The sequence below is a fragment of the Nocardioides gansuensis genome (assembly GCF_003076135.1).
GTDB classification, from domain to species: domain Bacteria; phylum Actinomycetota; class Actinomycetes; order Propionibacteriales; family Nocardioidaceae; genus Nocardioides; species Nocardioides gansuensis.
In genome coordinates, this window is the sequence record NZ_QDGZ01000001.1 from 846,710 (window position 1) to 903,427 (window position 56,718).

Genomic DNA, 56,718 nt, shown 5'->3' on the forward strand with positions numbered 1-56,718 from the left:
GCCGCGCGGTCGACTCGATGCTCCGGGCAGTGCCGTAGAGCCCGCGGATGAGGTGGACCGCGAGCGGGAACCAGTCCTGCACTCGATCGTGCAGCAACTCCGCAGGGACCCGCAGCAGCCTGCCGGGCCTGGCGCCTCGCCCGGTCGCCAGGTAGGTGCCGTGCTCGTCCCAGGCACGGAAGCCTCCCGCCCACCGGCCGGGGACGTCCATCCGGCCGACGACGACGTCCTCCCTCCCGGAGTGCCGGAGCAGATCGAGGGAGCCGTCGAGGAGCACCCACCAATGGTCGGCCGGCTCTCCCTCCCTGAAGTGGTCCCGCCCGGGGAGGATCGCCACCTCGTCCGCGCCCCCGGCCAGCTCGGAGAGCTGGGCGTCGGTCAGCCCGTCGAAGAGCGCCACCCGGCGCAGGTCCCCCAGCTCCATCAGGTCGTCCTCCTCAGGTCGTCGCCAGGTAGCGGTGGACGAGGAAGACCGCCATGGCGCCCTCGCCCACGGCGGAGGCGACCCGCTTCATCGAGTCCAGGCGGACGTCGCCTGCGGCGAAGACCCCGGGCACGCTGGTCTCCAGGGCGTACGGCGGTCGCTGGAGCGGCCACACGCCCCCCGGCAGGTGTTGCACCTCGAGGCCGGTCACCACGAACCCCTGCCGGTCCCGCGCCACTGCCGGTCCCAGCCAGTCGGTGCGGGGGGCGGCTCCGATGAAGACGAAGAGCCACGCGGCGGGCACGTCCTCGATGTGTCCGGTGTCCCGGTGCAGCAGGCAGAGAGACTCCAGGTGGCCGTCGCCGCGGGCGGCCGCGACGGTCGTGCCGTAGCGCACCTCGATGTTGGGCGCTGCGGTGATCCGCTCGATGAGGTAGCTCGACATGGTCGCGGTCAGGCTGTCGGCCCGGACGACCATCACAACCCGCCTGGCGTGGCGCGCCAGGTTGAGCACGGCCTGCCCGGCCGAGTTGGCCGCACCGACCACGTAGACGTCGTCACCGGCGACCTGGACGGCCTCGCTGGCCGTGACGCCGTAGTAGACGCCGCGTCCCGTGAGCTGGTCGACCCCTTCGGCGTCCAGACGGCGATAGGCGACCCCCGAGGCCACGACCACCGCCCGGGCCTCGATCTCCGCCTCACCCTCGAGCAGTACGGCGCGGACCGGGCCGCGGCTCTCGAAGCCCACGGCCTCCCGGGCCAGCACCATCTCGGCACCGAACCGGGACACCTGGGCGATCGCCCTCTGAGCCAGGTCTGAGCCGCTGAGCCCTCTCGGGAAGCCGAGGTAGTTCTCGATCGCCGCGCTCTGGCCGGCCTGGCCACCGGGCGCCTCGCGCTCGACGACCACGGTGCGCAGCCCCTCCGAGGCGGCGTACACCGCGGCGGCGAGTCCCGCCGGCCCGCCGCCCACGATGCAGACGTCGTAGAGCGGCTGCTCGGGCCGGGTCCGCAGCCCGAGGGTCTGGGCCAGGTCGAGGGTGGACGGGGATCGGAGCGGGTCGCGGTCCGGGACGAGCACGAGCGGCAGGTCGTGCGGCTCGGCGGACGCGAGCTCCGCCAGCTGCCGGCCGGCGTCGTCGAGCTCCACGTCGTACCAGCGGTACGGCACGTGGTTGCGGGCCAGGAACGTCTTGACCTCGTAGCTGCGGTCCGACCACCTGTGCCCGACGACCCGCACGTCGGACGTGTGGTCGGGGTTCTCGGCGTGCCAGTCGCCCAGCAGGTCGTCCACCACGGGGTAGAGCCGATCGGCCGGCGGGTCCCAGGGCTTGAGCAGGTAGTAGTCGAGGCCGATGTCGTTGATCGCCCTGATGGCCACCTCGGTGTCCGCGTAGGCGGTGAGCAGCAGGAACTTCGCGCTCGGCGCGCGTTCCCGGGCCCGCTCGAGGAGCTCGATCCCGGTCATCCCGGGCATCCGCTGGTCGGTGACGATCAGCGCGACGGGCCGGTCCTCCAGGGCCAGCCTCGCGAGCACGTCGAGAGCCGCAGCCCCGGACGTGGTCCGCACGATGCGGTGGTCGTCGCCGTACCGCGCGCGCAGGTCACGGGTGATCGCCTCCGACACGAGCGGATCGTCGTCGACCGTGAGAATTGTGGGTCTGCCCACCGTGCGGCCTCCCTCGCTCCCCCCACCGCCGAGGATAGATCCGAACTCCCCGGCACGCGGTGGAATGGACGCCAACTTGCCGAACCATCGGCGCGCCCCTTTCACATCCGTCCAGGTGACGCAAGACTCATGGCCCCCGAGCATCGGAGGTTGCGGATGGCGTCGACGGATGCAGGCGTGCGCGGGCCCACCCGGGCAGAGATCGAGGAGCGCACGCTGCGCACCGACCGATGGTGGCTGAGCCCGCTCACGACGTTCGTGGTGTTCAGCGCGTTCGTCGTCTATGCGACCTGGCGGGCGTTCACCGGCGACGACTACTACGCCTCGCCGTACCTCTCGCCGTTCTACTCGCCGTGCCTGACCGACTCGTGCGTCGAGGGGTCGAGCGACTTCGGCACCCCGTTCAGCTGGTGGAGCCTGTCGCCGGCCCTGCTCATCCTGATCTTCCCGCTGGGCTTCCGGATGACCTGCTACTACTACCGGAAGGCCTACTACCGGGCCTTCTGGCTCTCGCCCCCGGCCTGCGCGGTCGCCGAGCCGCACGGCTCCTACTCCGGCGAGACCCGCTTCCCGCTGATCCTGCAGAACATCCACCGGTGGTTCTGGTACGCCGCGGTGGCGGTCGCCGTGATCCTGACCATCGACGTCGTGCTGGCCTTCCGCAACGCCGAGCACGAGTGGGGCCACATGGGCCTCGGCACCCTGCTGATGCTCGTCAACGTCGTGCTCATCTGGCTCTACACGCTCTCGTGCCACTCCTGCCGGCACATCGTCGGCGGGCGGCTGCGGCACTTCTCCAAGCACCCGGTGCGCTACCGGCTGTGGACCTGGGTGTCCCGGCTCAACGCCGACCACGCGAAGTACGCCTGGTACTCCCTCTTCTCGGTGGCGCTCGTCGACCTCTACATCTACCTGCTCGCCACCGGCACGATCGAGGACGTGAGGTTCTTCTGATGGCCCCGACAGGCTCGACCACCAGCCGCCACCCGATGACCGGCAACGAGATGCGGGGCGACTCGGCGGCCGGCATGGAGCGGCACGCCTACGACGTGGTCGTGGTCGGGGCTGGCGGTGCGGGGCTCCGTGCCGCGATCGCCGCCCACGACGCCGGCGCCCGGACGGCGGTGGTCTGCAAGTCGCTGCTCGGCAAGGCGCACACGGTGATGGCCGAGGGCGGCATCGCCGCCGCCATGGGCAACCGGTGGCCGGAGGACAACTGGGAGGTCCACTTCCGCGACACCATGCGCGGCGGGAAGATGCTGAACAACTGGCGGATGGCCCAGCTGCACGCCCAAGAGGCTCCCGAGCGGGTGATGGAGCTCGAGGACTGGGGCGCCCTCTTCGACCGCACCGAGGACGGGCTGATCAGCCAGCGCGACTTCGGCGGCCACAAGTACGCCCGCCTCGCCCACGTCGGGGACCGCACCGGCCTGGAGATGATCCGCACCCTCCAGCAACGCGTCGTACAGCTGGGCATCGACGTGTTCATGGAGTGCACGGTCACGGACCTGCTGCTCGCCGGTGATCGAGCGGACCTCGCCGGTGATCGAGCGGAGTCGAGATCCATCGCCGGGGCCTTCGGCTACTGGCGGGAGACCGGTCGTTTCATCCTCTTCGAGGCGCCCAGCGTCATCCTGGCGACCGGGGGGATCGGCAAGTCCTTCAAGGTCACCTCGAACTCCTGGGAGTACACCGGCGACGGCCACGCGCTCGCCCTGCGGGCCGGCGCGAGCCTCATCAACATGGAGTTCGTGCAGTTCCACCCCACCGGCATGGTCTGGCCGCCCTCGGTCAAGGGCCTACTGGTCACCGAGTCGGTCCGCGGCGACGGCGGCATCCTGAAGAACTCCGAGGGCCGTCGCTTCATGTTCGACTACATCCCCGACTTCTTCCGTGCCGAGACGGCCGACACCGAGGAGGAGGCCGACCGGTGGTACGACGACAAGAAGAACAACCGGCGGCCCCCCGAGCTGCTGCCGCGTGACGAGGTCGCCCGCGCGATCAACTCCGAGATCAAGGCCGGTCGCGGCTCACCGCACGGCGGCATCTACCTCGACATCGCGTCCCGCCGCGACCCCGAGTTCATCCGGAAGCGGCTGCCGTCGATGTACCACCAGTTCAAGGAGCTGGCCGACGTCGACATCACCGCCGAGCCGATGGAGATCGGGCCCACCTGCCACTACGTGATGGGCGGTGTCGAGGTGGACCCCGACACCGAGCTGAGCGGGGTGACGGGCCTCTACGCCGTCGGCGAGTGCTCCGGCGGCATGCACGGCTCCAACCGGCTGGGCGGCAACAGCCTCTCCGACCTGCTGGTCTTCGGCCGTCGGGCAGGCGAGGCGGCAGCGTCGTACGCCGCGGGGCAGGGGTCGCGTCCGGTCGTGGACGAGGCCGACGTGAAGGCCGCCGAGCGCAGCGCGCTCGCGCCGTTCGACGTGGAGGGCGGGGAGAACCCCTACACGATCCAGCAGGACCTGCAGCAGACGATGAACGACCTGGTGGGCATCATCCGGACCGCCTCGGAGCTGGAGGAGTCGCTCACCGCGATCGAGGGCTTGAAGAAGCGGGCCCGGTCGATGGTGGTCGAGGGCCACCGGCAGTACAACCCCGGCTGGCACCTGGCCCTCGACCTGCGCAACATGCTGCTGGTCTCGGAGGCGATCGCCCGTGCGGCGCTCGCCCGCGAGGAGTCGCGGGGCGGGCACACGCGCGACGACTACCCGAAGCCGGACCCCGACTGGGGCACCAAGAACCTCGTGGTCCGCCTCGACGACACCGGCAGCGGCGTCACCCTCACCGAGCAGCCCCTGCCCGTGATGCCCGACGAGCTCAAGTCCTACTTCGAGGAGTGACCCCATGGGATACGACCTGAAGATGCGCATCTGGCGGGGCGACCAGGAGGGCGGCGAGCTCGGCGACTACACCGTCGAGGTCTCCGAGGGCGAGGTGGTCCTCGACGCCATCCACCGCGTGCAGGCCACCCAGGCCGGTGATCTCGCGGTGCGCTGGAACTGCAAGGCCGGCAAGTGCGGGTCGTGCAGCGCCGAGATCAACGGCCGGCCGCGGCTGCTGTGCATGACCCGGCTCTCGGACTTCGACGCCGGCGAGACGATCACGGTCACCCCGATGCGCACCTTTCCGGTGATCCGCGACCTGGTCACCGACGTCTCCTTCAACTACGAGAAGGCGCGGCAGCTGCCGGGAGCCGAGCTGGGGCCGCGTGACGACGACGGCAAGCGCCGGATGATGCAGATCGACGTCGAGCGCGGCCAGGAGTTCCGCAAGTGCATCGAGTGCTTCCTCTGCCAGGACACCTGCCACGTCGTCCGAGACCACGACCACAACAAGCCGGCGTTCGCCGGTCCCCGCTTCTTCCTGCGCTACGCCGAGCTGGACATGCACCCCCTCGACACGCACGACCGTCGCGTGCTGGCCCAGGGAGCCGCCGGGCTCGGCCTGTGCAACATCACCAAGTGCTGCACCGAGGTCTGCCCCGAGGGCATCAAGATCACCGACAACGCGATCATCCCCATGAAGGAACGGGTCGTGGACCGCAAGTACGACCCGCTCGTGTGGCTCGGCAACAAGATCGGCCTGCGGCCCAGGGACTACGAGGGACGCATGGAGGTGGGGGAGGGGCCGGTCAGGAGACCCTGACCCGGCCGCCCGCGGACACGCCGAGCAGCGGCGTGTAGTGCTCCTCCACCAGCTCGGCGCAGGCGTCGGTCCAGGTGCGCTCGGCGGCGAGCTCGCGCCCGCGCGCCCCCATGAGCGCGCGGTGCCGGTCCCCGGCCACCGACTCGACGGCGCGGCGCAGGGCGCCCGGCGTCTCCGGGTCGTAGAGAAGCCCGGTCTCCAGGCCGCGGACCACGCGGCGGGCGCCGCCGGACCGCGGGGCCACGACCGGGATGCCGCTGGCGGCGGCCTCGCGGAGCGCGTGGCAGCAGCTCTCGTCGGTGCCCGGGTGGACGAGCAGGTCGAGGGACGCCAGCGCGGTGGCGAGGTCGCCGGTCAGCAGCGACCCCATGAACCTCGCCTGCGGTGCGTGCCGCCGCAGCCAGCCGGCCTGCGGCCCGTCCCCGATCACCACGAGCTGGATGCCCGGCATCGCAGCGACCTCGGCCAGGCGGCGTACGCCGTGGCGCTTGTGGAGGCTGCCGGCGTAGCCCACGACGACGCGGGCGCCCTCCCGGGACCGCACCCGCGCCCACTTGTCGTGCAGCCACTGGTCGCGCAGCGAGGGGGAGAACGCCCGGATGTCGACACCGGGCTCCCACACCTGCGCGTCGACGCCGAGGCGGTGCACCTGGTCGAGCAACCAGTCGGAGGTGACGACGAGCCGATCGGCCCGCGCCGCGACCTTGGTCAGCCACAGGTCGGCGGTCAGCTCGCTCACCGGCGAGTGCTGGCCGACGAGGGTCGGCACGCCCAGCCTCCGCGCGTGCTTGAGCGCCTTGCGGCCGAGCCGGGAGGGGGAGATGACGTGCACGAGGTCGGGGGAGAAGGCGTGCAGCGCGGCCCTGACCTGGCGGCCCGGCTTGTCCGTCGGGCGCACGCGAGCGACATGGCTGCGGCGGTACGTCGCGAGGCCGGGCCCCGGAGCCACGATCAGCACCTCGTGCCCGGCGTCGATGAGGTGGTCCGCCAGGTGCTTGAGCGTGGTCGTGGTCCCGTCCACGGCGGGATAGAACCTCTCGGTGACCAGCGCGATCCGTCGCGTCTCCATGCAACGACGATGCCCTGCCGTTCGCACGAGGTGTCGAAGGACGCGCCAACCCGGTGGGAACGTCAGGTGAAGGGAGGGCGGGGGCAGCCGTCGGGCGGGTCGCGGGACAGCGTCGGATGCACTCCCCTCCTGCCTCGGGTGCCGTCGCCGGAGAGCGCGTGCGAGCGCGTCCCGCGGGCGCAGATGATGGGTCCGAAGGAGTTGATTCGAACATATGTTCGAGAGAGAATGGCGTATGGACACCCCCAGCGGCCTCCTCGACTCGGTCGAGCAGCGCCTCGATGCGGCGGTCACGCCGCGCGAGCTGGTGGCCCTGGCCCGGGAGGTCGCCTCGACGGCGCGGCAGGCCGAGACCGCGGTGCTGCTGCTCGCCGCGCAGTGGGCCGACGCGCATCCGGTCACCGAGGACGGGCGTGCGTTGGGGGGGCAGCCTGGGAAGTCGCGCGGCGACACGGACGAGGGCGAGTTCGACGAGGACCGGGGGATCCCGCTGGTGGACCGGCTCTCGGTGTCCTCGTTCGCGGTGGCGCTGGGCCGCTCCACCACCGCAGCCGACCTGCTGCTGCGGGACGTGGCGGTGCTGCGGCACCGGATGCCGGCGGTCTGGCGGCTGGCCGCGGCCGGCCGGCTGGAGGGGTGGCGGGCCCGGCGGGTCGCCCGTCTGGTGGTCGGCGCGCCCGACGAGGTGTGCGCGCACCTGGACCGGGTGCTGGCCCCGATGGTGGCCACGGTGGGTGAGCGGACCCTGGAGCGGCTGCTGGACCAGGCGTTGCTGGCCCACGACCCGGAGCGGCACGAGCAGGACCAGCTCGACAAGCTGGCCCAGCGTCACGTCACGGTCGACCGGGACTCGATCACCGCGGACGGGCTGGTCGACATCGCGATCCGGGCGGACCTCAAGGACGGCTACGACTTCGACAACGCCGTCGCCCAGGTTGCCGAGGCCCTCAGGGCGGTCGACGAAGCCGCGGGCCACGAGCCCGACTCCCTCGACGTGCGTCGCGCCCGGGCGATCGGGATCCTCGCCGACCCCGAGCAAGCCGCCGAGCTCCTCAACAACCCGGTCGACACCAGGAGCGGCACCAGTGGTGACGTAGGTCGGGCCGCGCCGGCCCGGAAGGCGCTGCGGAAGCGGCTGCAGCTGGTGGTGCACGTGGCCGCGGACGGGTACGTGTTCGGGTCGGCCGGCTGGGTGCCGACGGCCTACGACCAGACCCACCACCAGAGCGTGGTGACCCAGCTGGTCCGGGACTGGGCCGGCCGAGATGACACCCACCTCACGGTGCTCCCGGTGCTGGACCTGGCCGATCACCGGGTGGTGGCGGGCTACCGGCCCGGCGCCGGCCTGGCGCGGCAGGTCGAGCTGGCCCGGGCCGCCTGCTCCTTCCCGCACTGCAGCCGGCCGGCCAGCGGCTGCGACACCGACCACGTCGTGCCCTACGACCACGACCACCCCGAGGCCGGCGGGAGCACGTGTGGCTGCAACCTGGCCCCGCGTTGCCGGCGGCATCACAACGACAAGACCCACGGCGGGTGGACCTGCACCACCCTCGAGGACGGACCTGGCTGTGGACCGACCCGCACGGCCAGGTCCTCCTGGTCACCCCACTCGGCACCCACGACCTCACCCCACTCCTCCCCACGGGCGCCGGGAGGCCGAAACAACGAGTGATCCCCGAACCACGCGGCTGCCGCCTCATCGAGGCACCCACCGACGGGTCACACCAGTCCAGGGCTGGCCGCCTGTCCCTCAGTTGACTTTGGGGTGCACCGCACCGGCCATGAGGCAATGCAACAAGTACGCAATCAGCGGGCGGGATCCCGCGCGCCTGGATGCAGTCGGCTCAGGGATCGGGGGAGTGCGACGCCGTACGTGCAGAGAGTGACGGCCTGTTGGGGTCTACCAGCTGTCTGACGGCGGTGGGACAAGGTCGCCGGGCTCACTGCCTGGCAGTTCCAGGTGTCCGAACCCAAGGCGTACGGCGCCCGGCAGCACACCTGAGAGCACCACCAAGCGTCCAGGTTGAGCGTGGACAGCGCCGCCATCCAAATCGGCGACAACACCAGGCATGTGATCCACGCGAGGTGAGGCCGCGGGCACCCGGTGACCCTGAGCGCGACCAGCGTCGCGGCCGCGGCGACCACGCACGCAACGACGATGGACAGCATTCCGCCGATCAGGCCCCCGCCAGCCCGCTCCCCACGCTCTCCACGATGCCGCCTTCGGTCTGTGGCACGGAGACCGCGATCAGCGTCGGTGCGATCAGTTGCAGGCTCAGCATCGCCGCCCCCGGCCCAGACGCTGCCACCACCAGTGCAAGGAGCACGCGTCGCGAGAAGTCATCCATGGCATGAGGGTGCCTGCTCACGGCCGGGCGCGGACCCGATTCTGCACCCGAGTCGCCTGAGGCCGATGGCCCAGCCCAGGCCGAAACCGCACCGCTGTCCGCGCGGTGATGCCGATGAGCGCCCGTCGGCTACGACGGTCAGCCAGCTGCCGGATGCGCAACGGAGCGTAGGAAGCGACGCATCTCGCGGCTGACGTCGTCCGGCGCTTCCACCGGGCTGGCATGTCCCGGCCGCGGTAGCACGACCAGTTCGGACCCGCGCACGACGGCGTGCATCGCCTCGCCGACCGCGACCGGAGCGCGTACGTCGTGGCCGGCGTACAGCAGGAGCATCGGCACGTCGATCTCGGACAAGACGTGGCTCTGGTCCTCGAAACTGGCTCGAGCCATCGCCCGGAAGCCGCCCGGCCGGAACGCCCGGACACTGTCGACGAACTCGGCCACGAGCTCGCCGTGGGCCGACGGTGAGAACATCGACGGTGTCATCGCGGCAGCGAACTCGTCGGGTGAGAGCTCCGATGCCTGGAGCGATCGGGCCAGCCGCTGCCCTGCCTCATCTGGGCCGAGCGAGCCGAGCCAGCCGGCATAGCCGCTCACGACGGTGAGCGACGCCGCAAGCTCGCGATATCGGTGGAACGCGGCCAGCACCAAGGCCCCGCCGAAGGAGAGCCCGACCAGATGGGCTCGATCGATCCGCAGCGCTTCGAGGAACCCTGCGAAGCAGTCGGCGTACCCGTCCATGCCGAAGTCCTCCGGAGGGTCCGCAGACCCTCCGGCCCCGGGTGCGTCCCAGGCAATCACGGTGAACTCGTCGGCGAGCGCCTCGATCTGGCTGCCCCACGTCGAGTGGGCGTCGCCCACGAAGCCGTGCGCCAGTGCCACAGGCGGCCCGTTCCCGACACGCTCATAGGCGATCTTCAGCCCGCCAACCTCGACGTGCATGACCTGAGCCTAGATGCAGCCGGACCTTGCCGCTGTAGGCGCGGGACGAGTCCGCACATGCCGCCGATCGAGCGAGCCTTGCCGGCCTACTCGACACGGGCCACCCAGAGATTGTCTGCGGTTCCTCCAACGAAGAGGTTGTCGCGCGCGTAGTCCGGATTGGCGCTTCAAGCGTCGGTGCTGGACGGCAGCACGTCGGCCATGATCATCCACCCCGTGCAGGGATCTGGAGGCCTGTCGGTGATCCGGTTCTCGCGAGGTCCGGCGGTAGTACGCTCCACATGTGGTCGTCCAGGACGGCGTCCGCACCGCGGAGGTCGTCGGCTCGCTGTCGCTCGCCACGGACCTGGCGATGGGACTGCCGCTCGAGCACGGACTGGAGAGCGCCGTCATCGCCACCAGGCTCGCCCGCAGCCTTGGCGTCGAGGACGAGGCCGCGTCGCAGGCCTACTACGGCAGCCTGCTCTACTACATCGGCTGCACCGTCGACGCGGAGATCTCTGCCGAGCTGTTCCCGTGGGGCACGTTGCTGGAGAACTTCAACCCGGCGATCTATGGCAGTCCTGGCGAGGTCATGCGTGGCATCGTTCGCTCGATCCCCGATCCGGAGTCCGGCCCGCTCACGCGGGCGCTCCAGGTCGCCCGTACGCTGCCGCGGGCAATGCGCGGCCATCCTGCGCACATGGCCGCGATGTGCGAGGTCGCCCAGATGCTGGGCGAGCGGCTCGGTCTTCCCGCGTCGATCCACGGCCTGTTCGGGCAGCTCACCGAGCGTTGGGACGGCAAGGGCGGCCTCATCGGCCTGAGGGGCGATGCGATCCCAGTGGCGCTGCGCATCGTCGCTGTCGCGCGGGATGTGTCGATGCAGAGGTGGGCCGGTGGTCAGCAGTACGCCGTCGAGGTTGTCCGGACGCGCGCCGGCGCGGGGCATGATCCCCACGTCGCGGACCAGTTCTGCGCGCATGCCGACGAGCTGGTGCCCGACGGTGAGGAGTCCCTCTGGGACGTCGTCCTCTCGTGCGAGCCGGGTGACCCGCTGATGCTCATCGGCTCGGCCATCGACGAGGCTCTCGCGGCCATGGGCGACTTCGCTGACCTGGCCGCTCCCTGTCTGACCGGCCACAGTGACGGCGTGGCGCGACTGACCCAGGAGGCAGCGAAGCGGATGGGCTTCGATGCGGCTGCTCAACGTGGGGTGACCCGAGCGGCGCGCGTCCATGATCTCGGCAGGGTCGCGGTGTCACCCGCGGTGTGGCAGAAGCCGGGCCCGCTGACCACCGACGAACGCGAGCAGATACGCCTGCACGCCTATCACACCGAGCGCCTGCTGGCCCCGTCCTCGTTCCTCTCCGGGCTCGCGAAGACGGCGTCCGAGCACCATGAACGCTGCGACGGAACCGGCTACCACCGCGGGGTGGGTGCCACAGAGCTGTCGGCTGAGGCTCGGCTGGTCGCCGTAGCGGACGCCTACCACACGATGACGGAGCCCCGGCCTCACCGGCCGGGGCGGACACCCGCCGAAGCGGCGGAGCAGCTCGGCGAGGAGAGCCGAGCCGGACGGCTGGACGCCGAGGCGGTCAAGGCGGTGCTCGATGCCGCCGGGCAGGCGGCACCTCGTCGCGTGCACCCCGCGGGACTCACGGACCGCGAGGTGGAGGTGCTCGGTCTGCTCGCGCACGGCTTCCAGATCAAGCAGATCGGGCGGAGGCTCGGGATCTCCACCAAGACGGCCAGCCGGCACGTGCAGAACATCTACCCCAAGATCGGCGTCTCGACCCGCGCCGCTGCTGCCGTCTTCGCGATGCAGCACGGCCTGGCGGGATGGGGCGAACGCCCGATCGCGCGAGAGCCGTCGGACTCCTAGCGTCGAGAACGCAGCCCCACAGGGGGGCCTCAGGAGGCGGTCATGAACACCATCAAGGACGACAGCCGGATGGTCACCTCGACCCGGTCGAACCTCATGCGTTGGGCAGCGATGGCAGGCATCGTCGGTCCGGTCCTCTTCACGGTCGGGTTCCTGGTGCAGGAGCAGCTCCGGCGGGGCGAGTACGACCCGATCAGCGAGGTCATCAGCGCTCTCGAGGCGGGTGATCGCGGCTGGATGCAGCAGGTCAACTTCGTGGTCCTCGGCGTACTGACCATGGTGTTCGCGGTGGGCCTGCACCGTGGGCTGGCCCCCAGCCGCGCGGGGATCGTCGGCCCTGTCGCGCTCTTCATCAGCGGGGTCGCCAATGTGCTCGCCGCGATCTTCCCGCTGCGGGAAGACGCCACCGGCGCAACCTATGACCCCGGCGGCCACCAGCTCGCTGGCGCGCTCTTCTTCGCATCGAGCTTCGTCGCCCTGATCGCCCTGTCGCGGCGATGCGCGGCCGATCCTCGCTGGCGGGCCATCAGCGGATGGATCCTGGCAGCAGGCGTGATGGCGGCCTTGTCGTTCCCGCTCATGGGCGCCCTCGTGATCCCGGACGACGCCCCGCTACACGACTGGGCCGGGCTCGCCCAGCGCCTGATCGTGCTGGGACTCCTCTTCCCAGCACGTCTCGCGCTGGCCGTCCGCCTGCTGCGCGTGGCAACGGACCTCTCCACGCCCCTCGCTCGCGACACCATGCGCTGACCGGGGTCAGTGCACCGACAGGCCGCCGTCGACGAAGATCGACTGGCCGGTGACGTAGCCGGAGGCCCGGCTCGCCAGGAAGACAGCGGCACCGGCGAAGTCCTCGGCGAGTCCGTTGCGGCCGATCATCGTGCGGGCGGCGAGTGCCGCGACTCTCTCGGGGTCGGAGGAGAGCTGCTGGTTCAGCGGCGTCATCACGAAGCCCGGCACGAGCGTGTTGGCGGTGACGCCGTACGGCGACCAGGCCTCCGCCTGCGACCGGGCGAGCGACTCCAGCCCGCCCTTGGACACGCCGTACGCACCGCTCTGGACGAAGGCCCGATGCGCCTGCTGGGAGCTGACGTGGATGAGCCGGCCGAAGCCGCGCTCGGCCATGCCGGGGCCGAAGCGGCGGCCGAGCAGGAAGGGTGCCTCGAGGTTGACCGCCATCGTCGCGTCCCAGACGTCGTCGTCGAGCTCGGCCATCGGAGGCCGGAGGTTGATGCCTGCGCTGTTGACCAGGATGTCGGGCTCGCCGAAGTGGCTGACGGCCTCCTCCGCAGCCGCCCGCACGCCCTCGCGGGTGCCGAGGTGGGCGGCCACCCATGCGGCGCTGCAACCCCGGCTGTCCAGGTCGCCGACGGTGGCCGCGAGCTCGGTCTCGCGTCGAGCGACGAGAACGACGCGTGCCCCGGCGCACGCGAGGGCGGTGGCGATCGCGCGGCCGATGCCCGAGCTGCCGCCAGTCACGACCGCGACGCGGTCATCGAGGGAGAAGAGCTCGGAGAGGTAGGTCGCGGATCTCATGCCGGCACCCTAGGCGGGTGAGAGGTATCCCATAGGCCCACACCCTGACCCGCCTCACCCAACGGGCCTATCCTGCCGAGCATGAGTGGCTTGAAGGAGCCTGAGGAGCTCGAGCCTGCACAGGGCTCGCTCCGGCTGGCCTCCGCCGACGACACCGCGACCAGGGCTGACTGGGAGGCAGCGACGGCTGCCGTCCTCCGCAAGACCGGCAAGCTCGCGGAGGGCGAGCCCGACTCCGCCGTGTGGGACAAGCTGTCCCGGTCCACGCTCGACGGCATCCGCGTCGCCCCGATCGGCACGCCCGAGCAGGTCGCCGGCCTCACGACGGCCGGCCGCCCGACGCGCACCGACGACTGGGACATCCGCGTCCACGTCGTCGGGCCCGACGCCAGGTCCGCCAACGAGGCGGTCCTCGTCGACCTCGAGAACGGTGCCACGTCGCTGTGGATCGAGCTCGGCTCCGGCCTCTCGGCCGCGGACCTCCCGACGGTCCTCGACGGGGTCCTGCTCGACCTCGCGCCCGTCGTCCTGGACGGCGGGGGTCCGGCTGCCGCCGCGGCACTCCTCGACCTCGCCACCGACCGGGGGGTCGACCTGCACCCGGCGACCAACCTCGGCGCCGACCCGCTGGGCGACGACCTGCTCATCATCACCACCCTGGCCCGCCAGGCCGGTGTTCGTGGCGTCGTCGTCGACGCGGCACGCGTCCACGACCGGGGCGCCTCCGACGCCCAGGAGCTGGGCTTCTCGATCGCGTCGGGTGTCCACGTGCTGCGGGTGCTCACCGAGGCCGGTCTCACCGTGGACGAGGCCGCGCGGCTGGTCGAGTTCCGCTACGCCGCGTCGGACGAGCAGTTCCCCACCATCGCCAAGCTGCGCGCGGCGCGGCGACTGTGGGCCCGGGTCCTCGAGCTCAGCGGCGCGACGTCCGAGGCGGGGGAGCAGCGGCAGCACGCGGTGACCAGCCGGGCGATGATGACCAAGTACGACCCCTGGGTGAACATGCTGCGCGGCACCGTCGCGGCCTTCTCCGCCGGTGTCGGCGGTGCCGAGTCGGTCACCGTGGTGCCCTTCGACGAGCCGCTCGGCCTGCCCGATGCGTTCGGCCGCCGGATCGCGCGCAACACCTCGTCCCTGCTCATCTCCGAGTCCCACCTGGCGAAGGTCGTCGACCCCGCCGGCGGCGCCTACGCCGTCGAGCGGCTCACCGACGACCTGGCGGCCGCCGGCTGGGCCGAGCTGGGCCGGATCGAGGAGTCGGGCGGCCTGGCCGCTGCACTGGCGGACGGCTCGTTCGACGCCCGCGTCGACGCCGTGGTGGCCGAGCGCGACAAGCAGGTGGCTCTCCGACGCCGGCCCATCACCGGTCTCAGCGAGTTCCCGAACCTGCAGGAGCAGCTGCCGGCCCGTGCCGTCGCCCCAGAGAGCGCCGCCTCGCGCACGGTCCGCCGCTACGGCGCCGCCTTCGAGGCGCTCCGTGACGAGCCGGCCGCCTCGCCGGTCTTCCTGGCCACCCTCGGCCCGATCGCCGCGCACACCGCCCGCGCCACCTTCGCGAGCAACCTGCTCGCCGCCGGCGGCGTCGCGGTCGACGTGGCCGGGGCCACCGACGGCGTCGACGCCCTGCTCTCGGCGTACGGCGGGCAGAAGGTCGTCTGCCTGGCCGGCACCGACGCGGCGTACGCCGAGTGGGGCGAGGCCGCTGCGGCCGCGCTCCGCGACGCGGGCGCGCGCCACGTGGTGATCGCCGGCAAGGCGACCGAGTGGGTGGACGACTCGTGCGCGAGGGGCGTCGATGCGCTGGCCTTCCTGACCCGCACGCGAGAGGAGCTCGCCCGATGAGCGTCCCGAAGTCCTTCGCCGGCCTGCCCTTGGTCTCGACTTCGCTCGACCAGCCGGCCTCGCTCGACCAGCCGGCCTCGCTCGACCAGCCGGCCTCGGGTGATCGAGCGGAGTCGAGATCCCCCTGGCACAGCCCCGAGGGGATCGACATCCTCCCGGTCTACGGCCCCGAGCACCTCGACGGCCTCGACGCCCTCGACACCTGGCCGGGCCTGAGCCCGTTCCTGCGCGGCCCCTACCCGACGATGTACACCACCCAGCCGTGGACGATCCGCCAGTACGCCGGGTTCTCCACCGCCGAGGAGTCCAACGCCTTCTACCGCCGCAACCTCGCAGCCGGCCAGAAGGGCCTGAGCGTCGCCTTCGACCTGGCCACCCACCGCGGCTATGACTCCGACCACCCGCGCGTGCGCGGTGACGTCGGCATGGCGGGCGTGGCCATCGACTCGATCTACGACGCGCGCACCCTCTTCGACGGCATCCCGCTGGACCAGATGAGCGTCTCGATGACCATGAACGGCGCGGTGCTGCCGGTCCTGGCCCTCTACATCGTCGCGGCCGAGGAGCAGGGGGTGAAGCCGGAGCAGCTCACGGGGACCATCCAGAACGACATCCTCAAGGAGTTCATGGTCCGCAACACCTACATCTACCCGCCGCAGCCGTCGATGCGGATCATCAGCGACATCTTCGCGTTCACCTCGCAGAAGATGCCGCGGTTCAACTCGATCTCGATCTCCGGCTACCACATCCAGGAGGCCGGGGCGACGGCCGACCTCGAGCTCGCCTACACCCTCGCCGACGGCGTGGAGTACATCCGGGCCGGCCTCGCGACCGGCATGACGATCGACCAGTTCGCGCCGCGGCTGTCGTTCTTCTGGGCGATCGGGATGAACTTCTTCATGGAGGTCGCCAAGATGCGCGCCGCGCGGGCCCTCTGGGCGCGACTGGTGCGCGACTTCGACCCGCAGAACCCCAAGTCCCTGAGCCTGCGCACACACAGCCAGACCTCCGGCTGGTCGCTCACCGCGCAGGACGTCTTCAACAACGTCGGGCGCACCTGCATCGAGGCGATGGCCGCGACCCAGGGCCACACCCAGTCGCTGCACACGAACGCCCTCGACGAGGCGATCGCGCTGCCGACCGACTTCTCGGCCCGCATCGCCCGCAACACCCAGCTGCTGCTGCAGCAGGAGAGCCGCACGACCGAGGTCATCGACCCGTGGGCCGGCTCCTACTACGTCGAGCGCCTCACCCACGACCTCGCGGAGCGGGCCTGGGCCCACATCCTCGAGGCCGAGCAGGCCGGCGGCATGGCCAAGGCCATCGAACAGGGCATCCCGAAGATGCGCATCGAGGAGGCGGCAGCCCGCACCCAGGCGCGCATCGACGCCGGCACCCAGAAGGTCATCGGCGTCAACACCTATCGCCTGGCCGACGAGGACCCGCTCGACGTGCTCCGGGTGGACAACGACGACGTCTACAAGCGCCAGGTCGCCAAGCTCGAGCGCCTGCGCGAGGAGCGCGACGGCGACGCCGTACGACGCGCGCTCGACGCCCTGACCGCGTCCGCCGGGCGCGGGCCGGCCGGAGGCGGGTCGCTGGACGGCAACCTGCTCGCCCTCGCCGTCGACGCGGCACGGGCCAAGGCCACGGTCGGCGAGATCTCCGACGCCCTGGAGAAGGTCTACGGCCGGCACCAGGCCGTGATCCGTACGATCAGTGGGGTCTATCGAGAGGAAGCCACCCAGATGAAGGACGGGGCCCCCGACAGCAAGGTCGCCGAGGTGCTCCGGATGACCGAGGAGTTCGAGGCCGAGGAGGGCCGGCGCCCGCGCATCCTGGTGGCCAAGATGGGCCAGGACGGCCACGACCGCGGCCAGAAGGTCGTCGTCACGGCCTTCGCCGACCTCGGCTTCGACGTCGACGTGGGGCCGCTCTTCTCCACGCCCGAGGAGGTGGCCCAGCAGGCCGTCGACGCCGACGTGCACATCGTCGGGGTCAGCTCGCTCGCGGCCGGCCACCTCACGCTGCTCCCCGCGCTGAAGCAGGCGCTGGCGGAGCAGGGCCGCGACGACATCATGATCGTCATCGGCGGCGTGATCCCGCCCGACGACGTGCCCACTCTCAAGGAGATGGGTGCGGCGGCGGTCTTCCTGCCCGGCACCGTCATCGCGGACTCGGCCCTCGACCTGCTGGCCAGGCTGCGCGAGGCGCACGCCGGCTGATGGCGCGGCCGGTCGACGTACCCGCGCTCGTCGAGGGAGTCCGTGCGGGTCAGCGCGCGGCAGTCTCGCGCGCGATCACGCTCGTCGAGTCGTCGCGCCCCGACCACCGGCTTGCCGCGCGGGAGCTGCTGACCGAGCTGGCGCACGCGAGCCCGGCTGGTCGAGCGGAGTCGGCTGGTCGAGCGGAGTCGGCTGGTCGAGCGGAGTCGAGACTCGCCGTCCGCGTCGGCATCTCCGGGGTCCCCGGCGTCGGGAAGTCGACCTTCATCGAGGGCCTCGGTGGGCGGCTCACCGCCGCCGGCCACCGCGTCGGCGTGCTTGCCGTCGACCCGTCGTCGGTGCGCACCGGCGGCTCGGTGCTCGGCGACAAGACCCGGATGGCCACGCTCTCGGCGGACCGCCGCGCCTTCATCCGCCCTTCGCCCTCGGCCGGCACGCTCGGCGGGGTCGCCCGCGCGACGGTGCAGGCGATGCTGGTGCTGGAGGCTGCCGGGTACGACGTGGTGCTGGTCGAGACGGTCGGCGTCGGCCAGTCCGAGGTCACCGTCGCCGGTATGGTCGACACCTTCCTGTTCCTCACCCTCGCCCGCACCGGCGACCAGCTGCAGGGCATCAAGAAGGGCATCCTCGAGATCGCCGACGTCATCGCCATCAACAAGGCGGACGACCGCGGCGGTCACTCACATGGGGAGGCCGAGGCCCGCGCGGCGGCCCGCGAGCTGGCCGGCGCGCTGCGGCTGGTGCACGGCAGGGGCGAGTGGGCACCCCCGGTCGTCACCTGCTCCGGTCTCGAGGGCCACGGCGTGGACGACGTGTGGCAGCGGGTGCTCGGCCACCGCGAGCACCTCGGCGCCGACGGGCTCGCCGCGAAGCGAGCCTCCCAGCAGCTTGAGTTCACCTGGGCGCTGGTCCGCGACGAGCTCGACCAGCGCCTGCGCCGGTCTCCCGGCGTGGCCGCGATCCGTGACGAGGTCCGCGCCGCCGTGCTGTCCGGGGAGCTCCCCGCCCCGATGGCCGCCGACCGCATCCTGGCGGCCTACGACTCCGACTGACCCCGCTGGGCCGCGTTCTCGCGATGTGCCACCACCGGCAGGGGAGGCCGTCCGACAAGTAGGCTGGCGAGTTGATGCCCGAGACCGACGCCACCCGAGTCATCGACACGGTCGTGGACAAGTACGCCGACCAGCTGATCGAGCTGCGGCGCGACCTGCATGCCCATCCCGAGCTGAGCTGGGCGGAGACACGCACGACCGACCGGGTGGTGGAGCACCTCGACGGCACCGGGTGGTCGCTGGTGCGGCTCGAGGGCGGCGGGCTGATCGCCGAGCTCGGCGCGGGGGACCGGCTGGTCGCGCTCCGGGCCGACCTCGACGCGCTCCCGATCGACGACCTCACCAAGGACCCGTGGTCGAGCACCGTGCCCGGGGTCGCGCACGCGTGCGGCCACGACGTCCACACCACCGGACTGGTCGGGGCCGGGCTGGCGCTGGCCGAGGTGCACCATCGCGGGCTGCTCCACGGGCGGGTGCGGCTGCTCTTCCAGCCGGCCGAGGAGGTCATGCCCGGCGGTGCGCTCCACCTGATCTCGGCGGGGGCGCTCGACGGCGTCGCCCACGTCTTCGGCCTCCACTGCGACCCCAGCCTCGACGTCGGCCGGGTCGGCCTGCGTGAGGGGCCGCTCACCGGCGCCGCCGACCACCTCACGGTGCGGCTCGCAGGCAAGGGGGGCCACACGTCGCGTCCCCACCTCACCGAGGACCTCACCTTCGCCATCGGCAAGCTCGTCACCGAGCTGCCCGCCATCCTCAGCCGCCGGCTCGACCCGCGCGCGGGCGTGAGCGTGGTCTGGGGGATGGTCCGGGCCGGCTCTGCCCCCAACGTCATCCCGCACGCCGGGCTCGTGTCCGGCACGGTGCGGATGCTCGACGCCGTCGCCTGGGCCGACGCCGAGCACCTGGTGCGGCAGCTGATCAGCCAGATCGTCTCGCCGTACGGCGTGACCGCCGAGGTGACCTACCAGCGCGGCGTGCCACCGGTGGTGAACGGCTCGGAGTCCACCCGGCTGCTCGGTGAGGCCGTCGAGCGGGTGCTCGGCCCGCACGGCCACGTCTCCACCTCACAGAGCCTGGGCGGGGAGGACTTCGGCTGGTTCCTCGACCGGGTGCCCGGGGCGATGGCCCGGCTCGGGACCCGCAGCCCGGGGGGCACGACGTACGACCTCCACCAGGGCAACCTGCGGGTGCACGAGGGCGCGAGCCTCATCGGCGCCCGGGTGCTCGCGGGCGCCGCCATCGGGGCGGTCACCGACAGGTAACGGTTCAGCCTCTCCGTCGAGATCGGCCTCACGCCGAGTTATGGTGCTCGCCGGAAGAGCGCCTGTCCGGGCGCCCCAGAACCGAAGATCAGGAGGCGCCGTGAGGAAGACGGCCCGTATTGCTGCGGTGGCCACCATTGCCGCCCTGTCGCTCGCTGCATGTGGTGAGCGGCCGACGGACGAGCCCGAAACCGCGACGGAGACCCCGACCGCGACCGAGACGGAGCCGGCCGAGCAGTTCCCCGACTTCAAGGCCTGCATGGTCTCCGACTCGGGTGGCTTCGACGACAAGTCGTTCAACCAGACCTCGCACGCCGGCCTCGAGGCCGCTGCCGAGAAGCTCGGCGTCCAGACCGCGGAGGTCGAGTCGCAGTCTCCCTCGGAGTTCGACGACAACATCGCCGAGATGGTCAGCCAGGGCTGCAACTCCATCACGACGGTCGGCTTCCTGCTCGGTGACGCGACCCTGAAGTCCGCGAAGAAGAACAAGGACATCAGCTACTCGATCGTCGACTTCGCCTACGAGAAGGCGCCGGCGAACGTCAAGGGCCTGACCTTCAACACGGCCGAGCCCTCGTTCCTGGCCGGCTACCTCGCCGCCGCCAAGTCGGAGACCGGCGTCGTCGGTACCTTCGGTGGCCTCAACATCCCGACGGTCACCATCTTCATGACCGGCTTCCACCAGGGCGTCCAGCGCTACAACGAGGACAACGGCGCCGACGTCAAGGTCATCGGCTGGGACCCGGCGAAGCCCAAGGCCGGCTCTTTCACCAACGACTTCGAGTCGAAGACCATCGGCCAGCAGACGGCCGAGGAGATGATCACCCAGGGTGCCGACGTGATCTTCCCGGTCGCCGGTCCCGCCGGTCTCGGTGGCCTCCAGGCGGCCCAGGACAACGACGCCTGGGGCATCTGGGTCGACACCGACGGCTGCGTCTCGGCCGAGGAGTACTGCGACATCCTGCTGACCTCCGTGGTCAAGGGCATGGACGTCGCCGTGGAGCAGGCCATCACGGACGCCGCCAGCGGCACCTTCTCCAACGAGCTCTACGTCGGCACGCTCGAGAACGGCGGCGTCAGCCTGGCCGAGTTCGGCCCGAACGCCGACGTCGACGACGAGCTCGCGGCGGAGCTCGAGGAGCTCAAGGCCGGCATCATCGACGGGTCCATCACCGTCGGCTGAGCCAGTCGCGACACCGAAGTCACGGCATGTCGGGGCGGGGGGTCTCCCCGCCCCGACATGCGTCTTCTAGGGTCGTCCTGTTCCAGTCGGGTTCCGGGGACGACGACGTACGACGCGCTGCAACGAGGGAGTGCGATGAAGCTGGAGATCCGAGGTCTCACGAAGCGGTTCGGATCGTTCACGGCCAACGACCACATCGACCTGACGATCGAGCCCGGTGAGATCCACTGCCTGCTCGGTGAGAACGGGGCGGGCAAGTCCACGCTGATGAACATGCTCTACGGCCTGCTCGAGCCGACCGAGGGCGAGGTGCTGCTGGACGGCGAGCCGGTGACCTTCGAGACGCCGGGCGACGCCATGGCAGCCGGCATCGGGATGGTGCACCAGCACTTCATGCTCGTCCCCGTCTTCACGGTGGCCGAGAACGTGATGCTCGGCCGTGAGCAGACCCGGGGCGCCGGGCTCCTCGACCGCAAGGCCGCAGCCGACCTGGTGCGCGAGCTCTCCGGCCGCTACCACCTCGCGGTCAACCCGGACGCCCTCGTCGAGGACCTCCCCGTGGGCGTGCAGCAGCGGGTCGAGATCCTCAAGGCGCTGGCCGGCGGTGCGCAGGTGCTGATCCTCGACGAGCCCACCGCCGTGCTGACGCCGCAGGAGATCGACGAGCTCATGGGCATCATGCGCGAGCTCAAGGAGCAGGGCACCTCCATCATCTTCATCACCCACAAGCTGCGCGAGGTGAAGGCGATCGGCGACCGGATCAGCGTGATCCGCCGCGGCAAGGTCGTCGGCACCGCCAAGCCGACGGCCAGCGAGGCCGAGCTCGCCGAGCTGATGGTCGGCCGCTCGGTCAACCTGACCGTGGACAAGGCGCACGTCACCTCGGGCACGACGGTCCTCGAGGCCCGCAACATCACGGTGGTGGACCCCCGCGGCCACCAGGTCGTCAAGGACGTCTCCTTCGAGGCGCGTGCCGGCGAGGTCCTCGGGATCGCCGGCGTGCAGGGCAACGGGCAGACCGAGCTGATCAAGTCGCTGCTCGGCCTGGTGCGGCCCGATGCGGGCGAGATCTGGCTCGACGGCAAGGACATCAGCAAGCACGGCCCGCTGCAGAGCCTCGAGGACGGCATCGGCTACATCCCAGAGGACCGGTCGCACGACGGCTACGTCGGATCCTTCTCGGTCCGGGAGAACCTCGTCCTCGACCTCTTCCGCAACGACGAGTTCTCTTCTGGCCTGGCTCTGAAGCTGGACGCGATCGCCGCCAACGCCCGCGACCGCATCGCCGAGTTCGACATCCGCACCGAGTCGGCGGACTCGCCGGTCTCGTCGCTTTCCGGCGGCAACCAGCAGAAGGTGGTCGTCGCCCGCGAGTTCTCGCGGCCGCTCAAGGTGCTGATCGCCTCCCAGCCGACCCGCGGTGTCGACGTGGGCTCGATCGAGTTCATCCACAAGCGGATCATCGAGGAGCGCGACCGCGGCACGGCGGTGATCATCGTGTCCACGGAGCTGGACGAGATCTTCGCGCTCTCCGACCGGATCGCGGTGATGTACGACGGCCGGATCGTCGGCACGGTCTCGCCGGACATCAAGCGGGAGGACATCGGCCTGATGATGGCGGGCGCCCACGAGCCGGTGAGCGGAGGAGCGGCATGAGCGAGCAGACCACAGCGCCGAAGGCGGAGAAGGAGCCGGAGGAGCAGGCGCCTGCACGCGCCCGGGACCTCACGTCCTGGCTGCCGACGCTCGTCGACTCGATCGCCGCCGTGGTGCTGGCGCTGGTGGTCGGCGCGGTGCTGATCGTCTTCTCGACCCCTCGGGTGATCGAGTCGCTTTCCTACGTCTTCAGCTATCCCCTCGACTTCTTCGAGTACGCCCTCGTGGCGGTGTGGGACGGCTATCGGGCCCTCTTCACCGGCTCGATGGGGTCGCTGGGCGCCTGGGAGCGCACCCTGGAGCGCGCCGCGCCCCTGGTCTGCGCGGGCCTCGGCGTCTCCCTGGCCTTCCGCTCCGGCCTGTTCAACATCGGCGCGCAGGGCCAGATGCTGCTCGGTGCCCTGGTGGCCGGCTACATCGGCTTCAGCTGGGACCTCCCGGTCGGGCTCCACGCGCTCGTGGCCCTGGCCGGCGCGCTCGTGGCGGGCGGCCTGTGGGGAGCCATGGCGGGTGTGCTGAAGGCGCGCACCGGTGCGCACGAGGTGATCACCACGATCATGCTCAACTACGTCGGCCGCTTCGTGATGCTCTACTTCCTGGGCAAGGAAGCCCTCCAGCGGCCCGACAGCGACAACCTGCTGTCCCCGCCGCCCGCCGACTCGGCGCGCTTCCCCGAGCTCGGCAGCCTGCACATCGGCGTACTCCTCGCGGTCCTCGCCGCGCTGGCGGTCTGGTGGCTGCTGGAGCGCAGCACGCTCGGCTTCGAGATGCGCGCCGTGGGCGCCAACCCCGACGCCAGCCGCACCGCCGGCATGAGCGTGGCCAAGGTCTACGTCCTCGCGATGACCCTCGCCGGCGTGCTCGCCGGCCTCGCCGCGACCATGCAGGTCCTCGGCAAGGGCGACTCGCTCACCGACCAGGTGGCAGGCACGGTCGGCTTCGACGCCATCACCGTCGCACTGCTCGGCCGCGCGACCCCCCTCGGCACCGTGCTCGCCGGCCTTCTCTTCGGAGCCCTGTCCGCCGGGGGCCTGGCCATGCAGGGCGCGGCCGGTGTCCCGCCGGAGCTGGCGCAGGTCCTGCAGGCACTGATCGTGCTGTTCGTGGCCGCGCCGGCCCTCGTGCGCGGCATCTTCCGGATCCGTGGCAAGGGCGAGGGCTCCGGCGTGATGGCGACGGGGTGGGGAGCATGAGCATGACCGACACGACCGTGACGAGGACCCCCGAGGTCCCGGTGCGCGAGCGTGCCGACGTACGCCGGCAGGTGCGACTCGTCGTGACCCTGGGCCTGGCCCTCGCGCTGCTGCTCTGGTTCGCCGTCGTGATCGACGACCCCACGGTCTCCTACGTGCTCGGGGAGCGGGTCACCAGGGAGTTCCAGCCCCAGCCGTTCAACGGCGCCATCGTCTCCTGGGCGGCCGTGGCCGTGACCGGGGCGGCGCTCGCGCTGGCTGCGGTGAACCGCTTCCCGAAGGGGTGGCTCGGAGGGCTGCTGATGGTGCTCGTCGGCCTGTCGTTCTACCTCGCCTTCCTGGTGTGGGCCTACGCCGACCAGACGGGCTCGTTCTCGGCGGCCATCGCCAACCCCATCCCCGGCACCATCCGGGTGGCGACGCCCCTGGTCCTCGGTGCGCTCGCGGGCTGCCTGTGCGAGCGGGCCGGCGTCATCAACATCGCGATCGAGGGCCAGTTCCTCGCGGGCGCGTTCTTCTCCTCGATCTTCGCCAGCGTCGCCTACAGCTCCCTGGTCTTCATCCCGGTCGCACTCTGCGCCCCGTTCGGCATGCTCGGCGGCGTGCTGGCGGGCGTCCTGATCGCGGCGCTGCTCGGGCTGTTCGCCCTGCGCTACCAGGTCAACCAGGTGGTGCTCGGCGTCGTGCTGACCGCCTTCGCCTCCGGCCTGACGGCGTTCCTGCTCGGCCAGATCCCCGGTGACCGGAAGGCCGAGCTCAACGACCCGGAGATCCTGCAGGAGATCCGGATCCCCGGCCTCGCCGACATCCCGGTGCTGGGCGAGGCGCTCTTCAACCAGACGATCCTCGTCTACCTGATGTACGCCTCGGTGGCGCTGGTGACCTTCCTGCTCTTCCAGACCCGCTGGGGGCTGCGGGTGCGGGCGGTCGGTGAGCACCCGAAGGCCGCCGACACGGTCGGCATCAAGGTCAACCGGGTGCGGTGGCAGGCGGTCCTCCTCGGTGGTGTCTTCGCCGGTCTCGGCGGCGCCTACTACACCGTGGGCTCGACCGGCGCGTTCGACCGCGACGTCTCGGCCGGCACCGGCTTCATCGCGCTGGCCGCGGTGATCATGGGCCGCTGGCACCCGGTGGGCGCCGCGTTCGCGGCGGTGTTCTTCGGCTTCATGCTCAACCTCAAGACCCAGCTCGGCTTCGTGGACAAGCTGCCGACCGACCTCCTCGGCGCGGCGCCGTACCTCGCGACCCTGATCGCGGTGGCCGGCTTCGTCGGCCGGGTCCGGCCCCCGGCCGCCGACGGCGTCCCCTACGTGAAGAGCTGACGTGGCCGACGACTTCGACTGGGACGGACTGCGCGACGCGGCCGTCGACGTGGCCACCCGCGCCTACGCCCCCTACAGCCACTATCCCGTGGGGGCCGCTGCCACGGCCGACGACGGCCGGGTGCTGGTGGGCTGCAACGTGGAGAACGCGGCGTACGGCGTCGTGCTGTGCGCCGAGTGCGGAGTGGTCAGCCAGCTGCACGCGACCGGCGGCGGACGTCTCACCCACTTCGTGTGCGTCAACGGCAACGGCGACGTGATCATGCCGTGCGGCCGCTGCCGCCAGCTGCTCTTCGAGCACGGCGGGCGCGAGCTGCTCGTGATGACCCGGCACGGCGTGCGGACGATGGACGAGGTGCTGCCCGACGCGTTCGGACCTGATGACCTGGAGGAAGTGTGAGTGCAGCCCACGACGCCGTCGAGGTGATCATCGCCAAGCGGGACGGGCACGAGCTCACCGACAGCCAGATCGACTGGGTCATCGACGCCTACACGCGTGGCGAGGTCGCCGACGAGCAGATGTCTGCCCTGGCGATGGCGATCCTGCTCAACGGCATGGAGATGCGTGAGATCGCCCGCTGGACCGCGGCGATGATCGCGTCGGGGGAGCGGATGGACTTCTCGTCGCTGTCCCGCCCGACCTCCGACAAGCACTCGACCGGTGGCGTGGGCGACAAGATCACCCTGCCGCTCGCGCCGCTCGTGGCGGCGTGCGGCGTGGCGGTGCCGCAGCTCAGCGGGCGCGGCCTGGGCCACACCGGCGGCACCCTCGACAAGCTCGAGTCGATCCCGGGATGGCGCGCCACTCTCTCCAACGCGGAGATGCTGGCCCAGCTCGAGGAGGTCGGCGCCGTCATCTGCGCCGCCGGCGACGGGCTGGCGCCCGCCGACAAGAAGCTCTACGCCCTGCGCGACGTCACCGGCACGGTCGAGGCGATCCCGCTGATCGCGAGCTCGATCATGAGCAAGAAGATCGCCGAGGGCACCGGGTCACTGGTGCTGGACGTGAAGGTCGGCACCGGCGCGTTCATGAAGGACGAGGACCAGGCCCGCGAGCTCGCCTCCACCATGGTGGCGCTCGGCACGGATGCCGGCGTGCACACCGTCGCGCTGCTCACCGATATGTCCACGCCGCTCGGGCTGACCGCCGGCAACGCGATCGAGGTCGCGGAGTCGGTGGAGGTGCTCGCCGGGGGCGGACCCGCCGACGTGGTCGAGCTGACGGTGGCGCTCGCCCGCGAGATGCTCGCGGGCGCGGGCGTCACCGACCTCGACCCGGCCGAGGTGCTGGCGTCCGGTCGTGCGATGGACACCTGGAGGACAATGGTCCGGGCCCAGGGCGGCGACCCCGACGCCGCGCTCCCGGAGGCCCGCGAGTCGCACGTGGTGGCCGCGCCGGCTTCCGGCACGCTGACCCGGCTGGACGCGATGGCGGTCGGCCTGGCCGCCTGGCGGCTGGGGGCGGGCCGGGCCCGCAAGGAGGATCCCGTGCAGGCGGGCGCCGGCGTCGTCTGGCACGCGCGTCCCGGCGACACGGTCACCGAGGGCCAGCCGCTCTTCACGCTGCTCACCGACGAGCCGGCACGCTTCGACCGGGCGCTGGTGTCGCTCGAGGGCGGCTACGAGGTGGGCGACGACACGTCGTACGCCGCGGCGCCGCTGGTCATCGACCGGATCTCGGGCTAGAGCAGCTCGAGCTTGGTGTAGGGGCTCACGACCCGCACCGTGCGGGATCCGAAGTCCACGGTCACGGCCGCGGCCTCCATGCCGACGACGCGGCCGACCCCGTGGGCATCGTGCGAGACGAGGTCACCGACCTTGTACTGCTCGACGACCTGCTCGGGGGGAGCCTTGAAGGGACTGCTGGCGAGGTGTCGCGGCCTGGGCGCGGAGTACGTGGTCATCTGGACCATTATGCGCGCTCCAGGCCGCGACGTCCCCATCAGCGGAGGTCGAACCGGTCCAGCTCCATCACCTTGGTCCACGCCGCGACGAAGTCGTCGACGAACTTCTGGTGCGCGTCGTCGCTCGCATAGACCTCGGCGAGCGCGCGGAGCTCTGAGTTGGCGCCGAAGACCAGGTCGACTGCGGTGGCCGTCTTCGCGACCTCGCCGGTGGCGCGGTCACGGCCCTCGTAGACGTGCTCCTGGTCCGACACCTTCCACTCCGTGCCCATGTCGAGCAGGTTGACGAAGAAGTCGTTCGTCAGGGCGCCGACGCGGTCGGTGAAGACGCCCTGCTGCGTGCCGCCGAAGCTGGTGCCGAGCACCCGCATGCCGCCGAGCAGCACCGTCATCTCCGGCGCGGTGAGCCGCAGCATGTTGGCCCGGTCGAGGAGCAGGACCTCGGGCTGGGTCTTGTCGCCGGGGCGCAGGTAGTTGCGGAACCCGTCGGCCCGAGGCTCCAGCACCTTGAACGACTCGACGTCGGTCTGCTCCTGCGTCGCGTCGGTGCGGCCGGGGTGGAACGGCACCGTGACGTCGTACCCGGCGTCCTTCGCAGCCTTCTCCACGCCCGCGTTGCCCGCGAGGACGATCAGGTCGGCGAGCGAGACCCGCTTGTCACCCGCGTTGAACTCGGCCTGGATCGACTCGAGCACGCCGAGCACCTTCGACAGCTCGGCGGGGTTGTTGACCTCCCAGTCCTTCTGCGGCTCGAGGCGGATGCGGGCGCCGTTGACGCCGCCACGCTTGTCGGTGTCGCGGTACGACGACGCCGCCGCCCAGGCGGTGGAGACGAGCTGCGAGACGGTGAGCCCGGAGCCGAGCACCTTCTGCTTGAGGGCCGCGGCGTCCGCCTCGTCGATCAGCTCGTGGTCGACGGCGGGCACCGGGTCCTGCCACAGCTGTGGCTCCGCCACCCAGGGGCCGAGGTAGCGCACGACCGGGCCCATGTCGCGGTGCAGCAGCTTGTACCAGGCCTTGGCGAAGGCCAGGCGGAACTCGTCGGGGTTCTCGTGGAAGCGGCGCGAGATCTTCTCGTAGGTCGGGTCGAAGCGCAGCGCCAGGTCGGTGGTGAGCATGGTCGGCTTCTTGGCCGACTCGCCGTGGGCGCCCGGGATGATGTCGTCGGCGTCCTTGGCGACCCACTGGTGGGCCCCGGCGGGGCTCTTGGTGAGCTCGTAGTCGAAGCCGAAGAGCATGTCGAAGAAGCCGGTGCCCTTGCCCCAGGCGGTGGGGGTCGGGGTCCAGGTCACCTCGAGGCCGGACGTGATCGTGTCCACGCCCTTGCCGGAGTTGAACGTGCTCTTCCAGCCGAAGCCCTGCTCCTCCAGCGGGGCGGCCTCCGGCTCCGGACCGACGTGGTCGGGGTCGCCGGCGCCGTGGGTCTTGCCGAAGGAGTGGCCGCCAGCGATCAGCGCCACGGTCTCCTCGTCGTTCATGGCCATCCGGCGGAACGTCTCGCGGATGTCGCGGCCCGCAGCCAGCGGGTCGGGGTTGCCGTTCGGGCCCTCGGGGTTGACGTAGATGAGGCCCATCTGCACGGCACCGAGCGGCTCGGACAGCTCGCGCTCCCCGCTGTAGCGCTCGTCGCCCAGCCAGGTGTCCTCCGGTCCCCAGAAGATCTCCTCGGCCTCCCACACGTCCTCGCGGCCGAAGCCGAAGCCGAACGTCTCGAAGCCCATGTCCTCCAGCGCGACGTTGCCCGCGAGGACCAGCAGGTCGGCCCACGAGATCTTCTGGCCGTACTTCTTCTTGACCGGCCACAGCAGGCGGCGGGCCTTGTCCAGGTTGCCGTTGTCGGGCCAGCTGTTGAGCGGCGCGAACCGCTGGGCGCCGTCACCGGCGCCGCCCCGGCCGTCGTAGATGCGGTAGGTGCCCGCCGCGTGCCAGCTGAGGCGGATCATCAGGCCGCCGTAGTGGCCGAAGTCGGCGGGCCACCAGTCCTGCGAGGTGTTCAGGACCTCGACGATGTCCTGCTTCAGTGCCTCGACGTCGAGCTCGGCGAAGCGCTCCTGGTAGTCGAAGTCCGCGCCGAGCGGGTTGGACTTCTCGGAGTGCTGGTGGAGGACCGACAGGTCGAGCTGGTTGGGCCACCAGTCGCGGTTGCTGCTCGGGCGGCCGCCGGTCTTCGGGGTCGGCGCGTCGAGGGCGGGGTTCTCGCTCTCGCTTCCCTCGGCGGTAACGCCGTGGGCGACGGGGCACTTGTTCTCGGTCATCTGCAACCTCTCGGAGCTGGTGGGTCAGGTTGGTGGGTTCAGGAGGGGGCGGAGCAGGCGGGGCACATGCCCCAGTAGACGACCTCGGCCTCGTCGATCGAGAAGCCTTGGTCGTTGGAGGCCGTCAGGCACGGGACGTGCCCGACGGCGCAGTCCACGTCGGCGATGGACCCGCAGGAGCGGCACACGACGTGGTGGTGGTTGTCGCCGACGCGCGCCTCGTAGCGTGCGACCGAGCCCGACGGCTGGATGCGCCGGACCAGGCCCGTGGTGGTCAGGGCACGCAGCACGTCGTAGACGGCCTGGTGCGAGACCTCCGGGAGCTCACGGCGTACGGCACCGATGATCGAGTCGGTGTCCGCATGCGGGTGGTCGTGCACGGCGGCCAGCACGGCAAGCCGTGGACGGGTCACCCGGAGCTCGGCGCCGCGCAGCATCAGCTCGAAGTCGGCGGATGAGCGCATGCCCCGCAGTATTGCCCCTTTCCTTGAATAGTTCAAGATTGGGTTGGGAGGTGTGTCCGGCTGGAAGGATGGGGCGCGTGACGACCCCGACCCACGACCAGGTGCTGCGCGCTCCCAAGGTGCTCCTCCACGACCACCTCGACGGCGGGCTGCGCCCCCAGACCGTGCTCGAGCTGGCGGCCGACTGCGGCCACCCGCTGCCTGCGGACGACGCCGACTCGCTGGGGCGGTGGTTCGCCGAGGCGGCGGACTCCGGCTCGCTGGTGCGCTACCTGGAGACCTTCGACCACACCGTGGCCGTGATGCAGACCGCGGCGGCGCTCAGCCGGGTGGCGCGCGAGTGCGTCGAGGACCTCGCCGCCGACGGCGTGGTCTACGCCGAGGTCCGCTACGCCCCCGAGCAGCACGTCGGGGGCGGTCTCACGCTCGACGAGGTCGTCGGTGCCGTGCAGGAGGGGTTCGACGCCGGCGTCGCGGCCGCGGGTGGGAGCATCGTCGTACGCCAGCTGCTCACCGCCATGCGTCACCAGGCGCGCTCGATGGAGATCGCCGAGCTGGCCGTCGCGTGGCGCGACCGGGGCGTCGCCGGCTTCGACATCGCCGGGGCCGAGGCCGGCTACCCGCCCACCCGCCACCTCGACGCGTTCGAATACCTCCAGCGCGAGAACTTCCACTTCACGATCCACGCCGGCGAGGCCTTCGGGCTGCCGTCGATCTGGCAGGCCCTGCAGTGGTGCGGCGCAGACCGGCTCGGCCACGGCGTGCGCATCGTCGACGACATCACCGTCGACGACGACGGCAACGCGAAGCTCGGCCGCCTCGCGGCGTACGTCCGCGACAAGCGCATCCCCCTCGAGATGTGCCCCGCCTCCAACGTGCAGACCGGCGCGGTCACCTCGATCGCGGAGCACCCGATCGGCCTGCTCACCCGGCTGCGCTTCCGCGTCACCGTCAACACCGACAACCGGCTGATGAGCGGCACCTCGATGACCGACGAGATGTGCTCCCTGGTCGAGGCTTTCGGCTATGGCCTCGAGGACCTCCGCTGGTTCACGATCAACGCGATGAAGTCGTCGTTCCTGCCGTTCGACGAGCGGCTCGAGATCATCGACGGCGTCGTCAAGCCGGGGTACGCCGCGCTGCTGGGCGAGGCGTGACCACGCCCCACCACCGGTCCCACCCCGCCAGCTGCACCGGACCCGTGACCCAGCGGTCGCGGCCTACCCGGACGGCCCTCCCCACGGCAGGGTCGTAGGTCCAGGTCCCCTCCTCGTCGCCCTCGACGGTGAGCACCACGTGACGTGGCAGCCACCGACTGCCGACGTAGGCGACGACCGGCCTCTGCTCCCGGGCCGAGGTGACCATCCGGGCGTAGGCGCGTCGGCGACCGAGCACCGGGCGCAGGGCGTAGCGGCAGCCGGTGATGGCCTCGAGCTCCCGCTTCACCGCCCACGGTGGCGTGCCCACGCCTCGCCACCAGGGGAGCTGCGCCTCGCCCCTGCTGTCGTTCCAGGACGTCAGGCGCCGGTGCAGGTCGAGGACCTGCCGGGCGAACTCGTCCGGTCCCACGTCGGTCCTGCCCTCGGCGAGCATCCGGGCCACGACCAGGGACGCAGCGCCGCAGGAGCGCCGGTCCGGCTGCGGCAGGGGCCAGGGAAGCCGCGTCACCGCAGCCGCACCAGCTCGGCGTAGGCCCGGTCGGGTGTCGCGACCCGGCACCCCAGCTGCTGGGCGTGCGCCACGACCCGGCGCTGGTCTCGCAGCAGGGCGACCCCGCGCCGTAGCAGCACCAGCGGTGGCTTGCGGTGCTCGCGCAGGTCACGGGTCAGCCGCCGCCAGAAGGTCACCAGCGGCTGCTGGGTCAGGCAGTACGCCGCGGCCAGCAGGCCGCGGGCGCGGCACTCCGGCACGATCTCCGGCGCGAAGATGCCCTCGGCGACGAACAGCTCAGCGCCCTCCAGGTCGAGGATGCGCGAGCCCGTGCGGCCGTTCCGGGAGATCTCGTAGACCGGCACGTCGACCTTGCCGTCGCGGCACAGCGCCTCGAGCGCGGCGAGCGCGTCGTCGTGCAGCCACGAGTCGGGGTGGTCCCAGTCGACGAGCCCGGCGTTCGCGCCGTCGGTGATCAGCGGGAGCGACGGGTCGTGGCCGTCCTTGTAGAAGTCGTCGAGCCGCAGGACGGGCACGCCGAGCCGCTCGGCGAGACGCGACTTGCCGGCCCCGCTGGGGCCGGCAAGCACGATGACTCTGGCGGGCACGGGGGGACATTCTGCCCGACCCGGCCCGCCGCCTCGCAGCCTGCGTCAGTCGAGGCTGAGCCGCTGGCCGTAGATGTCCTGGTCCAGGCCTCCTCCGTTGCCGCAGTTGTCTCCTGTGTACGGAGCGTCGGCGCGCGCCAGCGGCACGTCCGGGTTCACCGAGCCCGGCGGGTCGGCGAGGTCGATCCGGCACTGGAGCACGTCGAACCCGTCGACGAAGCCACCCTGTGCCTCGGTCTCCCGCGGGTCCTCACCGGGCACCACGTTGCGGTTGTCCGTCCACGCCAGGTAGGCGAAGAGGCCCCCCGCCGCCGGGCCGTTCCCGTCGCCGATGGCCACCCAGTTGTAGTCACCCTGGAACGGCACGTCCCGGTTGCCGAACATCTCGTACGACGGCTGGTGCGTCGCCGCCGACACCTGGCCGAGCGGCGTCCAGGTCACGCCGTTGGTCGAGGTGGCGGCGTACGTCGCGACCACGTCGGTGCCACTCGAAACGGCGCGGCCCTGCGCATCGAGTCGGTTGCCCAGCGGGAGCTGCACCGAGTAGGCGTCGTCGGTCCGGTTGTCCTGCCAGACCGCCACCAGCCTCCCGGCGTACGCGTCGACGTCGGCGAAGAACTGGTGTCCCGGGTCACCGGGCGAGGGATCGACGGGCACGCCGGCCGACCAGCTCGCACCGTTGTTCGTGGACCGGGACACGTAGACCAGCGAGCGACCGACCGTGCCCGGTGTTGCCGACGAGTACGCCGTCGTGCTGGGCACGACCGTCGCCGGGTCGACGGCGTTCCACGTCGCGAAGATCCCGGGCACCGTGCCGGTCTGGTCAGCCGTCAGCCGTGGCTCGAGCGGGATGCGCGGGAACACGAACGACGGGGGCGCGCACGCCTGCGGGCCGTCGCCGCACTCCCGGTCACCGCCGATGTTGGGGAAGTACGGCGTGAAGCTGGCGATCCGGGTCGGCCTGGCGAACGTCTGGCCACCGTCGGTCGACCGGGTCATCGCCATCCCGTCGACGCGTCCGGTGCCCGGCGCCGCGAAGCTCCGCCAGGAGACGTAGACGTCGCCGTCGGCCTCGACCGCGATGTCACACCCCTGGACGTAGCCGTCGGAGACGATCTGCCCGCGGTCGAAGGAGACACCGTGGTCGGTGGACCGGGCGAAGTAGATCTTGTTGCGCCCGGCGCCCTGGAACTTGGTCCAGCAGAAGTAGACGTTGTCTTCGTGCTCGCTGTCGGTGCGGTCCACCTCCATCAGCGGCTTGTCCTGGAAGATGCCGGCCAGCGCGGGAGTGCCGGCCTTGCCCACGATCACGGTGCGCAGGTAGTCCTTGGGGAGCTGCCCGCTCACGCCGGCCGGACCCGGGTTGTCGGCGTAGGTCGAGACGAACACCGAGCCGTTCTGGGGCATCGCGCGGTTGAAGGCGATGCCGCCCACGAACAGGCGACCGTCGTTGTCGAACGCGACGAGGGGGTCACCGGAGTCGGTGCGTCCCTTGAGGGGCGAGACGCTGCCCTCGGCGGAGTCGTCCAGCGGATAGCCGGGCAGGGTCGAGTCGGTCCAGGTCGTGCCCCCGTCGGTCGAGAAGCCGAGCCCCATCCAGCCGGCGGCGAGGTCGGTCATGCAGTAGTCGTTCCAGCCGGCGACGATGATCGCGGGGTCGGTCGGATCGATGGCGACGGTCGGCTCATTGCCCTGCCGTCGGTTGCCGCCGTCGTTGGAGTCGATGTCGCCGTCGTTTGCGACGTCGTCGGGTGCGGGGTTGCTTGCTGCGTTTCCGCAGTGGGCGATGGCCTGGTCGGTGCCACCGTCATGACGGGTGTAGGGGCCGTCGTCCGAGACGGCGAAGTCGGTCGCTGGCGGCAGGGCCCCCTGTGCGGAGGGGATCGCCAACGGGGCCAGGATCACGGCCCCGGCCGCGAGACCGAGGGAAAGCCGAGTGCGCATGGTCTACTCCCCGGAACGTGGGTGGGTGGCTCGGTCGGGCCACACCTCATCGTCCGCCGCGGCAGGGGCACTGTCGAGTGGGCAAAGTGACCCTTCGCGGGACGGCTTGCTTCGAACGGGTTTATCCGTCGACAACGGGTGGAAGCGTTCAGATCGAGGCCCAACGAACCAGGAGACGCGAATGGCATCACAGCACCAGCCCCTCGATGGGCTGATGAGAGACCTGCAGGAGCTCCAGGCGTACGCCGCGGAGTTCGGCAAGGTGATCCACTCGGCCCAGGACGCCGCTCCCGCTCGCGCGGAGGGGAGCGCGGCCGGCGTGGCGCACGCCGAGGTCGACGGCACTGGTAGCCCCGTGGCGTTGCGAGTCGATGCCCATTGGGAGCGCGAGGTCCCGGCCGACGCCCTTGGCGGCTGCCTTCTCGAGGCCTACCAGACAGCGGTGCAGGCGCACATGGCCCGGTGGAGCGAAGACCTCCAGCGCCGGGGCTGGAAGTACGACGCCCGGGAGATGGAGCAGCGCATCGAAGCACGCACGCCTGGGGAGTCGGCCTTCCAGGTGCCGGTCGCCTTCGGCGAGCCGCGTGGCATCAGCCAGCTCGTGACCGACGTGCTCCAGGAGCTCGACTGGTCCCATCAGCTGGCCAGTCAGCCGGTGGCACCGGCCCAGACGCAATCGGACCGCCAGTCGGCGAGCCGGGTCTCGGTCACGATCGAGGGCGACTCTCTCGCCTCGGTGCGCATCGATCCCGAGTGGGCGAGGGGCCGCGACGCGGACGCGATCAACGGAGAGCTCGCCGCCGCGCTCCAGTCCGCGCGCCTGCGATCACAGCCCGCCACGAGGCTCCCGCGCGCCGACCAGCACGACGAACTGCTCGGCGAAGTCCTGAAGTTCCTCCAACAGCACAGATCGGACCGGTGAGAAGACGATGTCTGGACCTGACACCCCGGGCGAGATGCGGATCGCTGCGAATGCGCTCTCCAAGGAGGCCGAGCAGTGGGACAACGAGGCGCCCAAGCTCACGGTCATCGAGCAGACCCTGGCGGGGATGACCCTGACTCGCGTGGAGGCCGGGATCTTCCAGATCATGTTCGGCGCCTACGAGGCCTGCCGCGCGCAGGTCGAGGATCGAGCCCGCGAAGGCGCCACGGAGTTCACCAAGATGGCCGACACCCTCAGGGACATCGAGAAGGCCTACCGAGACACGGACGCACAGCGCGCCGACGAGATCGCCGCGTTGTGGTGAGGAGACAGCAATGAGCTTCAGCATCGCCGAGTTCCAGGCGGCAGTGGACAAGATCAACCAGGGCATGGACGACATCTCGACGAAGATGCAGGAGATTGCCCCGGCGGCCAACGCTGCCATCGACCACTGGTACATCCCGGACTTCATCGCGGAGGGCATCATCTGGCTCGCCGAGAAGACCATCGAGCTGGCGCAGAAGATCTGGGACAAGATCGTCGAGGTGATCAAGGGGATCGCCGCGCCGGTGTACTTCTTCCAGTACTCCCAACAGCTCAACGACGTGGCCAGCAGCGCCGACAGCATTGAGGCAAACCTCGCCGACCAGCTCCTCATCCAGGCGGACGAGTGGAGCGGCCAGGCGGCCGATGCCTACAAGGCCGAGGTGCCGCCTCAGCGCAACGCAGCGGGCGAGCTGGGCACGATCGCGGAGGCGATGAAGTCCTCGCTCATCTGGGCTGCTGTCGCCGGCCTCGCGTTCTATGTCGGACTCGGCGTCATCATCGTCAAGTTCATCGCCGCCATGGTCGCCGCCATCGCCGCGTTCGGCAGCGCAGTGTTCTCCTGGGCTGGAGCAGCGCTCATCGTCGAAGAGGCCGGTGTCAACATCGCCGCCATCGCCGCGCTGGTTACGACGCTGCTGGCGCTGCTCGGTGACCAGGTCAAGGAGATGGGCTCGCTGCAGAACGCTGCCAGCTCCGACAAGTTCCCCTACGGCAAGTGGCCTGTGGCGGCCGGCTGATGGCGAACCAGTCGTCTTTCTCCTTGTCCTACACCGGGGGTATTGCCGTCCTGCTTCTCGGAGTCGCACTCGTCGGCACGCTCCTCACAGGTGAACGCCTGCCGGGGACGGGAGGCACGCTCGAGGTGCTCGGCCTGGTCGCCAGCGCGGCGCTCCTGGCGGCCGGGGCGCTCGGCGGACGGCTCGCCGGAGAAGCCGGCTGGCCGGCGATGGCGGCCCTGGCGGGCATCGTCCTTCTCGTGCCCGCCGTGTTCCTCCGGTTCGCCTCCGCAGAGCGAGGCTCGGCGCTGATCTTCGAGATCGCGGCGCTGGCGGTTGCGCTGCTCTTCCTCATCGAGCTGCGCAAGGTCCGCTGAGTGGCGCCGGGCGTGCCCGGCAGGCTCACACGCCGACCGGGTGCCAGACCGTCTTGGTCTCCAGGAGCCAGGTCATCCGGTCGATTCCCGGGTCGGCCAGCCAGTCGACCGGCGCGGCCGCGGGGCGGCGTACGCGCTTGAGGTTGTCGGCCGCGGCCTCCTCGAGCGAGCGGGCCAGGTCAGGGTCGGTGACGCCTGTGAGGTCCAGGGCGTTGACGTCCATGTGGGAGGCCAGCCACGGCGCAATCTCGGCCTGCGAGCCGGTGAGCACGTTGACCACGCCGCCGGGCAGGTCGGAGGTGGCCATCACCTCGCCGAGGGTGATCGCGGTGAGCGGGTGCTGCTCGCTGGCCACGACCACGACCGTGTTGCCGGTGACGATCGCGGGCGCCACGACGCTGACCAGCCCCAGCAGCGGGCCCTTCGGCGCGACGACCGCGACGACGCCGGTGGGCTCGGGCGAGGACAGGTTGAAGAACGGGCCGGCGACCGGGTTGGCGTTGCCGGTGACCTGGCCGATCTTGTCCGCCCACCCGGCGTACCAGACCAGGCGGTCGATGGCGGCGTCGACGTAGATGCGCGCCTTGGCGGCCGTGACGCCCTCGGCGGCGATGAGCTCGGCCTGGAACTGGTCGCGGCGGCCCTCGAGGACCTCGGCGACCCGGTAGACGACCTGGGCGCGGTTGTACGCCGTGCGGCCGGACCAGCCGGGGAACGCCTTGCGGGCCGCGACGACCGCGTCGCGGGCGTCCTTGCGGCTCGCCAGCGCGGCGTTGGCCATCAGTCGTCCCTTCGCGTCGTTGACGACGTAGGAGCGGCCCGACTCCGAACGCGGGAACTCGCCCCCGATGTAGAGCTTGTAGGTCTTTCTCACGTCAAGGCGGGTCGTCGAGGCGTTCATCGCAGGTAGCCCTCCAGTCCGTGGCGGCCGCCCTCGCGGCCGTAGCCCGACTCCTTGTAGCCGCCGAACGGCGACGAGGGGTCGAACTTGTTGAACGTGTTGGCCCACACGACGCCGGCGCGGAGCTGGTCGGCCATCCAGAGGATGCGGGAGCCCTTCTCGGTCCACACGCCGGCGGACAGGCCGTACGGCGTGTTGTTGGCCTTCTCGACGGCCTCGGCCGGGGTGCGGAAGGTCAGCACGGAGAGGACGGGGCCGAAGATCTCCTCGCGGGCGATCCGGTGGGCCTGGGAGACGCCCGTGAAGACCGTGGGCGGGAACCAGAAGCCGTTCTTCGGCAGGTCGCAGGCGGGCGACCAGCGGCCGGCGCCCTCCTGCTCGCCGATGTCGGACAGCTCGCGGATCTTCGCCAGCTGCTCGGCCGAGTTGATGGCGCCGATGTCGGTGTTCTTGTCCAGCGGGTCGCCGACCCGCAGCGTGCCCATCCGGCGCTTGAGCCGCTCGAGCACCTCGTCGGCGACGCTCTCCTGCACGAGCAGGCGACTGCCGGCGCAGCACACGTGGCCCTGGTTGAAGAAGATGCCGGTGACGATGCCCTCGACGGCCTGGTCGACCGGGGCGTCGTCGAAGACGATGTTGGCGGCCTTGCCGCCGAGCTCGAGGGTGACCTTCTTGTCGGTGCCGGCGACGGCGCGGGCGATCGCCTTGCCCACCTCGGTCGACCCGGTGAACGCGACCTTGTCGACGTCGGCGTGGCTCACGATCGTGCGGCCGGTGTCGCCGGCGCCGGTGACGATGTTGACGACCCCCCGCGGCAGGTCGGCCTGCTGGCAGATCTCCGCGAACAGCAGGGCGGTCAGGGGAGTGGTCTCGGCGGGCTTCAGGACGACGGTGTTGCCGGCCGCCAGGGCGGGCGCGATCTTCCACGCCAGCATCAGCAGCGGGAAGTTCCAGGGGATCACCTGGCCGGCGACGCCGAGCGGCCTTGGATTGCCAGCGCCGAAGCCAGAGTATTCGAGCTTGTCGGCCCAGCCGGCGTAGTAGAAGAAGTGGGCCGCGACCATCGGGATGTCGACGTCGCGCGACTCCTTGATCGGCTTGCCGTTGTCGAGCGACTCCAGCACCGCGAGCTCGCGGCCACGCTCCTGGATGATCCGGGCGATGCGGTAGAGGTACTTGGCCCGCTCCTTGCCCGGCATCCTCGACCAGACGCGGGTGTAGGCGCGCCGGGCCGCCTTGACCGCGAGGTCGACGTCGGCGTCGTCGGCCTCGGAGACCTCCGCCAGCACCTCCTCGGTGGCCGGGCTGATGGTCTTGAAGCTCTTCCCGTGGCCGTCGACGAAGTCGCCGTCGATGAACAGGCCGTAGGACGGCTTGATGTCGACGATGCTGCGCGACTCGGGGGCGGGGGCGTAGTCGAACACGGCGCTCTTTCCGGTGGTTGAGCCTGTCGAAACCATGATCAGTCCAGCGTGAAGTAGTCGGGACCGGAGTAGCGGCCGGTCGTCATCTTGGTGCGCTGCATCAGCAGGTCGTTGAGCAGCGTCGACGCGCCGAACCGGAACCAGTCCGGGTCGAGCCAGTCGGGCCCGGCCACCTCGTTGACCATCACGAGGTACTTGATCGCGTCCTTGGCGGCGCGGATGCCGCCGGCGGGTTTCACGCCGACCATCTGGCCGGTCTGCTCACGGAAGTCGCGGACCGCCTCCAGCATCACCAGGGTCACCGGGAGGGTGGCCGCAGGCTGGACCTTGCCGGTGGAGGTCTTGATGAAGTGGGCCCCGGCCATCATCGCGAGCCAGCTGGCGCGGCGTACGTTGTCGTAGGTCTGCAGCTCGCCGGTCTCGAAGATCACCTTGAGATGTGCACTCTGCCCATCTGGTCTGGCACACGCCTCGCGGACCGCGACGATCTCGTCGAAGACCTGCAGGTAGCGGCCGCTCAGGAAGGCGCCGCGGTCGATGACCATGTCGATCTCGTCGGCGCCGGCTTCCACGGCGTCGCGGGTGTCGGCCAGCTTGATGTCGAGCGCGGCGCGGCCGCTCGGGAAGGCCGTCGCGACCGCGGCCACGTGCACGCCACTGTCGCCGAGGACCTCCTTGGCCGTGCCCACCATGTCGGGGTAGACGCACACCGCTGCGGTGGCGGGGCACGTCGGGTCGGCGGGGTCGGGACGCATCGCCTTGCTGGCGAGCGCGCGCACCTTGCCGGGGGTGTCCTGCCCCTCGAGGGTGGTGAGGTCGACCATCCGGATGGCCAGGTCGAGCGCGTAGGCCTTCGCGGTCGTCTTGATCGAACGGGTCCCGAGGCTCGCGGCCCGGCCCTCGGCGCCGACCTGGTCGACCCCGGGCAGGCCGTGGAGGAAGCGGCGGAGTGAGGACTCGGACGAGGTGATGTCGTCGAAGACCCCTGCGCTCGCCGTTGAGGCAGAAGTGGTCGTCACCTCCCCAGCATAGGGTTGTGCAGACAGGCGGAAGCAATCGCGGGAGGGGTCCGATGGGGCGCTCGGACACGGACGACGAGGTGCAGCAGTTCCAGCCCACCAGCGGTCGGGTGACGGGGGTCCTGGCCCTGCTGCTGGCGGCCGTGATCGCCGTGCTCGGCCTGGTCGAGGGGGGCCTCCCGGGCGTCGTCGTCGCCGGCGCCGCCCTGGGCGGCGTGCTCGCCTGGGCGGCGATGCTGCGGCCCGCGCTGTGGGTCACCCGCAGCGACCTCGTCATGCGCAACATGGTCGAGACGACGTCGATCCCGCTGGCCGCCATCGAGGGGCTCGCCGTGCGGCAGGTGCTGGCCGTGAGCGCCGGCGACAGGCGGTATGTCTCCCCGGTCGTGGGTCGGCCGCTGCGCAAGCTCGTGCGGCCGCTGAAGGAGCCAGCGGCCGGCAAGGCGGCGGAGACGCCGTACGCCGACTACGTGGAGGACGTCCTCCGCCAGCGCGTCGACGCGGCTCGCAGCGCGGCGGGCGTGCGCCGCGGGTCGCCCGAGCAGCTCGCCCTGGCCGCCGGCGTACGACGGGAGCCGGCGTGGCTCCCGATCGTGCTGATCACTGGAGGGGTCGTCGCGTTCGTGGTCACGCTCGTGGCGTGAGCCTCGCCCGCGTCAGAGCCCTGCGGCCGCCCGGAAGTCGGCCTTGATCGCGTCCAGCCGTCCCGCGGCGGCGATGCGGGCAGCGTCGACACCGTCCTCTGGGTCGACCGCGATGACGACCTCGAGGTAGCACTTCAGCTTCGGCTCGGTGCCGCTCGGCCGCACGATGACCCGGGCGCCGTCCGCGAGCGTGTAGCGCAGGCCGTCGGTGGGAGGCAGGTGCGCCGAGCCGAGGGCGAGGTCGTCGACGTGCTCGACCGCCAGCCCGCCGAGGGTCTCGGGCGGGATCTCGCGCAGGCGCTGCATCGCGGAGGCGATGCCGGTCAGGTCCGTGAAGCGCACCGAGAGCTGGTCGGTGGCGTGCAGGCCGTGCCGCAGGGCGAGGTCGTCGAGCAGGTCGGTGAGGGAGCGGCCGTCCGCCTTGGCGCGCGCGGCGAGGTCGCAGACGAGCAGGAGGGCCGAGATGCCGTCCTTGTCCTTCACGTGCTCGGGGTCCACGCAGTAGCCCAGGGCCTCCTCGTAGCCGTAGGCCAGGCCGTCCACGCGGGCGATCCACTTGAACCCGGTCAGGGTCACGGTGTGCGGCTGGCCGGCAGCCTCCGCCATCCGGCCCAGGAGGGAGGACGAGACGATCGAGGCGGCGTAGACGCCCTCGCGTCCGCGCTCGAGGAGGGCGTGCGCGAGCAGCGCGCCGACCTCGTCGCCGCTCAGCATCCGCCAGCCGTGGGGGCCCGGGGCGGCCACCGCGCAGCGGTCGGCGTCCGGGTCGTTGGCGACGACCAGGTCGGCCTTCTTCTCCTCGGCGAGCGCCATCGCCAGGTCCATGGCGCCGGGCTCCTCGGGGTTGGGGAAGGCCACCGTCGGGAAGTCCGGGTCGGGCTCCTCCTGCTGTGCCACCACGTGGGGCGCGGCGAAGCCGGCGGTCTCGAGCACCTGCTGGACGCTGGTGCTGCCGACGCCGTGCAGCGGGGTGTAGACGATCGCGAGGTCGCGCGGGCCGTCCTCGACGAGCCCGGCGGTGGTGTCGAGGTAGCGGTCGACGATCGCCTCGTCGACCAGCCGGCCGCTGTCGCCGCGCGGCACGTCCGCGACGGGACCGACCGCGGCGATGCGGGCCGCGATCTCCGCGTCGGCGGGAGGGGTGATCTGGCTGCCGTCGCCGAGGTAGACCTTGTAGCCGTTGTCCTGCGGGGGGTTGTGGCTCGCCGTCACCATCACGCCGGCCGCGCACCCGAGCTCGCGGATCGCGTAGGCCAGCAGGGGAGTCGGCAGCGGACGGGGCATCACGAGCGCCTTCAGCCCGGCTCCGGTCATCACCTCGGCGGTGTCGCGCGCGAAGACGTCGCTGTTGTGGCGGGCGTCGTAGCCGATGACGACCGAGCCCCCGGCATGCCCGGTGTCCCGGAGGTACGCCGCCAGGCCGGCGGCCGCGCGCGTGACCACCACACGGTTCATCCGGTTGGGGCCGGCGCCGAGCGCGCCGCGCAGCCCCGCCGTACCGAACTGGAGGGTGCCTGCGAAGCGGTCGGCCAGGTCCGTGCTGTCGCCGCCCGCCTCGACGTCCGCGATGACCTGCTCCAGCTCGCCCCTGGTCCGGGGGTCGGGGTCCTCGGCGGCCCAGGCCCTGGCCAGGTCGAGAAGCGTGGTGGTGGAGGCGGTGTCGGACATGCCGGTCACGCTACTGGTGGTTGGATCGAGGAGTGGAGTTCACATTCGGGCACACCTGGGTCGTCCCTGCCCCCCTCGAGCGGGTGCACGCTGTGCTGGTCGACCTGGAGCGCTACCCCGAGTGGTGGCCGCAGGTGCTCGCCGTCGCCTCGCTCGGGCCCGACACGGCGCGGGTGCTGTGCCGGTCGTCCCTGCCGTTCACCCTCGACCTGGTGCTGGACGCGGTGCACCGCGAGCCGACGCTGCTGGAGACCGCGCTCGGAGGTGACCTCGACGGCTTCGCCCGGTGGCGGCTCCAGCCCGTCGCCGACGGGACATCGCTCTCCTACCAGCAGGAGGTCGTGGCTCGCGGGGGGCTCGCCCTCGCGGCGCGGGTGGCCGGGCCGGTGCTCCGGTGGAACCACGACCGGATGATGGCCGCATGCCGGGCCGGCCTCGCGGCCCGTGCCTCCGGCTGAGGCTCAGCGCCTGTCGCCCGGGGTCACCCGGGCTTGCGCCAGACGGAGACGTGGCTCTCGCTCTCCGCGGTGAAGGGGCTGCGGTCCCAGCCCGCGAAGCGGGACTCGAGCTCGAGGCCGGCGAGCTGGGCCATCAGGTCGCACTCGGCCGGCCAGATGTAGCGGAAGCTGCCCGAGCTGTGGCGCACACTGCCGTCGGGGTCGCGGTGGTAGTGGTGCGAGGTGCACTCCTGGGTGACCACGTCGTAGGTGTCGAGGACCAGGTGCCCTTCGTCCAGGCTGATCGGCACGGCCGTCTGGCCGGGAGGGAGGCGGCGCAGGGGCGGCACCCAGAGCTCGATGACGAAGCGACCCCCGGGACGCAGGTGACGGGCCGCGTTGCGGAAGCAGGCGACCTGCTCGGCCTGCGTGCGGAGGTTGGAGATCGTGTTCCACACCAGGAAGACCAGGGAGAACTCACCGGGCACCGTCGTCGTCGCCATGTCACCGACCACCACCGGCAGCTCCTGCTCGCTGGCCTTGGTGCGCAGCTGCGCCACCATCGGCTCGGACAGCTCGATGCCTGTGACAGGGACGCCGCGGGCGGCGAGCGGGATGCCCATGCGGCCCGTGCCGATGGCAAGCTCGAGTGCGGAGCCGTCACCCGCGAGCTCCGCGAGGAGGTCGACCGCGGGACCCACCACCTCGGGTGCGAACTCCTCGGCCGCGTCCGTCTCGAAGCGTCGTGCCGTCTCCTCGTCCCACACCTCACTGCTCGTCATGGTGTCCAGCCTCGTCGAGCCGTGGTGTCCGCGTCGACCGGGATTCGGTGGGACGGCGGCCCGCCGGGGCGCAGGCTCCGTCAGGTTGCAGTGCTGACGATCAAGCCGAAGATGACGAGGTCGGTCAGGACGTGGGCGATCCAGGGAGCCAGCAACCCACCCGACCGCAGTCTCATGGCACCCAGGAGCAGGCCGTACACGAAGGCGAGTCCGACTCCGACGGGCCCGTAGGGGTAGCCGTTGAGGTGGAGCATGCCAAAGGCCAATGCCTGCACCAGCACCGCCGTCCACTTGCCGAGCGCATTCCCGAGGTGGTGGAGGACCGCGCCCCGGAAGAGCAGCTCTTCGACGAGTGCGTTGAGGAGTCCGAAGGCGAGGCCGGCGATCACCAGGGACCACGGCGTCATGGTGGTCAGAAAGCTCGCCCCCGCTCCGATACGGGGCGGGGCGGCCCGGGAGAAGACAAGCAGCACCGAGGCCGAGGTCAACACGACGCCGGCCACCATCCAGATCTCTTCGGCGGAGACGCGGCCCAACCGGATGCCGGTGCGATGAGTGTCCGTCTGGTCGCCGGTCAGCGTGCGCGCCAGGAGGTACACCGCAACACCGACCAGCCCCGGCAGCGGCCACCAGGCCAGCTGCCACGGCAACAGCGAGCAGGCGGCGACGGTGCCGGTGAGGCCGAGTCCGAGCTGGGTGCCGCCGCGGTGTCCGGTGACCGCCGCGTACAGGGTCAGCACCGCGAGTCCGGCCAGCAGGAGGCGAGTCGGCCCGTGCCCGAGGTCGGATCCCACCACCGGAGCAAGCGAGCTGAGTGCGACCAGGGACACCGGCACGAGAGCTCCGACGGAGACCGATCCCTGCCGTTGCTTCCCCGCCACGCTTCCAGTGGGCGGGGAAGTAACCAGAGCGCGTTCCCGCACCGCCAGGTCGCCGTCCATCCCGGAAGGGTGGCATAACGAATTCGTAACGAACAGGTCTCGTTCACATATCGGGCGGTCGGAAGCTTGCGAAGTGTGACGCGCTGCGGTCGACCCCTGCAAGCAGGCTTCGGCGGTTGCGCCACGTCCCAGCTCGCGCCCGGCATCCCTTCCGGACTCACCGGTCGAAATCGAGGCGAGCTTCCCTCGACAGTCGGGGTGGCCGGGCTGAGGATGGAAGGGCGAGCCTTCGCGGTGATCCCGGTCTTCATGCAAGGAGGTGCACGATGGGTGACATCGGAACGGAACGGCGGGAGGTCGAGTTCGAGCCGTTGCCGGAGAAGTCAAGGCCATCGCCAGGTCGAGAGCCGGCGACCAGCCCCGCCCCGCCCGCGGCTCCGGCTGCGCCGGAGCCCAGCCGCACCTGAGCCCGTGACCGGGCGCGTCGGCGACGACGGCATGCGCGATCAGGACCCTGCGCTGGTCGTCGGAGAACTGCGCGGGTACCGGCAGTTCGACCTCCGCCACGACGGGCTCTACCCCCGAGTCCATGCCGAGTCCGGGCCGTGGCACACACCGCTGGAGCGGGCCCGTTGCGGTGTCACGCCTGGGCACGCGGCTCCCGCATCGGGGTGTACCTGCGGTCTCTACGCCTGGTACCTCCCGGGCAGCGCCACGGTGGCGCTCGGCCCGGCGAGCGCCGTGGTGGCGGCCTCGGGACGCTGCATCCTCGGTGACCGCGGGTTCCGCGCGGCGGCCGCGCGGATCGAGGCGGTCGCCCTGCCCGGGCACCTGCTGTGGAGACCCTGGGCGGCGGCACGGGTGCGGCGGATGCTGACAGCGCGCTACCCAGAGACGACCGTCTACGCCTCGGCGCGTCGGATGATCCAGGACCATCCACCGCAAGACGTGAGCGGACTCGGCATCAGCCCGCCCGCAGACCGGAGCCGGGGCTACCGGTCCGCGGCGCTCGGCCTCAGCGCAGCCATGATGGTGCCGACGTACGCGCTGTTCCTCATTCCCCGCGACGCGGTAGCGCAGACGGTGTCGGCCGGATGGCCGCTGTTCGTGCTCCTGGTCGTGTTGTGGCAGGCAGGACTTGTCTGGCTGCTCACGCGGCTCCTCGAGCTCCAGACCGATTCGCCAAGGCGTCCCTAGCCTCGACACGGCCACCGATGTGCCGGGACCCCCCTGACAGCCGCGTCCCAACCTCGGCTTGGTCCCGGCGTTCGGGCCGCCCCGACGTCGTCGCCCACGCGTCGCGACAGGAGGAGCGACCGCGACGGACTTGCACCGCTCCACGGGACGCGGCCACACTGTCGGTCGGTGGGGATGGAATAGCAGGAGATTGGCGGGGGCAGGACCGAGAGGGAACCCTTGTCAACGCAACACCCGTGGGGGGCTCAGGCCGCCGACGACCGACACCACGCACGGTCCGCTGATGGGCCGCCCGTCTCGTTCGAGGAACTGTCCTCTCGAGGCGGATAGGCGAAGCCTGATGGATGCATACGCCCTGCAGCGCAGCTGGGACCGGGTGACGAGGCACGGCGAACAGGTGCCGCTGTACTTCTACTCGCACCTCTTCGTCTCCCACCCCGAGGTGCGGTCGATGTTCCCGCTCTCCATGGCGAACCAGCGGGACAAGCTCGTCAGCGCGCTCGGCAGGATCGTCAGCAACGCCGATCGGATCGAGAACGATGCGGACTTCCTGCGACACCTGGGCCGCGACCACCGCAAGTACGCCGTCGTCGCGGAGCATTACAACGCGGTCGGCGCCTCCCTGTGTGCGACGCTGAAGCACTTCCTGGGGTCCGAGTGGGACGAGGAGCTCGCCGCGGACTGGACGGCGGCCTACCAGGTGATCGCGCGGATCATGGTCGAGGCAGCGGAGACAGCCTCCGAGACCAGCCCGGACTGGTGGGACGCCGAGGTGGTGTCGGTCGAGCGACGGACCATGGACCTGACGCTGCTGACGGTCCGGCCCGGGCGCGCGTTCCACTTCCGCCCCGGCCAATCGGTGTCCATGGAGATCCCGCAACGCCCGCGGCAGTGGAGGTACTTCAGCCCGGCGAACGCTCCTCGCCGCGACGGCTCGATCGACCTGCACGTCCAGCAGATCGACGGTGGCCAGGTCAGCACGGCCGTGGTGCGGTCCCTGAAGGTCGGGGACACCGTGAAGCTGGGGGCGCCGGTGGGCGAACGTCTGACGCGGCAGGCCGACGACCCGAGTGACCTGCTGATGGTTGCCGGGGGCACCGGTCTCGCCCCGCTCCGCGCCGTCCTCGAGGAGATCGACCAGGAGTGGCAACGGTCGCGCACCGCCCCGCGGGTGCATCTCCTCCACGGCGTACGGATGCCCTGGCACCTGTACGACCGCCCATGGCTGCGCGAGCTGGCCCAGCGGCGGCCGTGGTTCGAGTACACGGAGGTCGTCTCGGACGACCCGTCGTATCCGGGGACGCGCGGCAAGGTGGGCAAGGTCGCGGCCCGGCAGGCGCTGTACGGGCGCACGGCGATGGTGTGCGGCGGCCCGCAGATGGTCGGGCACACGCTGGAGCAGCTGACCGCCGCCGGCATGCATCCCGAGCGCATCAAGTACGAGCACTTCTACTACGCGGCCGCGGACCAGCACACCGCCGAGGCGGCTCTGACCAGGTCAGGAGACAACAGATGACGAACAGCGACCACCGGGTCTCTCCGCGCTATCAGACACCCGCGTCCATCCGGAGCGAGACGTTCCAGCGTCGGATGCGGGGCCTCGACGCGGACAAGGTCTACGAGTACCTCGACCTGCTGGCGGACCAGGTGCAGGACACGGAGAGAGAGCTCAGCGAATCCCGGACCGAGAACGAACGCCTCCATGCGGAGCTCCAGCGCGTGCGGGCGGAGCTGGACGAGTACGAGCAGGTGGGCGACCGCGTGAACGAACAGGTCGTGCAGCTGTTCAGCCAGGCACAGCTCATTGCCGAGGAGATGGTGGAGGACGTCAGCCGGGACGCCCGCGAGCGCATCGGCGAGGCGCGTGCGCACGAGCGCCAGATCGTCGAGGAGGCCATGAACACGGCGGGGGAGCAGGTCCGTTCCTATGCCCGCACGGCTCAGGCCCAGATGCAGTCGATCATGGAATCGTTCGCCACCGAGGTCGACCGGCTCGGGAGCTCTCCCCGGCCCGGTGACTCGGCCGCCGCTCCGCCCCACCAGAGCGATCCACTCTTCGATGGCCCGAGCGACCAGATCCGCTTCCGGAACGGGAGCGGCCGGTACTATCCGGGCTCCGACTGACCGATGCGGACTCTCCAGAGACCCGTTCCGGCCGAGGACGACGGGCGGTCGCTCCCGCGCGACCACGGGGTGGTAGAGAATCGCCGGCTTCCGGCGCTGCTGCTCGCCGCCGTCGGACTGGCCGTGCCTGGCACCGCCGTCGGCGTGCTCGAGCTCGGGTGGAACGTGCCCACCAGCCCCACGACCGCCGTATCGATCGCGCTGGGGCTGGCCGTGGTCTACCTGGGTGTCCGGATCTACGTCCGCCGCCTCCTTGCGGTCCAGACCGGCGGACATATGGTCCCCGCGACGCCCGGCCTCCGGGTGAGCACGCCCGACCCCGAGCGAAGTCTCCCGAGCGCCGACATCGAGGTGGATCGGGCCGCGGCCGCGGAGTTCCTCGAGCTGTTCCATGCCGAGAACCCCGAGGCAGGGCCAGTGGGGCCGCGGATCGCCGCGGTCATGCGCGAGATCGACATGACCGGGACCTATTGGCACACCCCTGAGGAGCTGACGTTCGGCGCCCGCGTCGCCTGGCGCAACAACGCACGGTGCATCGGTCGGCTGTACTGGCGCAGCCTGCAGGTGCGCGATCTGAGGACAGTGTCCGACGCCGCCGGCGTCGCCCGGCACTGCTTCGAGCACCTGCGAGCGGCCAACAACGGCGGGAAGATCCGTCCGATGATCAGCGTGTTCGCTCCGGAGACCCCGCTTCGACCGGCCCCCAGGATCTGGAACGAGCAACTCATCCGGTACGCCGGGTACGAGCAGCCGAACGGGCGTGTCCTCGGGGACCCCCGCTATCGAACCTTCACGAGCCAGCTGATCCAGCGCGGGTGGCGGCCGCCCGAACCCCTGGGAGCCTTCGACGTGCTCCCGCTCGTCGTGGAGACCGTCGATGAGGGTCCGCAGATGTTCCAGCTCCCGGGTCAGGCGGTACACGAGGTCCCGCTCGAGCACCCCGAGCTCGCCTGGTTCGCCGAGTTGGGCATGCGGTGGCACGCGGTCCCGGTCATCAGCAACAACCGGCTCGTCATCGGCGGTGTCTCCTACCCGGCCGCACCCTTCAACGGCTGGTACATGGGCACCGAGATCGGGGCCCGCAACCTGGGCGACAGCGACCGCTACGACCTGGTCCCGACCGTTGCGGAACGGATGGGGCTGGACACCTCGCACGAGGCGACGCTGTGGCGAGACCAGGCCTTGGTCGAGATCAACCGTGCGGTGCTGCACTCGTTCCGTGCGAACGGCGTGACCATCAGCGACCACCACACCGAGTCCCGAAGGTTCCTCACCCACCTGGAGAGGGAGGAGCGGGCAGGTCGCCGGTGCCCCGCCGATTGGAGCTGGATCGTGCCGCCGATGTCCGGCTCGCAAACCCCGGTCTTCCACCGCTACTACGACGCCGAACACCGGGTGCCGAACTTCTTCGCGGACGACGAGGCCGCAGGCCGGGCGCTCCAGGGCGGTCCGCCGGCCTTCCGCGGTCCCCGAGTGCTTGCGCGTTGACGCCGGTCCTCTGCTGACCGGCGCGCTTTCCCGGTCCCTCAGGCGCGGTCGCGCAGGTATGCGAGCACGGCGAGGACCCGGCGGTTGTGAGTGGTGTCGTCGGGGATGCCGAGCTTCGTCAGGATGCTGGGCACGTGCGTCGGGGGAGCCGTGCCGACCGCTGAGCACCACGCCTTGGAGGTCCGGGCGCGTCGTCAGGTGCGACGCTGAGGGGTCCTGCCGAAGGGCTGGGTCACGGGGTCGACGATCGGTGGGGGAGGCACCGGAAGGGTCACCTCGTCGTCGACCTTGAGCGTCACTGGCGTCCCGTGGTGCGAGGTCTCGACGGGGTCGCCGGCGAGGAGCCGGTACGTCGCGGCCTGTGCCGCTGCGCGGTCGCTCTCGTCGCGGTGGACGTCGACGATGAGCGTCCTTCGGTTGAACATCATGCGGAAGCACAGGCGAGACAGCTTCGGCGGTAGCCGGGGAGCGAAGGTGATATGGCCGGAGTGGTCGCGCATTCCGCCGAAGCCGGCGACGGCCACCGCCCAGGTGCTCGCGGCAGCGGCGATGTGGACGCCGTCGTCCACGTTCCCGTGGACGTTGAGGATGTCGGTGAACGCGGCCTCGGTCCAGTAGTCGTAGGCCAGGTCCAGGTGTCCCACTTCGGCGGCGATGATGGCTTGGGGTGCGGCGGACAGCGACGAGTCCCGCACCGTGCGGGCCTCGTAGTAGGCGAAGTTCCGTGCCTTCTCCTGCGGGGTGAAGGCGTCGCCGCGCAGGTGCATGGCCAGGACGAGGTCTGCCTGCTTGACCACCTGCTTGCGGTACAGCTGGAAGTACGGGTGGTGCAGCAGCAGGGGGTAGTCCTCGGGAGGTGTCGCTTCGAAGTCCCACTCCCCGTGATCGGTGAACCCCTCGGACTGGGGATGCACGCCGAGCTTGTCGTCGTAGGGCAACCGCACGACGTCCGCCGCGGCCTGCCACCGGTCCATCTCGTGGGGGCTGACCTCGAGCCTGGCCGCTACCTCGGGCCAGCGGGTGCAGGCCTCGGCTGCGGCCCGCAGGTTCCGCTGGGCCATCAGGTTGGTGAAGACGTTGTCGTCGACCACGGCGGTGTACTCGTCCGGGCCTGTGACCCCGTCGATCCGGAAGCAGTCCTCGGAGGCAAAGTGGCCAAGGGATGCCCATAGCCGAGCGGTCTGCACGAGCAGCTCGACGCCGTGCGTCATGGCGAACTCCTGGTCGCCGGTGGCCGCGATGTACCGGGCGGTCGCGTCGGCGATGTCGGCGTTGACGTGGAACGCCGCGGTGCCCGCCGGCCAGTACCCGGAGCACTCCTCGCCGTGGATGGTCCGCCACGGGAATGCCGCGCCACCCAGGCCCAGCTCCGCAGCGCGCGCCATGGCCGTCGGCAGCGTGTTGTGGCGCCAGGTGAGCGCACCTTTGGCGGCCTCCGGCGTCGTGTACGTCAGCATCGGCAGCACGAACGTCTCGGTGTCCCAGAAGGCGTGGCCGTCGTACCCGGGGCCGGTCAGGCCCTTGGCGGGGATGGCTTGGGACTCGGTCCGCGCCCCTGCCTGGAGCACGTGGAACATCGAGACCCGCACCGCCTGCTGCAGTGCCGGGTCACCCTCGATCTGGACGTCGCCCCGTTCCCAGAACCGGTCCAGGTATTCCCGCTGCTGGGCGGCCAGCGCGTCCCAGCCGGCGAGCCTAGCCACAGCGAGGGCGGCGTCCACCTGATCACGCAGGGCGGCGGCGGATCGCCGGCTCGACCACCCGTACGCGAGCAGCTTCACCACGCGCAAACGCTGCCCCCGCAGCAACTGACAGGTGACCGTCAGGCGGGCCAGGTCCTCCTCCGATTCCATGGTGGTCACCGCGTCGGTAGGGAGGTCGAGCAGGTGGTCCATCCCGGCGGCGACGCGGAGGCGGCTGCGCGCGGTGCCGTGCACCAGGACGGCGCGGTGCCCGTCGCTGTCGGTCAGCTCTCCGCGCAGCGGCCGCGTCAGGGGCGCGGGGTCGCGCGGGTCGCGGGAGGCTTCGACAGCCTCGTCGTTCGCGAGCAGGTCGGACTGGAGCGCCATGTAGAACCCGTCGTCGAGCGGTTCGACCTCGTACGAGATGGCCGCGAGCACGCGCTGGGTGAAGGAGACCAGCCGTCGCGACGTGACGCGGACGGCCGAGCCGTTCGGTGCCGTCCAGTCGGTTCGACGCTCGAGAACGCCGGCGCGCAGGTCCAGGGCACGCTCATGGAAGTCGACCCGGCCGTACCGCAGGTCGAAGGGCGAGTCTCCGACGTGGAGCCGGATGAGCTTGCCGTCGGTCACATTGACGATCGTCTGGCCGGACTCCGGGAAGCCGTACCCCGCCTCGGGGTGGGGGAGCGGGCGCTCCTCGAAGAAGCCGCTGATGTACGTGCCCGGCACGACGCGCGGCTCGCCCTCCTCCAACGAGCCGCGCAGGCCGATGTGCCCGTTCGACAGCGCGAACAGGGACTCACACGCGGCCAGATCCGCCGGGTCGATCCTCGCCGTCCGCAGTCGCCACGGATCCACGTGGAAGGCTCGTGCCGCCTTCTGTGCCCCGTTGTTCACGACGAGTCCAACAGCTGCGAGAGATCGTCCACGACCACGTCCGCTCCGCTCTCACGAAGGGCGTCTGCCTGTCCGCCGCGATCCACGCCCACCACGAGTCCAAAGCCACCTGCCCGGCCCGCGGCGACGCCGGCCCGCGCATCCTCGAAGACAGCGGCCTCAGCCGGTTCGACGCCGAGGCGGCGGGCGGCCTCCAGGAAGGTGTCCGGAGCAGGCTTGCCCGATAGACCCTCCCGGTCGGCGACCACGCCGTCCACGCGCTGGTCGATGAGATGCTCGATGCCGGCGGCGCGGATCACCTCGGCTCCGTTGGCCGACGATGTCACGACCGCGGTCGGGATGCCCGAACCGTGCACGACTCGCAGATAGGCAACCGACCCGGGGAACACCTGCACGCCGTGCTCCTCCAGCCGCTTGAGCAGCAGGACATTCTTCCGGCTAGCGATCCCGCTGACGGTGTCTGCGTCGGGGGAGTCGCCGGGTGACCCCTCCGCTGGAGTGATCCCACGCGCGGCCAGGAAATCACGGACCCCGTCACGGCGCGGCTTGCCGTCCACGAACCGCGCGTAGTCCTCGTCCGTGAACGGCGGCTGGCCCGCCGAGACCAGCAGCGGGTCGAAGACGTCGCGCCAGGCAGCCCGGTGCACCGAGGCGGTCCGCGTCAGCACCCCGTCCAGATCGAACAGACAGGCCTGGATGCCGTCGGGAAGTCCGAAACGGCTCATGAGCGCAACCTACCGCCGCCCCGCCAGGAAATACCGCGTCGGCCGAATGCGGCGTGAGGGGCGCCGGCTGCGCATCCCGACGGATGCTGCTGCTGACCAGCGCATCGCTGGTCAGTGGGACAAGTGGGAGCGGATGCCGTGGACGCCGGCGACGCCACGCACCGCGTCCTCGATCTGGTGGGCAGCCTCGGGAGATTCGATGTCGCCGTGCAGGATCGCGATGCCGTTCTCGACAGTCACGTTGATGCGGGAGCTGTGGAGCTGCTTCTCCAGCGGGCCGATGGTTGACCGGATGCGGTCGGCGAGGACCGAGTCATCGACGGTGGCGCTGGGGTGGCGCCGAGTAGCCCGATACGTCAAGCCCTTGGCTTGGTTGACGGTGCGATGCAGATATGGTCTGGCGTTCTTGGTCAGGGACTTTGAACGCGTGGCCAGCCAGCCGCTGATGGTGGCTGCGGACATACCTGCGACCCAGGCGCTCTTGCGCATTCGAATCACTTCCCTCGATCCCGAGTTTACGTCGCGGTCCGCTCGATGCCTGGCGGCCAGCTCTGCATGCATGTGGTTGTCCAGACTCCTAGTCACGAGCCGGGGCGTCTGCCCTCGAGCCGGTGATGACCCAGCGGGGCGGCTCGACGAAGTCCCCGTCGGGCAGCCACTGTTGGATGACCTTCATGGCATCGCCCCACATCGGACCCGCCTCGGTGCTGCCGAAGGCCTCGGTGATGCGCTCCCCACCGACGACCTGGCCGTTCAGGGTGATCCAGTGGCCGTCGCGGTTGGCGCCGGCGATCATGGCGGCCGTAGCCAGGTCGGGCGTGTAGCCGATGAACCACACGGCCATGTTGTCCTCGATCGTTCCGGTCTTGCCGGCGGAGGGCTGGTCCAGTGCGATGCCGGCGCTGTGTCCGAAGCCGCCGGGCTCCTGGACCCCTCGAAGCACCTCGTTGACGGCGTCCGCCACATGGGTGCGCAGGACGCGTTCGCACCGCGGAGGATAGGTCTGCACGACGCCGCCGGCCGGGTCCCGCACCTCGATGACGGGGGTGCTGGCACAGTGCACGCCGCGTGCGGCGAAGGTGGCGAAGGCCTCGGCCATGGACAGCGGGTTTGTCTCCGCCACCCCCAGGGTGAACGACGGAATCTGCTGCCGGTCCGGGTCGCCCAGCTCGATCCCCATCCGTTCGGCCAGCTGGTAGGGCTCGCAGAGTCCGGTGCGCTGCTCCAGCTGGGCGTAGAACGTGTTCACCGACTGGCGGGTCCCGGTGATCAGGTTGAACGTCCCGGAGCCGGTCGAGTTCCGAGGCCGCCAGATCTCGGTGCTCCGGAGTCTTCCGTCGCACCCGGTGAACTCGTTGACCGGGAGTGAGATCCGGCTCGGTGCGTGGATCCGGGTGGTCAGCGGGATCCCCTGGTTGATGGCGGCGGACAGCACGAAGACCTTGAAGGTCGAACCCGCCTGGAACCCCCGCGCGTCGCCGTACGCCGGTGGCACCAGGTAGTTCAGGTATGTCTCTCCGCGGCTCCGGTCCTTGCCCATCGGCCGGGACTGGGCCAGAGCGCGGACGGCTCCTGTGCCGGGCTCCACCATCGCGAGTCCGCCGATCGCCTGGTCGGTCGGGTGCACGTGCCTGGCCACCGACTCGTCGGCGGCTCGCTGCATCCCCATGTCGAGCGTCGTCGCGATGCTGAGCCCGGCGGTGTTCAACGTCCGCTCCCGCTGCGCGGCGGTGCCGCCGAGGGCGTCGTCGCGGAGCAGGTACTCGTAGGCGTACTCGCAGAAGAACGGGGCTGCCGAGGCCACACAGCCGTTCTCCGCCGGGGTGAGCCGCAGGCCCAGTCCCCGGCTGCTCAGTCGGTCGGCCGTCGCCGAGGAGATCATGCCCAGCTCCGCCATCCGGTCGAGTACCAGGTCGCGACGCTCCCGCGCGTCTTCTGGTACCTCGGTCGGGTCGTACTGCGTGGGGTTCCTGATCAGGCCCGCGAGGAGGGCGGCCTGAGGAAGGTCCAGCTCGGAGGCGGATCGGGAGAAGAAGTGCTGAGCTGCGGTCTCCACGCCATGGGCGCCGTCGCCGAAGTACGCCAGGTTGAGGTAGCGCTCGAGGATCCAGTCCTTCGGGTAGTCCCGCTCCAGCCCGATCGCGTACCGCAGCTCCCGGACCTTCCGGTCGTACGTCGGCGCGGTCGCGGCCTCTTCCTCCGCTTTGCTGTCCGCCTGGTTCACCAAGGTGAGCTTCACCAGCTGCTGGGTGATCGTGGAGCCGCCCTGCACCACCTCGTCCTGGGCCTGGTTCTGCACGAACGCTCGCAGCGTCCCCTGCAGGTCCAGGGGTCCGTGCTCGTAGAACCGGTGATCCTCGATGGCCAGGACCGCCTTGCGCATGACCGGCGCGATGTCCGCGAGGGGTACGACGATCCGGTTCTGGTCGAAGAACAGAGCCACCTCGTTGCCGTGCTGGTCCAGCAACCGGCTCCGCTGTGGCAGCGGCTCCATCGGCAGCTCGGTGGGCAGCGCGTCGGAGTACTGCTCGAGAAAGCGCACTGCCAGGGCACCCACCGCCAGGAACGGCGCCACTGTGCCCGCCAGCAGGATGCCGATGGTCACCGAAATGGCAACCATGGTCATCAACCGCGACACCGCCGGGGCGACCGACATCCCAACCGCCTGACCGAGCCGCCCTAGCCGCAAACCGCGGACGAGGGCGGTGAACTTCCTATGAGCCGATCTTCTCTCCTCGGACAAAATCTCCAGCGGTCCAGCAATCCAGCAATCCAGCGGCCGATGCCAGGGCCACGGACCCGGCCGGCAACAGCGTCGCGACCACCGCCTACACCGAGAACGACAACGACCGCGACTTCTAGCCCGGAGGGCTCAGCGGGTCAGGGTCCGGGTGCGCCGGGCCAGCACCACCCAGGTGGCCACGGTGAACACCACGGCGAACACCGTGAGGATGAGCCAGTACGTGGAGACCTCGCGGCTGCCGGTGTCGCCGTACGCCGCGAGCAGCGGCGGGCCCAGCGGCGAACCACCCTCGGCGAAGAGCGTCCGGACGCCGAGGTCGACCCCGATCGCCTCGAACGCCCACCGGTCCGGCATCAGCACGCTCATCGCCCGGCCCGCCCACGCCATCACGGGGACCGGCACGATGGCGCCCGAGAACAGCACCGCGGGGAAGCAGAGCATCGGCAGGATCAGCGTGGCCTGCGACGGTGAGGGGACGACGGCGGAGGCGAGCAAGCCCAGCGCGAGTGCCGCCGCGGCATTGAGGGCGAGGGTGACGGTCAGCGACCCGTAGGTGGCGAGCCCCGCCTCGGGCAGTCGGTCGAGGACCCGCAACACCGCCAGCATCAGTACGTCGACCAGGACCAGGAACGGCAGCAGCACCGCCGTCTTGGCCAGGATGTAGGGACCCAGTCGCAGCCCGACCAGCCGCTCACGGCGCAGGATCGCGAACTCGGTGCAGATCTGGAGCAGTCCGTAGGTGAGACCGAAGAAGAAGACCCCGAACGCGATCCAGAACACGATCATGATCACCGCGGTCGGGCTCGGGTCCGTTGCATCGAACGCCGCGGGCTTGAAGAGCACCGCGAACATCGCGACCACCATGGCGGGCGATCCCAGCAGGATCGCCATGGTGAGCCGGTTGTGCAGCAGGGTCGCGGCCGTCCGTCGAGTCAGGACCTGCCACTGACGCAGCGGACCGGCCGGAGGTCGTACGGCGGGGGGTGTGGAGGCCGGCGGTTGGGGGCGGCCGGGGGTGGTCGCGGCGCGTTCGGCCGCCCAGCGAGTCCCCCACACCTCGGGGCTGCGCTCGGTGGCGATCCGCTGGTAGATCTGCTCGAGCCGGTCCACGCCGAAGTAGTCCAGCGCCTGCGACGCCGTTCCCGAGAAGGCGAGGCGTCCGCCCGGTGCCAGGAAGACCAGCCGGTCCGCGGCCGCCAGGTCCTGTACGGCGTGACTGGTGAGGACGACCGTGCTGCCCTCGTCGGCCAGCCGGCGCAGCAGCGCCAGCAGATCGGCACCTGTCGCGGGGTCCAGCCCGGACGTCGGCTCGTCGAGGAAGAAGACGCGGGGGCCGGTCAGGAGCTCGACGGCGAGACTGGCCCGCTTCCGCTGCCCGCCGCTCAGCGCCGCGACCCGGGTGGCAGCGTGGTCGGTGAGGTTGAGCTCGGCCATCGAGCGGGCCACCGCGTCGTCGACCTCGGCCGGGGACGCCCCGGGCAGACGCAGGGCGGCCGAGAAGCGCAGGGTCCGCTCGAGTGGCAGCTCCTCGTGGACGATGTCGTCCTGTGGGACGTAGCCGAGCATGGTGCGGAACCGCGGCGCCTCCCGGTGTGCGTCGATGCCGTCGAAGTGGACCTGGCCCCGGTCCAGGGCCGCAAGCCCGGCCAGGGCCTCCAGCAGGGTGGTCTTGCCAGCCCCGCTGCCACCGGCGAT

50 protein-coding genes (2 of these 50 only partly in view) are annotated in these 56,718 nt (G+C 70.9%); 27 read left to right on the forward strand and 23 right to left on the reverse strand.

Features of this window, described 5'->3' with window-relative positions:
• Positions 1–424, reverse strand: partial view of a sensor histidine kinase gene (locus DDE18_RS03985; protein ID WP_116570890.1) — the 5' end (the start) only. The gene continues 953 nt to the left of window position 1, outside the view; 424 of the gene's 1,377 nt are visible here — the first part of the coding sequence; its start codon is at positions 422–424; its stop codon lies beyond the left edge, outside the window.
• Positions 425–437: 13 nt separating this feature from the next.
• Positions 438–2,093 (reverse strand): NAD(P)/FAD-dependent oxidoreductase, encoded by a 1,656-nt coding sequence (locus DDE18_RS03990; protein WP_116570891.1) that lies wholly within the window; start codon positions 2,091–2,093, stop codon positions 438–440.
• A 177-nt stretch (positions 2,094–2,270) separates the two neighbouring features.
• Here DDE18_RS03990 and DDE18_RS03995 point away from each other — a divergent pair, with 177 nt between their 5' ends.
• Genes DDE18_RS03995 through DDE18_RS04005 form a run of 3 tightly spaced genes read left to right on the forward strand, consistent with a single transcriptional unit; the run spans position 2,271 to position 5,750 of the window.
• Positions 2,271–3,047: a hypothetical protein gene (locus DDE18_RS03995; RefSeq protein ID WP_245916424.1), complete on the forward strand. Its 777-nt coding sequence runs from the start codon at positions 2,271–2,273 to the stop codon at positions 3,045–3,047.
• On the forward strand, positions 3,047–4,945 hold the full coding sequence (locus DDE18_RS04000) for a fumarate reductase/succinate dehydrogenase flavoprotein subunit (protein WP_245916425.1): 1,899 nt from the start codon (positions 3,047–3,049) through the stop codon (positions 4,943–4,945). Before DDE18_RS03995 ends, DDE18_RS04000 begins: the two co-directional genes overlap by 1 nt.
• Before the next feature lie 4 nt (positions 4,946–4,949).
• The gene (locus DDE18_RS04005) at positions 4,950–5,750 is read left to right on the forward strand and encodes a succinate dehydrogenase/fumarate reductase iron-sulfur subunit (protein ID WP_116570893.1); all 801 of its coding nucleotides are present in this window, start codon (positions 4,950–4,952) and stop codon (positions 5,748–5,750) included.
• Here the strand turns inward: DDE18_RS04005 and DDE18_RS04010 are convergent.
• Complete coding sequence (locus DDE18_RS04010) at positions 5,737–6,819, reverse strand: glycosyltransferase (protein WP_116570894.1); 1,083 nt, start codon at positions 6,817–6,819, stop codon at positions 5,737–5,739. The genes DDE18_RS04005 and DDE18_RS04010 overlap by 14 nt on opposite strands.
• Before the next feature lie 235 nt (positions 6,820–7,054).
• On the opposite strand from DDE18_RS04010, the gene DDE18_RS04015 reads away from it, so the two are divergent.
• Positions 7,055–8,491, forward strand: coding sequence for an HNH endonuclease signature motif containing protein (locus DDE18_RS04015; protein ID WP_116570895.1), 1,437 nt, complete (start codon positions 7,055–7,057; stop codon positions 8,489–8,491).
• 505 nt (positions 8,492–8,996) lie between these two features.
• On the opposite strand, the gene DDE18_RS22790 is transcribed toward DDE18_RS04015, so the two are convergent.
• The gene (locus DDE18_RS22790) at positions 8,997–9,167 is read right to left on the reverse strand and encodes a hypothetical protein (protein ID WP_165821014.1); all 171 of its coding nucleotides are present in this window, start codon (positions 9,165–9,167) and stop codon (positions 8,997–8,999) included.
• Positions 9,168–9,305: 138 nt separating this feature from the next.
• Positions 9,306–10,109, reverse strand: a complete 804-nt coding sequence (locus tag DDE18_RS04020) for an alpha/beta fold hydrolase (RefSeq protein WP_116570896.1) — start codon at positions 10,107–10,109, stop codon at positions 9,306–9,308.
• A 283-nt stretch (positions 10,110–10,392) separates the two neighbouring features.
• Here DDE18_RS04020 and DDE18_RS04025 point away from each other — a divergent pair, with 283 nt between their 5' ends.
• Together DDE18_RS04025 and DDE18_RS04030 are read left to right on the forward strand one after the other, a co-directional pair.
• Positions 10,393–11,973, forward strand: a complete 1,581-nt coding sequence (locus tag DDE18_RS04025; RefSeq protein ID WP_116570897.1) for an HD domain-containing phosphohydrolase — start codon at positions 10,393–10,395, stop codon at positions 11,971–11,973.
• 42 nt (positions 11,974–12,015) lie between these two features.
• Positions 12,016–12,723 (forward strand): DUF998 domain-containing protein, encoded by a 708-nt coding sequence (locus tag DDE18_RS04030; protein ID WP_211754379.1) that lies wholly within the window; start codon positions 12,016–12,018, stop codon positions 12,721–12,723.
• Positions 12,724–12,729: 6 nt separating this feature from the next.
• Here the strand turns inward: DDE18_RS04030 and DDE18_RS04035 are convergent, their stop codons facing one another.
• Complete coding sequence (locus tag DDE18_RS04035; protein WP_116570898.1) at positions 12,730–13,509, reverse strand: SDR family NAD(P)-dependent oxidoreductase; 780 nt, start codon at positions 13,507–13,509, stop codon at positions 12,730–12,732.
• Positions 13,510–13,590: 81 nt separating this feature from the next.
• On the opposite strand from DDE18_RS04035, the gene DDE18_RS04040 reads away from it, so the two are divergent.
• From DDE18_RS04040 to DDE18_RS04085, 10 genes are all read left to right on the forward strand, one after another.
• Entirely contained in the window at positions 13,591–15,351 is a 1,761-nt protein-coding gene (locus tag DDE18_RS04040) for a methylmalonyl-CoA mutase family protein (RefSeq protein ID WP_116570899.1), read from the forward strand.
• Entirely contained in the window at positions 15,348–17,576 is a 2,229-nt protein-coding gene (scpA, locus tag DDE18_RS04045) for a methylmalonyl-CoA mutase (protein ID WP_116570900.1), read from the forward strand. Before DDE18_RS04040 ends, scpA begins: the two co-directional genes overlap by 4 nt.
• On the forward strand, positions 17,576–18,628 hold the full coding sequence (meaB, locus tag DDE18_RS04050; RefSeq protein ID WP_116570901.1) for a methylmalonyl Co-A mutase-associated GTPase MeaB: 1,053 nt from the start codon (positions 17,576–17,578) through the stop codon (positions 18,626–18,628). The genes scpA and meaB overlap by 1 nt, the downstream gene beginning before the upstream one ends.
• A gap of 74 nt (positions 18,629–18,702) precedes the next feature.
• On the forward strand, positions 18,703–19,890 hold the full coding sequence (locus DDE18_RS04055; RefSeq protein WP_116570902.1) for an amidohydrolase: 1,188 nt from the start codon (positions 18,703–18,705) through the stop codon (positions 19,888–19,890).
• A gap of 100 nt (positions 19,891–19,990) precedes the next feature.
• On the forward strand, positions 19,991–21,073 hold the full coding sequence (locus DDE18_RS04060; RefSeq protein ID WP_245916426.1) for a BMP family lipoprotein: 1,083 nt from the start codon (positions 19,991–19,993) through the stop codon (positions 21,071–21,073).
• A 135-nt stretch (positions 21,074–21,208) separates the two neighbouring features.
• The gene (locus tag DDE18_RS04065) at positions 21,209–22,729 is read left to right on the forward strand and encodes an ABC transporter ATP-binding protein (protein ID WP_116570904.1); all 1,521 of its coding nucleotides are present in this window, start codon (positions 21,209–21,211) and stop codon (positions 22,727–22,729) included.
• Positions 22,726–23,922 (forward strand): ABC transporter permease, encoded by a 1,197-nt coding sequence (locus tag DDE18_RS04070; protein ID WP_116570905.1) that lies wholly within the window; start codon positions 22,726–22,728, stop codon positions 23,920–23,922. Before DDE18_RS04065 ends, DDE18_RS04070 begins: the two co-directional genes overlap by 4 nt.
• 2 nt (positions 23,923–23,924) lie before the next feature.
• The gene (locus DDE18_RS04075; protein ID WP_245916427.1) at positions 23,925–25,244 is read left to right on the forward strand and encodes an ABC transporter permease; all 1,320 of its coding nucleotides are present in this window, start codon (positions 23,925–23,927) and stop codon (positions 25,242–25,244) included.
• Between the two features lies 1 nt (position 25,245).
• Positions 25,246–25,644, forward strand: a complete 399-nt coding sequence (locus DDE18_RS04080) for a cytidine deaminase (protein WP_116570907.1) — start codon at positions 25,246–25,248, stop codon at positions 25,642–25,644.
• Positions 25,641–26,930, forward strand: a complete 1,290-nt coding sequence (locus DDE18_RS04085) for a thymidine phosphorylase (RefSeq protein WP_116570908.1) — start codon at positions 25,641–25,643, stop codon at positions 26,928–26,930. Before DDE18_RS04080 ends, DDE18_RS04085 begins: the two co-directional genes overlap by 4 nt.
• Here DDE18_RS04085 and DDE18_RS04090 read toward each other — a convergent pair.
• Genes DDE18_RS04090 through DDE18_RS04100 form a run of 3 tightly spaced genes read right to left on the reverse strand, consistent with a single transcriptional unit; the run spans position 26,927 to position 29,867 of the window.
• The gene (locus DDE18_RS04090) at positions 26,927–27,148 is read right to left on the reverse strand and encodes a CarD family transcriptional regulator (RefSeq protein WP_116571020.1); all 222 of its coding nucleotides are present in this window, start codon (positions 27,146–27,148) and stop codon (positions 26,927–26,929) included. The two genes, DDE18_RS04085 and DDE18_RS04090, sit on opposite strands and share 4 nt — an antisense overlap.
• Positions 27,149–27,186: 38 nt before the next feature.
• Positions 27,187–29,403 (reverse strand): catalase/peroxidase HPI, encoded by a 2,217-nt coding sequence (gene katG, locus DDE18_RS04095; protein WP_116570909.1) that lies wholly within the window; start codon positions 29,401–29,403, stop codon positions 27,187–27,189.
• 38 nt (positions 29,404–29,441) lie between these two features.
• Positions 29,442–29,867, reverse strand: a complete 426-nt coding sequence (locus tag DDE18_RS04100; RefSeq protein WP_116570910.1) for a Fur family transcriptional regulator — start codon at positions 29,865–29,867, stop codon at positions 29,442–29,444.
• A gap of 77 nt (positions 29,868–29,944) precedes the next feature.
• On the opposite strand from DDE18_RS04100, the gene DDE18_RS04105 reads away from it, so the two are divergent.
• Complete coding sequence (locus DDE18_RS04105) at positions 29,945–31,024, forward strand: adenosine deaminase (RefSeq protein ID WP_245916428.1); 1,080 nt, start codon at positions 29,945–29,947, stop codon at positions 31,022–31,024.
• Here DDE18_RS04105 and DDE18_RS04110 read toward each other — a convergent pair.
• Genes DDE18_RS04110 through DDE18_RS04120 form a run of 3 tightly spaced genes read right to left on the reverse strand, consistent with a single transcriptional unit; the run spans position 30,987 to position 34,069 of the window.
• On the reverse strand, positions 30,987–31,535 hold the full coding sequence (locus DDE18_RS04110) for a hypothetical protein (protein WP_116570912.1): 549 nt from the start codon (positions 31,533–31,535) through the stop codon (positions 30,987–30,989). The two genes, DDE18_RS04105 and DDE18_RS04110, sit on opposite strands and share 38 nt — an antisense overlap.
• Complete coding sequence (locus tag DDE18_RS04115) at positions 31,532–32,125, reverse strand: uridine kinase family protein (RefSeq protein ID WP_245916429.1); 594 nt, start codon at positions 32,123–32,125, stop codon at positions 31,532–31,534. The genes DDE18_RS04110 and DDE18_RS04115 overlap by 4 nt, the downstream gene beginning before the upstream one ends.
• 45 nt (positions 32,126–32,170) lie before the next feature.
• Positions 32,171–34,069, reverse strand: a complete 1,899-nt coding sequence (locus tag DDE18_RS04120) for a sialidase family protein (protein ID WP_116570913.1) — start codon at positions 34,067–34,069, stop codon at positions 32,171–32,173.
• Between the two features lie 214 nt (positions 34,070–34,283).
• Between DDE18_RS04120 and DDE18_RS04125 the strand changes: the two genes are divergently transcribed.
• Genes DDE18_RS04125 through DDE18_RS04140 form a run of 4 tightly spaced genes read left to right on the forward strand, consistent with a single transcriptional unit; the run spans position 34,284 to position 36,411 of the window.
• Positions 34,284–34,991, forward strand: a complete 708-nt coding sequence (locus tag DDE18_RS04125) for a hypothetical protein (protein WP_133241144.1) — start codon at positions 34,284–34,286, stop codon at positions 34,989–34,991.
• Between the two features lie 7 nt (positions 34,992–34,998).
• On the forward strand, positions 34,999–35,316 hold the full coding sequence (locus DDE18_RS04130) for a hypothetical protein (protein ID WP_133241145.1): 318 nt from the start codon (positions 34,999–35,001) through the stop codon (positions 35,314–35,316).
• Positions 35,317–35,326: 10 nt separating this feature from the next.
• Entirely contained in the window at positions 35,327–36,055 is a 729-nt protein-coding gene (locus DDE18_RS04135; RefSeq protein WP_116570916.1) for a hypothetical protein, read from the forward strand.
• A complete protein-coding gene (locus tag DDE18_RS04140) occupies positions 36,055–36,411 on the forward strand; it encodes a hypothetical protein (RefSeq protein ID WP_133241146.1) in 357 nt (118 codons plus the stop codon). The genes DDE18_RS04135 and DDE18_RS04140 overlap by 1 nt, the downstream gene beginning before the upstream one ends.
• A 25-nt stretch (positions 36,412–36,436) precedes the next feature.
• Here DDE18_RS04140 and DDE18_RS04145 read toward each other — a convergent pair whose 3' ends face one another.
• From DDE18_RS04145 to deoC, 3 genes are read right to left on the reverse strand one after another with little or no spacing between them, the layout of a single operon-like run.
• Entirely contained in the window at positions 36,437–37,312 is an 876-nt protein-coding gene (locus DDE18_RS04145) for an aldehyde dehydrogenase family protein (RefSeq protein ID WP_116570918.1), read from the reverse strand.
• Complete coding sequence (locus tag DDE18_RS04150) at positions 37,309–38,736, reverse strand: aldehyde dehydrogenase family protein (RefSeq protein ID WP_116570919.1); 1,428 nt, start codon at positions 38,734–38,736, stop codon at positions 37,309–37,311. Before DDE18_RS04150 ends, DDE18_RS04145 begins: the two co-directional genes overlap by 4 nt.
• A 38-nt stretch (positions 38,737–38,774) precedes the next feature.
• On the reverse strand, positions 38,775–39,755 hold the full coding sequence (gene deoC / locus DDE18_RS04155) for a deoxyribose-phosphate aldolase (protein WP_116570920.1): 981 nt from the start codon (positions 39,753–39,755) through the stop codon (positions 38,775–38,777).
• A 53-nt stretch (positions 39,756–39,808) separates the two neighbouring features.
• On the opposite strand from deoC, the gene DDE18_RS04160 reads away from it, so the two are divergent.
• Entirely contained in the window at positions 39,809–40,399 is a 591-nt protein-coding gene (locus DDE18_RS04160; protein WP_116570921.1) for a hypothetical protein, read from the forward strand.
• Positions 40,400–40,411: 12 nt separating this feature from the next.
• Here the strand turns inward: DDE18_RS04160 and DDE18_RS04165 are convergent, their stop codons facing one another.
• Positions 40,412–42,067, reverse strand: a complete 1,656-nt coding sequence (locus DDE18_RS04165; protein WP_116571021.1) for a phospho-sugar mutase — start codon at positions 42,065–42,067, stop codon at positions 40,412–40,414.
• 32 nt (positions 42,068–42,099) lie between these two features.
• Here DDE18_RS04165 and DDE18_RS04170 point away from each other — a divergent pair, with 32 nt between their 5' ends.
• Positions 42,100–42,525, forward strand: a complete 426-nt coding sequence (locus DDE18_RS04170; RefSeq protein WP_116570922.1) for an SRPBCC family protein — start codon at positions 42,100–42,102, stop codon at positions 42,523–42,525.
• 23 nt (positions 42,526–42,548) lie between these two features.
• On the opposite strand, the gene DDE18_RS04175 is transcribed toward DDE18_RS04170, so the two are convergent.
• Together DDE18_RS04175 and DDE18_RS22795 are read right to left on the reverse strand one after the other, a co-directional pair.
• Entirely contained in the window at positions 42,549–43,286 is a 738-nt protein-coding gene (locus DDE18_RS04175; protein WP_116570923.1) for a class I SAM-dependent DNA methyltransferase, read from the reverse strand.
• Positions 43,287–43,366: 80 nt separating this feature from the next.
• Positions 43,367–44,167 (reverse strand): CPBP family intramembrane glutamic endopeptidase, encoded by an 801-nt coding sequence (locus DDE18_RS22795; RefSeq protein ID WP_165821015.1) that lies wholly within the window; start codon positions 44,165–44,167, stop codon positions 43,367–43,369.
• A gap of 471 nt (positions 44,168–44,638) precedes the next feature.
• On the opposite strand from DDE18_RS22795, the gene DDE18_RS22800 reads away from it, so the two are divergent.
• The 4 genes from DDE18_RS22800 to DDE18_RS04200 all read left to right on the forward strand — a co-directional run bounded on the left by DDE18_RS22800 (position 44,639) and on the right by DDE18_RS04200 (position 48,976).
• Entirely contained in the window at positions 44,639–45,364 is a 726-nt protein-coding gene (locus tag DDE18_RS22800; RefSeq protein ID WP_165821016.1) for a hypothetical protein, read from the forward strand.
• 340 nt (positions 45,365–45,704) lie between these two features.
• Positions 45,705–46,880, forward strand: coding sequence for a globin domain-containing protein (locus tag DDE18_RS04190; protein WP_165821017.1), 1,176 nt, complete (start codon positions 45,705–45,707; stop codon positions 46,878–46,880).
• Positions 46,877–47,488, forward strand: coding sequence for a DivIVA domain-containing protein (locus DDE18_RS04195; protein ID WP_165821018.1), 612 nt, complete (start codon positions 46,877–46,879; stop codon positions 47,486–47,488). Before DDE18_RS04190 ends, DDE18_RS04195 begins: the two co-directional genes overlap by 4 nt.
• Before the next feature lie 3 nt (positions 47,489–47,491).
• Positions 47,492–48,976, forward strand: coding sequence for a nitric oxide synthase oxygenase (locus tag DDE18_RS04200; RefSeq protein WP_245916430.1), 1,485 nt, complete (start codon positions 47,492–47,494; stop codon positions 48,974–48,976).
• A 194-nt stretch (positions 48,977–49,170) separates the two neighbouring features.
• Here the strand turns inward: DDE18_RS04200 and DDE18_RS04210 are convergent, their stop codons facing one another.
• The 5 genes from DDE18_RS04210 to DDE18_RS04230 all read right to left on the reverse strand — a co-directional run.
• Positions 49,171–51,555: a glycoside hydrolase family 65 protein gene (locus DDE18_RS04210; RefSeq protein WP_116570927.1), complete on the reverse strand. Its 2,385-nt coding sequence runs from the start codon at positions 51,553–51,555 to the stop codon at positions 49,171–49,173.
• Positions 51,552–52,280 (reverse strand): HAD family hydrolase, encoded by a 729-nt coding sequence (locus DDE18_RS04215; protein ID WP_116570928.1) that lies wholly within the window; start codon positions 52,278–52,280, stop codon positions 51,552–51,554. Before DDE18_RS04215 ends, DDE18_RS04210 begins: the two co-directional genes overlap by 4 nt.
• A 111-nt stretch (positions 52,281–52,391) precedes the next feature.
• Positions 52,392–52,841: a BON domain-containing protein gene (locus DDE18_RS04220; protein WP_116570929.1), complete on the reverse strand. Its 450-nt coding sequence runs from the start codon at positions 52,839–52,841 to the stop codon at positions 52,392–52,394.
• 16 nt (positions 52,842–52,857) lie between these two features.
• A complete protein-coding gene (locus DDE18_RS04225; protein WP_116570930.1) occupies positions 52,858–54,936 on the reverse strand; it encodes a transglycosylase domain-containing protein in 2,079 nt (692 codons plus the stop codon).
• Positions 54,937–55,152: 216 nt separating this feature from the next.
• Positions 55,153–56,718: the 3' portion of an ATP-binding cassette domain-containing protein gene (locus DDE18_RS04230; RefSeq protein ID WP_170313258.1), read on the reverse strand. 108 nt of this gene lie beyond the right edge of the window; 1,566 of the gene's 1,674 nt are visible here — the last part of the coding sequence; the start codon falls outside the window, past its right edge — the gene reads right to left on this strand; it ends in the stop codon at positions 55,153–55,155.

Excerpts from the sequence above, each read along its gene's own strand:
- DDE18_RS04000 (WP_245916425.1), top strand. The coding sequence starts at position 3,047 with ATGGCCCCGACAGGCTCGACCACCAGCCGCCACCCGATGACCGGCAAC.
- DDE18_RS04005 (WP_116570893.1), top strand. The coding sequence starts at position 4,950 with ATGGGATACGACCTGAAGATGCGCATCTGGCGGGGCGACCAGGAGGGC.
- DDE18_RS04010 (WP_116570894.1), bottom strand. The coding sequence starts at position 6,819 with ATGGAGACGCGACGGATCGCGCTGGTCACCGAGAGGTTCTATCCCGCC.
- DDE18_RS04015 (WP_116570895.1), top strand. The coding sequence starts at position 7,055 with ATGGACACCCCCAGCGGCCTCCTCGACTCGGTCGAGCAGCGCCTCGAT.
- DDE18_RS22790 (WP_165821014.1), bottom strand. The coding sequence starts at position 9,167 with ATGGATGACTTCTCGCGACGCGTGCTCCTTGCACTGGTGGTGGCAGCG.
- DDE18_RS04020 (WP_116570896.1), bottom strand. The coding sequence starts at position 10,109 with ATGCACGTCGAGGTTGGCGGGCTGAAGATCGCCTATGAGCGTGTCGGG.
- DDE18_RS04030 (WP_211754379.1), top strand. The coding sequence starts at position 12,016 with ATGAACACCATCAAGGACGACAGCCGGATGGTCACCTCGACCCGGTCG.
- DDE18_RS04035 (WP_116570898.1), bottom strand. The coding sequence starts at position 13,509 with ATGAGATCCGCGACCTACCTCTCCGAGCTCTTCTCCCTCGATGACCGC.
- DDE18_RS04040 (WP_116570899.1), top strand. The coding sequence starts at position 13,591 with ATGAGTGGCTTGAAGGAGCCTGAGGAGCTCGAGCCTGCACAGGGCTCG.
- scpA (WP_116570900.1), top strand. The coding sequence starts at position 15,348 with ATGAGCGTCCCGAAGTCCTTCGCCGGCCTGCCCTTGGTCTCGACTTCG.
- meaB (WP_116570901.1), top strand. The coding sequence starts at position 17,576 with ATGGCGCGGCCGGTCGACGTACCCGCGCTCGTCGAGGGAGTCCGTGCG.
- DDE18_RS04055 (WP_116570902.1), top strand. The coding sequence starts at position 18,703 with ATGCCCGAGACCGACGCCACCCGAGTCATCGACACGGTCGTGGACAAG.
- DDE18_RS04065 (WP_116570904.1), top strand. The coding sequence starts at position 21,209 with ATGAAGCTGGAGATCCGAGGTCTCACGAAGCGGTTCGGATCGTTCACG.
- DDE18_RS04070 (WP_116570905.1), top strand. The coding sequence starts at position 22,726 with ATGAGCGAGCAGACCACAGCGCCGAAGGCGGAGAAGGAGCCGGAGGAG.
- DDE18_RS04075 (WP_245916427.1), top strand. The coding sequence starts at position 23,925 with ATGACCGACACGACCGTGACGAGGACCCCCGAGGTCCCGGTGCGCGAG.
- DDE18_RS04090 (WP_116571020.1), bottom strand. The coding sequence starts at position 27,148 with ATGACCACGTACTCCGCGCCCAGGCCGCGACACCTCGCCAGCAGTCCC.
- katG (WP_116570909.1), bottom strand. The coding sequence starts at position 29,403 with ATGACCGAGAACAAGTGCCCCGTCGCCCACGGCGTTACCGCCGAGGGA.
- DDE18_RS04100 (WP_116570910.1), bottom strand. The coding sequence starts at position 29,867 with ATGCGCTCATCCGCCGACTTCGAGCTGATGCTGCGCGGCGCCGAGCTC.
- DDE18_RS04120 (WP_116570913.1), bottom strand. The coding sequence starts at position 34,069 with ATGCGCACTCGGCTTTCCCTCGGTCTCGCGGCCGGGGCCGTGATCCTG.
- DDE18_RS04125 (WP_133241144.1), top strand. The coding sequence starts at position 34,284 with ATGAGAGACCTGCAGGAGCTCCAGGCGTACGCCGCGGAGTTCGGCAAG.
- DDE18_RS04130 (WP_133241145.1), top strand. The coding sequence starts at position 34,999 with ATGTCTGGACCTGACACCCCGGGCGAGATGCGGATCGCTGCGAATGCG.
- DDE18_RS04135 (WP_116570916.1), top strand. The coding sequence starts at position 35,327 with ATGAGCTTCAGCATCGCCGAGTTCCAGGCGGCAGTGGACAAGATCAAC.
- DDE18_RS04140 (WP_133241146.1), top strand. The coding sequence starts at position 36,055 with ATGGCGAACCAGTCGTCTTTCTCCTTGTCCTACACCGGGGGTATTGCC.
- DDE18_RS04145 (WP_116570918.1), bottom strand. The coding sequence starts at position 37,312 with ATGAACGCCTCGACGACCCGCCTTGACGTGAGAAAGACCTACAAGCTC.
- DDE18_RS04160 (WP_116570921.1), top strand. The coding sequence starts at position 39,809 with ATGGGGCGCTCGGACACGGACGACGAGGTGCAGCAGTTCCAGCCCACC.
- DDE18_RS04165 (WP_116571021.1), bottom strand. The coding sequence starts at position 42,067 with ATGTCCGACACCGCCTCCACCACCACGCTTCTCGACCTGGCCAGGGCC.
- DDE18_RS04175 (WP_116570923.1), bottom strand. The coding sequence starts at position 43,286 with ATGACGAGCAGTGAGGTGTGGGACGAGGAGACGGCACGACGCTTCGAG.
- DDE18_RS04190 (WP_165821017.1), top strand. The coding sequence starts at position 45,705 with ATGGATGCATACGCCCTGCAGCGCAGCTGGGACCGGGTGACGAGGCAC.
- DDE18_RS04195 (WP_165821018.1), top strand. The coding sequence starts at position 46,877 with ATGACGAACAGCGACCACCGGGTCTCTCCGCGCTATCAGACACCCGCG.
- DDE18_RS04200 (WP_245916430.1), top strand. The coding sequence starts at position 47,492 with ATGCGGACTCTCCAGAGACCCGTTCCGGCCGAGGACGACGGGCGGTCG.
- DDE18_RS04215 (WP_116570928.1), bottom strand. The coding sequence starts at position 52,280 with ATGAGCCGTTTCGGACTTCCCGACGGCATCCAGGCCTGTCTGTTCGAT.
- DDE18_RS04220 (WP_116570929.1), bottom strand. The coding sequence starts at position 52,841 with ATGCATGCAGAGCTGGCCGCCAGGCATCGAGCGGACCGCGACGTAAAC.
- DDE18_RS04225 (WP_116570930.1), bottom strand. The coding sequence starts at position 54,936 with ATGTCGGTCGCCCCGGCGGTGTCGCGGTTGATGACCATGGTTGCCATT.